Annotated in this window: 47 protein-coding genes and 1 tRNA gene (1 of these 48 cut by a window edge); 36 read left to right on the top strand and 12 right to left on the bottom strand. The window is 59.8% G+C overall.

The annotated features are described in order from the left end of the window. Window positions 1-119: 119 nt before the first annotated feature. Window positions 120-205 (bottom strand) — tRNA-Leu (locus HMPREF3135_RS01300). 226 nt (window positions 206-431) lie between these two features. Here HMPREF3135_RS01300 and HMPREF3135_RS01295 point away from each other — a divergent pair. After that, window positions 432-1,004 carry a YbhB/YbcL family Raf kinase inhibitor-like protein gene (locus tag HMPREF3135_RS01295; protein WP_049170574.1) on the top strand — a complete coding sequence of 191 codons (573 nt, stop codon included), beginning with the start codon at window positions 432-434 and terminating at the stop codon, window positions 1,002-1,004. Window positions 1,005-1,142: 138 nt separating this feature from the next. Here the strand turns inward: HMPREF3135_RS01295 and HMPREF3135_RS01290 are convergent, their stop codons facing one another. The 3 genes from HMPREF3135_RS01290 to HMPREF3135_RS01280 all read right to left on the bottom strand — a co-directional run bounded on the left by HMPREF3135_RS01290 (window position 1,143) and on the right by HMPREF3135_RS01280 (window position 4,451). Continuing rightward, on the bottom strand, window positions 1,143-2,243 hold the full coding sequence (locus tag HMPREF3135_RS01290; protein ID WP_016422783.1) for a quinone-dependent dihydroorotate dehydrogenase: 1,101 nt from the start codon (window positions 2,241-2,243) through the stop codon (window positions 1,143-1,145). Then, entirely contained in the window at window positions 2,244-3,407 is a 1,164-nt protein-coding gene (locus HMPREF3135_RS01285) for a hypothetical protein (RefSeq protein WP_210384695.1), read from the bottom strand. Window positions 3,408-3,515: 108 nt separating this feature from the next. Further along, window positions 3,516-4,451 carry an aldo/keto reductase gene (locus HMPREF3135_RS01280; protein ID WP_070437473.1) on the bottom strand — a complete coding sequence of 312 codons (936 nt, stop codon included), beginning with the start codon at window positions 4,449-4,451 and terminating at the stop codon, window positions 3,516-3,518. Window positions 4,452-4,583: 132 nt separating this feature from the next. Here HMPREF3135_RS01280 and HMPREF3135_RS01275 point away from each other — a divergent pair, with 132 nt between their 5' ends. Genes HMPREF3135_RS01275 through metH form a run of 4 tightly spaced genes read left to right on the top strand, consistent with a single transcriptional unit; the run spans window position 4,584 to window position 10,958 of the window. Beyond that, on the top strand, window positions 4,584-5,465 hold the full coding sequence (locus tag HMPREF3135_RS01275; RefSeq protein WP_040361409.1) for an undecaprenyl-diphosphate phosphatase: 882 nt from the start codon (window positions 4,584-4,586) through the stop codon (window positions 5,463-5,465). Window positions 5,466-5,483: 18 nt separating this feature from the next. Next, window positions 5,484-6,839: a cysteine--1-D-myo-inosityl 2-amino-2-deoxy-alpha-D-glucopyranoside ligase gene (gene mshC, locus HMPREF3135_RS01270; RefSeq protein ID WP_070437471.1), complete on the top strand. Its 1,356-nt coding sequence runs from the start codon at window positions 5,484-5,486 to the stop codon at window positions 6,837-6,839. Window positions 6,840-6,841: 2 nt separating this feature from the next. Continuing rightward, complete coding sequence (locus HMPREF3135_RS01265) at window positions 6,842-7,249, top strand: hypothetical protein (protein ID WP_049189278.1); 408 nt, start codon at window positions 6,842-6,844, stop codon at window positions 7,247-7,249. Between the two features lie 49 nt (window positions 7,250-7,298). Beyond that, entirely contained in the window at window positions 7,299-10,958 is a 3,660-nt protein-coding gene (gene metH, locus HMPREF3135_RS01260) for a methionine synthase (protein WP_070437468.1), read from the top strand. Between the two features lie 7 nt (window positions 10,959-10,965). On the opposite strand, the gene HMPREF3135_RS01255 is transcribed toward metH, so the two are convergent. Beyond that, window positions 10,966-11,871, bottom strand: a complete 906-nt coding sequence (locus HMPREF3135_RS01255) for a thioesterase family protein (RefSeq protein ID WP_016422790.1) — start codon at window positions 11,869-11,871, stop codon at window positions 10,966-10,968. 155 nt (window positions 11,872-12,026) lie between these two features. Between HMPREF3135_RS01255 and HMPREF3135_RS01250 the strand changes: the two genes are divergently transcribed. The 5 genes from HMPREF3135_RS01250 (at window position 12,027) to HMPREF3135_RS01230 (ending at window position 16,951) form a co-directional block, all read left to right on the top strand. Beyond that, window positions 12,027-12,710: an HAD family hydrolase gene (locus tag HMPREF3135_RS01250; protein WP_083276364.1), complete on the top strand. Its 684-nt coding sequence runs from the start codon at window positions 12,027-12,029 to the stop codon at window positions 12,708-12,710. Between the two features lie 22 nt (window positions 12,711-12,732). Then, window positions 12,733-12,996, top strand: a complete 264-nt coding sequence (locus HMPREF3135_RS01245) for a phosphoribosyl-ATP diphosphatase (RefSeq protein WP_070437465.1) — start codon at window positions 12,733-12,735, stop codon at window positions 12,994-12,996. 14 nt (window positions 12,997-13,010) lie between these two features. Next, entirely contained in the window at window positions 13,011-13,856 is an 846-nt protein-coding gene (gene hisG, locus HMPREF3135_RS01240) for an ATP phosphoribosyltransferase (RefSeq protein WP_016422792.1), read from the top strand. A 293-nt stretch (window positions 13,857-14,149) separates the two neighbouring features. Further along, window positions 14,150-15,598 (top strand): aspartate ammonia-lyase, encoded by a 1,449-nt coding sequence (aspA, locus tag HMPREF3135_RS01235; protein ID WP_070437462.1) that lies wholly within the window; start codon window positions 14,150-14,152, stop codon window positions 15,596-15,598. Between the two features lie 39 nt (window positions 15,599-15,637). Beyond that, on the top strand, window positions 15,638-16,951 hold the full coding sequence (locus HMPREF3135_RS01230) for an anaerobic C4-dicarboxylate transporter (RefSeq protein WP_070429706.1): 1,314 nt from the start codon (window positions 15,638-15,640) through the stop codon (window positions 16,949-16,951). Between the two features lie 178 nt (window positions 16,952-17,129). Here the strand turns inward: HMPREF3135_RS01230 and HMPREF3135_RS01225 are convergent, their stop codons facing one another. Next, entirely contained in the window at window positions 17,130-18,017 is an 888-nt protein-coding gene (locus tag HMPREF3135_RS01225; protein ID WP_049170646.1) for a RecB family exonuclease, read from the bottom strand. 125 nt (window positions 18,018-18,142) lie between these two features. On the opposite strand from HMPREF3135_RS01225, the gene HMPREF3135_RS01220 reads away from it, so the two are divergent. From HMPREF3135_RS01220 to HMPREF3135_RS01150, 15 genes are all read left to right on the top strand, one after another. Next, window positions 18,143-18,985 carry a tRNA (adenine-N1)-methyltransferase gene (locus tag HMPREF3135_RS01220; RefSeq protein ID WP_049170556.1) on the top strand — a complete coding sequence of 281 codons (843 nt, stop codon included), beginning with the start codon at window positions 18,143-18,145 and terminating at the stop codon, window positions 18,983-18,985. A gap of 109 nt (window positions 18,986-19,094) precedes the next feature. After that, window positions 19,095-20,672 carry a proteasome ATPase gene (gene arc, locus HMPREF3135_RS01215; RefSeq protein ID WP_246818290.1) on the top strand — a complete coding sequence of 526 codons (1,578 nt, stop codon included), beginning with the start codon at window positions 19,095-19,097 and terminating at the stop codon, window positions 20,670-20,672. Beyond that, on the top strand, window positions 20,665-22,242 hold the full coding sequence (gene dop / locus HMPREF3135_RS01210; protein ID WP_070437457.1) for a depupylase/deamidase Dop: 1,578 nt from the start codon (window positions 20,665-20,667) through the stop codon (window positions 22,240-22,242). The genes arc and dop overlap by 8 nt, the downstream gene beginning before the upstream one ends. 61 nt (window positions 22,243-22,303) lie before the next feature. Then, window positions 22,304-22,498: a ubiquitin-like protein Pup gene (locus HMPREF3135_RS01205; protein WP_005510795.1), complete on the top strand. Its 195-nt coding sequence runs from the start codon at window positions 22,304-22,306 to the stop codon at window positions 22,496-22,498. A gap of 69 nt (window positions 22,499-22,567) precedes the next feature. After that, complete coding sequence (gene pafA / locus HMPREF3135_RS01200; protein ID WP_049189969.1) at window positions 22,568-24,028, top strand: Pup--protein ligase; 1,461 nt, start codon at window positions 22,568-22,570, stop codon at window positions 24,026-24,028. 43 nt (window positions 24,029-24,071) lie between these two features. Continuing rightward, window positions 24,072-25,100, top strand: coding sequence for a helix-turn-helix transcriptional regulator (locus tag HMPREF3135_RS01195; protein ID WP_049189894.1), 1,029 nt, complete (start codon window positions 24,072-24,074; stop codon window positions 25,098-25,100). Next, entirely contained in the window at window positions 25,100-26,131 is a 1,032-nt protein-coding gene (locus HMPREF3135_RS01190; protein ID WP_049189895.1) for a helix-turn-helix transcriptional regulator, read from the top strand. The genes HMPREF3135_RS01195 and HMPREF3135_RS01190 overlap by 1 nt, the downstream gene beginning before the upstream one ends. A 74-nt stretch (window positions 26,132-26,205) precedes the next feature. Further along, window positions 26,206-26,517, top strand: coding sequence for a Sec-independent protein translocase subunit TatA (tatA, locus tag HMPREF3135_RS01185; RefSeq protein WP_048734080.1), 312 nt, complete (start codon window positions 26,206-26,208; stop codon window positions 26,515-26,517). An 18-nt stretch (window positions 26,518-26,535) separates the two neighbouring features. Further along, on the top strand, window positions 26,536-27,762 hold the full coding sequence (gene tatC / locus HMPREF3135_RS01180; protein WP_065421716.1) for a twin-arginine translocase subunit TatC: 1,227 nt from the start codon (window positions 26,536-26,538) through the stop codon (window positions 27,760-27,762). Between the two features lie 24 nt (window positions 27,763-27,786). Beyond that, window positions 27,787-30,573, top strand: a complete 2,787-nt coding sequence (locus HMPREF3135_RS01175) for a DEAD/DEAH box helicase (RefSeq protein ID WP_070437454.1) — start codon at window positions 27,787-27,789, stop codon at window positions 30,571-30,573. Window positions 30,574-30,662: 89 nt separating this feature from the next. Further along, window positions 30,663-31,778, top strand: coding sequence for a M24 family metallopeptidase (locus HMPREF3135_RS01170; RefSeq protein ID WP_070429701.1), 1,116 nt, complete (start codon window positions 30,663-30,665; stop codon window positions 31,776-31,778). A gap of 32 nt (window positions 31,779-31,810) precedes the next feature. Further along, entirely contained in the window at window positions 31,811-32,575 is a 765-nt protein-coding gene (locus HMPREF3135_RS01165; protein WP_048734074.1) for an SDR family NAD(P)-dependent oxidoreductase, read from the top strand. Beyond that, the gene (locus HMPREF3135_RS01160; RefSeq protein ID WP_070429699.1) at window positions 32,572-33,798 is read left to right on the top strand and encodes a bifunctional cobalt-precorrin-7 (C(5))-methyltransferase/cobalt-precorrin-6B (C(15))-methyltransferase; all 1,227 of its coding nucleotides are present in this window, start codon (window positions 32,572-32,574) and stop codon (window positions 33,796-33,798) included. Before HMPREF3135_RS01165 ends, HMPREF3135_RS01160 begins: the two co-directional genes overlap by 4 nt. Before the next feature lie 46 nt (window positions 33,799-33,844). Further along, window positions 33,845-34,618, top strand: a complete 774-nt coding sequence (cobM, locus tag HMPREF3135_RS01155; protein WP_048734069.1) for a precorrin-4 C(11)-methyltransferase — start codon at window positions 33,845-33,847, stop codon at window positions 34,616-34,618. Continuing rightward, complete coding sequence (locus HMPREF3135_RS01150) at window positions 34,606-35,346, top strand: cobalt-precorrin-6A reductase (RefSeq protein ID WP_048734066.1); 741 nt, start codon at window positions 34,606-34,608, stop codon at window positions 35,344-35,346. Before cobM ends, HMPREF3135_RS01150 begins: the two co-directional genes overlap by 13 nt. Window positions 35,347-35,349: 3 nt before the next feature. On the opposite strand, the gene cobJ is transcribed toward HMPREF3135_RS01150, so the two are convergent. Genes cobJ through cobG form a run of 3 tightly spaced genes read right to left on the bottom strand, consistent with a single transcriptional unit; the run spans window position 35,350 to window position 38,801 of the window. Then, window positions 35,350-36,960, bottom strand: coding sequence for a precorrin-3B C(17)-methyltransferase (cobJ, locus tag HMPREF3135_RS01145; RefSeq protein WP_048734064.1), 1,611 nt, complete (start codon window positions 36,958-36,960; stop codon window positions 35,350-35,352). A 3-nt stretch (window positions 36,961-36,963) separates the two neighbouring features. Continuing rightward, a complete protein-coding gene (locus HMPREF3135_RS01140; protein WP_048734062.1) occupies window positions 36,964-37,614 on the bottom strand; it encodes a precorrin-8X methylmutase in 651 nt (216 codons plus the stop codon). A gap of 11 nt (window positions 37,615-37,625) precedes the next feature. Then, window positions 37,626-38,801 carry a precorrin-3B synthase gene (gene cobG / locus HMPREF3135_RS01135; RefSeq protein ID WP_065419943.1) on the bottom strand — a complete coding sequence of 392 codons (1,176 nt, stop codon included), beginning with the start codon at window positions 38,799-38,801 and terminating at the stop codon, window positions 37,626-37,628. 251 nt (window positions 38,802-39,052) lie between these two features. Between cobG and HMPREF3135_RS01130 the strand changes: the two genes are divergently transcribed. The 5 genes from HMPREF3135_RS01130 (at window position 39,053) to HMPREF3135_RS01110 (ending at window position 47,688) form a co-directional block, all read left to right on the top strand. Next, on the top strand, window positions 39,053-40,615 hold the full coding sequence (locus HMPREF3135_RS01130; protein WP_049170527.1) for a lipase family protein: 1,563 nt from the start codon (window positions 39,053-39,055) through the stop codon (window positions 40,613-40,615). 173 nt (window positions 40,616-40,788) lie between these two features. Beyond that, entirely contained in the window at window positions 40,789-44,439 is a 3,651-nt protein-coding gene (cobN, locus tag HMPREF3135_RS01125) for a cobaltochelatase subunit CobN (RefSeq protein WP_070437451.1), read from the top strand. A gap of 76 nt (window positions 44,440-44,515) precedes the next feature. Beyond that, window positions 44,516-45,136, top strand: a complete 621-nt coding sequence (locus HMPREF3135_RS01120; RefSeq protein WP_070437448.1) for an FxsA family protein — start codon at window positions 44,516-44,518, stop codon at window positions 45,134-45,136. Window positions 45,137-45,174: 38 nt separating this feature from the next. Beyond that, complete coding sequence (gene lnt, locus HMPREF3135_RS01115) at window positions 45,175-46,863, top strand: apolipoprotein N-acyltransferase (protein ID WP_070437445.1); 1,689 nt, start codon at window positions 45,175-45,177, stop codon at window positions 46,861-46,863. Between the two features lie 12 nt (window positions 46,864-46,875). Further along, a complete protein-coding gene (locus tag HMPREF3135_RS01110) occupies window positions 46,876-47,688 on the top strand; it encodes a polyprenol monophosphomannose synthase (RefSeq protein ID WP_016422816.1) in 813 nt (270 codons plus the stop codon). A 322-nt stretch (window positions 47,689-48,010) separates the two neighbouring features. Here the strand turns inward: HMPREF3135_RS01110 and HMPREF3135_RS01105 are convergent, their stop codons facing one another. Further along, entirely contained in the window at window positions 48,011-48,400 is a 390-nt protein-coding gene (locus tag HMPREF3135_RS01105) for an RNA polymerase-binding protein RbpA (protein WP_005511311.1), read from the bottom strand. 81 nt (window positions 48,401-48,481) lie between these two features. On the opposite strand from HMPREF3135_RS01105, the gene HMPREF3135_RS01100 reads away from it, so the two are divergent. The 5 genes from HMPREF3135_RS01100 to HMPREF3135_RS01075 all read left to right on the top strand — a co-directional run bounded on the left by HMPREF3135_RS01100 (window position 48,482) and on the right by HMPREF3135_RS01075 (window position 52,998). Further along, entirely contained in the window at window positions 48,482-48,874 is a 393-nt protein-coding gene (locus HMPREF3135_RS01100; RefSeq protein ID WP_224783748.1) for a hypothetical protein, read from the top strand. Window positions 48,875-48,891: 17 nt separating this feature from the next. Further along, entirely contained in the window at window positions 48,892-49,602 is a 711-nt protein-coding gene (locus HMPREF3135_RS01095) for a YceI family protein (protein WP_070437442.1), read from the top strand. A gap of 190 nt (window positions 49,603-49,792) precedes the next feature. Next, entirely contained in the window at window positions 49,793-50,011 is a 219-nt protein-coding gene (locus HMPREF3135_RS01090; RefSeq protein ID WP_049193535.1) for a hypothetical protein, read from the top strand. A gap of 509 nt (window positions 50,012-50,520) precedes the next feature. After that, window positions 50,521-51,957, top strand: a complete 1,437-nt coding sequence (locus HMPREF3135_RS01080; RefSeq protein ID WP_070437436.1) for a hemolysin family protein — start codon at window positions 50,521-50,523, stop codon at window positions 51,955-51,957. 3 nt (window positions 51,958-51,960) lie between these two features. Beyond that, window positions 51,961-52,998, top strand: a complete 1,038-nt coding sequence (locus HMPREF3135_RS01075; RefSeq protein ID WP_070437433.1) for a hemolysin family protein — start codon at window positions 51,961-51,963, stop codon at window positions 52,996-52,998. Window positions 52,999-53,062: 64 nt separating this feature from the next. Here the strand turns inward: HMPREF3135_RS01075 and tpx are convergent, their stop codons facing one another. Beyond that, window positions 53,063-53,560, bottom strand: coding sequence for a thiol peroxidase (tpx, locus tag HMPREF3135_RS01070; protein WP_016422822.1), 498 nt, complete (start codon window positions 53,558-53,560; stop codon window positions 53,063-53,065). A gap of 174 nt (window positions 53,561-53,734) precedes the next feature. Here tpx and HMPREF3135_RS01065 point away from each other — a divergent pair, with 174 nt between their 5' ends. Then, window positions 53,735-54,019, top strand: coding sequence for an Lrp/AsnC family transcriptional regulator (locus HMPREF3135_RS01065; protein WP_005511316.1), 285 nt, complete (start codon window positions 53,735-53,737; stop codon window positions 54,017-54,019). 38 nt (window positions 54,020-54,057) lie between these two features. Here the strand turns inward: HMPREF3135_RS01065 and HMPREF3135_RS01060 are convergent, their stop codons facing one another. Then, window positions 54,058-55,182 carry the 3' portion of an FAD-binding dehydrogenase gene (locus HMPREF3135_RS01060; protein ID WP_049170503.1) on the bottom strand. Its footprint extends 585 nt past the window's final position, so only the last 1,125 of its 1,710 coding nucleotides appear in the window; the start codon falls outside the window, past its right edge; its stop codon occupies window positions 54,058-54,060.

Here is a 55,182-nt window from a genome sequence, read left to right as displayed (position 1 = left end):
GAGCGGACACACTTTTTGTCACTTAACCCTAACCCGCAATAGGGCAGTCCCATTGGTCCGACAGACAAAGCAAAAATCCCGAGAGCTGCACTAATTGCAGTTTCTCGGGATTTATCTTGTGTCCGGAGGGGGACTTGAACCCCCACGCCCGTTAATAGGGCACTAGCACCTCAAGCTAGCGCGTCTGCCATTCCGCCACCCGGACCGGGTAGGAAGCACTTCCGTGCTGACCTGTGATACTGTATCCCGACTACATAATGAAACACAAATTGGCAGGTCAGAGGGGCATTAGCGCGCCAAACCTGGGTGTAATTACATCAGCGGTGTTAGCCCCGCATCCGCCTTGGATTCGCACTGAGAATCAGGCCCTGCAGATAGGGAGTCTTGTAAAGTCCCTGCAGCGCGCTCATAAAGTAGGCACACTGGTAGTTATGACTACGAATTCCAACGACACCGCAAACGACACTGCAAATGCTCCGGTTTTCCCGGGACCAGATCCGTACGCACCGCTGAAGGATTTGCCAACCTTCGAGCTGTCCTCGCCAGATATCAAGGACGGCGAGAAGATTGCGGATGAATTCCGCGCTCCGTCGAATGTTTCCCCACAACTGGATTGGGCAAATCTGCCGGAGGGCACTAAGTCCATTGCCGTGACCTGCTTCGATCCGGATGCTCCGACCGCTTCGGGCTTCTGGCACTGGGCTGTCTTCAACATTCCAGCGACCGAAAAGGGTCTGCCACAGGGAGCTGGCTCCGAAGACGGCTCTAAGCTGCCAGAAGGCGCTATCCAGCTTGTCGGCGACTCGGGCATGCGTGGTCACTACGGAGCTAACCCACCGGCGCAGCATGCCCCACACCGTTACATGTATGCGGTGCACGCGGTCGACGTGGAGAAGCTTGAAGTTCCGGAAGATGCGACGCCGACCGTGCTTGGCTTCAATCTGTACTTCCACTCGATTGCGCGTGCCATCATCACGCCGTGGTGGGAGAACGTCGGGGAGTAGGGATACGCCGCCCACACGGGCAACTCAACCGACCGGGCACGCTACTCATACAGAAAACCCCGGGGCCAGCGCCTTCATGGCAGCTGGCCCCGGGGTCACGTGTTTATTGGGTTAGGAAGCCTCAACGGCTTTCAGCAATTAACCACGCCACGGCAGACCACAGCCGACTGCCTCCGAAATGGAGTAGAATCCCTGAGCTCGAATCTGGCGAGCCAACCCTTGGTGAATGTCACGAATCCAGTCCGGACCGCCATAAATCAACGGTGTGTAGCCCTGCAGTAGGGAAGCGCCGTTGGCAATCCGCTCCCACGCTTGCTCAGCCGTTTCTATGCCGCCGACGCTGATGAGAACTAGTTTGTCTCCGACGCGCTCGTGCAGCAGCTTCAGCACCTCTAGTGACCGAGCTGCCACAGGAGCACCCGAGACTCCACCGGCCCCCATCTCCGCGACCTCATCCGCGGGCGTACGCAGACCCTCACGAGAAATGGTGGTGTTGGTAGCCACAATGCCTGCCAGCCCCAGGTCAACAGCCAGGTCAGCAACTGCGATGACATCATCGTCGGAGAGATCAGGAGCAATCTTGACCAGCACCGGCGAGTCGGTCTCCTCAGTCACCGCTGCCAGAATCGGGCGCAGTGACTCCACCGCCTGAAGGTCGCGCAGACCCGGCGTGTTCGGTGAGGAGACGTTAACAACAACGTAGTCCGCCAAGCCGCCGAGCTGGCTAGCCGATTCTCGATAGTCATCGACGGCCTCTTCCAGCGGAGTCACCTTGGTCTTACCAATGTTGATACCGATGACGTCGTCACTGCGACGCGCCCGCAAGTTCTCCGCTACAGCAGCGGCGCCGGGGTTGTTGAAACCCATGCGGTTCAAAATGGCGCGATCTTCCTTCAGACGGAACAGACGCGGGCGATCGTTGCCCGGCTGCGGCTTGGCAGTCACGGTTCCCAGTTCCGCGTAGCCAAAACCAATTGGCCCCCAGCAATCCGGGGCAATAGCAGCCTTGTCGAAGCCCGCGGCGAGCCCCAGCGGACGCGGGAAGTCCACACCGAACACGGTTTGACGCAGCACAGCATCGTCAACAACGAGTAGCTTGCTCACCGCCCGCTGTAGACTCTCCGACTTCTGCAGCCCCTTCAGGGTCTTCGAGATGGCCTCGTGAATCTGCTCCGGTGGGACCTGGAACATTGCCTTTAGCGCGAGTTGATAGGACTTGGCGCGAAGTTTCGAAGGCATCTACTTAGTCTCTCCCTCGGAGTCGTCTGCTCCCTTGGTGTCACCTGCACCGGTCGGTAGTTTATCGGCTGGTTCCCGAACCGACATCTCCTCACGGATCTTCTCTGCATCCTGCTTGAAATCAGCAATTGCCTTATCGACGTCCGCGGAGTCAAAAATCTGGGCCCCGTCACCGGTAGCCGAGAAGACGCCAATCTGGCCATCCTCGGTGGCGACAACCGACTGTGGGTCTGCAACCGTGTTGATGTCCGCGACCTTGACTGGGGTACCCGAGCTGATGTCGTAGCCAGTCAGCTTGTTCACCTTCGTCGAAGTCACCCAGACAATTCCGCGCGATTCATCGACCGCTACCGCCCACGGAGCCTCCGGGGCCGGAGCTGCCTGGTGGAGGCGAATGACGTCAGTGGCAGTGTAAATAAGCAGCTGGTTGCCCTTGGTGTCTGCGGCAGCAATGACCTGATCACCGGAAGCTACCTTGCCGACGCCGATGCCCGCACGCAGAGCAGAGCCAGCGCGAGACTCATCGAGCTTGAGCTCATGCACCGAAGTCTCCGGACGGTTGACCTCTAACAGCTTGACGTCCGCGTCATTGTCCGCTCTGGGAATCTCAACGAGCTGCGAACCGTTATTGGCAGCCTTGAAGTCACTGGCCAACTCGCCATCAGCGCCGAACACATCGACGACATTGCTATCCGCATGGTCACCGATGATGCGACCGCCTTCCAGTCCAACTGCGGCGGAGTAGTTGGTGCCACGGCCGACAACGGCCGTTTCCGTAGCCTGGTCAGTAATGACGTGGATGCCATCTTCACACGGCAGCAGAGCGTTAGGGCCGCCCGGCGCGAGCTCACCACACTTCGCGTCCAGCTTCATTGATCGCTCAATTGGGTTATTCAGCGGACCGGCAAAGATCTTGTCCCCGGCCTTCAGGACAACTCGGTCGCCGACAAGCACGGCATCGGTAACGTCCTCATCAATCTTCTTGGTCTTCCCGATAGCAGTATCGGGAGCAGCGGGTGAAGCGGCCGGCACTGGCGTGGCGTTGCCCATTCCGGCATCGATGTCTCCTTCCACATCGGAGGAGCATCCTGCCAGGACCACTGCGCTAGCGGAAAGCCCCGCTAGAAGGGAGGTTATGACACGTCGACGACTGTTTTCACTCACGCTATAGAAACTACCACCCCGGTCTGATTACTTTGTGGACGCCTCCAGCCGTGGGAAGTTCTCGCATTCGTTGTGCCTTATAAGTCTTTATAAGAATGCGGTTACTGATTACAGCGTGACGTCGTCAAGCGCGTTGCAAATCTGCGGTGGCAGCGTGAGTTGTTCGGCGGTGAGGTTTTCGCGTAGCTGAGCGCGGTCTCGAGCGCCAACGAGGATCGAGGTGACGCCCGGCCGATCGCGTGCCCAGGAAATCGCTGCGACGGCAGCACTGACGCCGAGCCCCTTGGCTGCGGTGGTCAGCGCGCCTGCAACCGTGACGCCGCGTGTGTCGAGATAGTCCTGTACCTCTGCATCGGCGTGTTCGGAAGCAGCGCGGGAGTCCTCGGGAATGATGTGCTGGTATTTGGCGGTCAAAACGCCTTGGGCCAGTGGGGCGCCACCAATAAAGCCGAGCCCCAAATGCTCACAGGCGGGCAGCAGTTCTGCCTCAGGGCTTCGCTGGAGCAGCGAGTACTCATGCTGTGCGAACACCGGAGCGATTCGATCCGCGGCGGCATGCGTCACCGCTGCCTGCCATCCGCTGTATCCACGCACTCCGGCGTAACGTACTTTCCCCGTGCGCACAGCCCATTCCAGGGTATCGGCGACCTCTTCCGGTGGGGTCAGCCCATCCCAGTAGCCGGGCGACCACAGATCAATGTGTTCGACGCCGAGGCGTGCGAGCGTATCGTCGAGGTCCTTTTGCAGTGTCTTACGCGAGCAGTCCACGCGCCTGCCGACGGGCCGCTCGGGGTGTATGCCAGATGCGACCGAGAGCACCAATTCGTCGGCGACACCGCGCTTTGCGATGACTGCACCCAGCATGTCGGCAACAGTGTCGCCGCCGTGGAGTGGGGAAGCGTCGACAAGGTTGCCTCCGGCGTCGAGGAAGTCCGTCAGGATGCGTCCGGCTTCGTCTTGCCTGGTACCCGCACCCCAGGTGGCCGTACCCAGCCCCAAGGCGGAGACGCGTAAACCGCTGTTGCCCAGAATTCGTTGTTGCACGATTTTTACTTTAGGACACCCGTGTGCGGTCGCGGGAAAAGTTCCGCGGGAGAGGTCTCGCTATCGCCGCACCGAAACCTCGCTATAGCCACAACACAAACCGGACGAGTAGCCTATACACCCGTGACTATCATGACGACACTAAGCGCCTCAGCAGATACCGCTGCCGATACCGCCGGCACCGGTATGACCTGGGCGCAGACGATCATCCTGTCCGTAGTGCAAGGTCTGACGGAATTTCTCCCGGTGAGTTCCTCGGGGCACCTTCGGATTGTCTCCGAGCTGCTGTGGGGCCAGGACGCCGGTGCATCCTTCACCGCTGTGGTGCAGCTTGGCACCGAATTGGCTGTGTTGGTGTTCTTCGCCAAGGACATCTGGCAGATCCTCACTGGCTGGTTTGCCGGTCTGTTCAATAAGGAAGCCCGCGGTTTCAACTACCGCATGGGTTGGATGGTGATTGTCGGTACGCTGCCGATTGCCATCATCGGTGTGCTGGGGAAGGACCTCATCCGCGATAACCTGCGCAATCTCTGGATTACAGCCGCTGTGTTGGTGCTTTTCTCCTTTGTCTTTATCGCCGCAGAGAAGTTCGGCCGTCGTGAGCGCAACTATGAAGAGCTGACCATGCGAGATGCCATCGTCATGGGTTTCGCGCAGTGCCTGGCGCTCATTCCGGGTGTGTCGCGCTCGGGCGGTACGGTGTCTGCCGGCCTGTTCTTGCACTTGGACCGAGAGGTTGCAACGCGCTTTTCCTTCCTGCTGGCTATCCCCGCTGTTTTCGCTGCTGGAATTTTTTCGCTTCCAGACGCGTTTGACCCTGCGGCGGGACAGGCCGCTAGTGGTGCGCAATTGGCCATCGGTACGCTGATTGCCTTCGTCGTCGGCTATGCGTCTATCGCATGGCTGCTGAAGTTTGTGTCGAACCACTCCTTCGCTTGGTTCGCCGCGTACCGCATCCCGGTCGGTTTGATTGTTATGGTGTTGCTCGGCTTCGGCACGATCAACGCTGTTTAGTGAGGTAGTGAGTATTTAATGCATTCGTGGCCCCAACCACAGGTTCCCAGTCTCGGCGATGCGCGTTTCGATGTGTTCAACCGCGCCAGCAATACAGGTAAGGCGCATTCGCTTGACGACGAAAACTCAACATCGGTACCCCTACGCCTCTACGACACCGCGGATCAGAAGGTCTCCCAGGTGGAAGCGGGACCGGAGGCGACCATGTACGTGTGTGGCATCACACCCTATGACGCCACGCACCTGGGGCACGCAGCAACCTACCTCACCTTTGATCTGATTTACCGTCAGCTGCTGGACAATGGACACTCGGTGCATTACGTGCAGAACATCACCGATGTCGATGACCCGTTGTTCGAACGTGCGGAGCGCGATGGGGTGGACTGGCGCGAGCTGGGCACCTCGCAGATTGATTTGTTTCGCTCGGATATGGAAAACCTGTCGGTGATTCCACCGCGCGACTATATCGGCGCCATTGAGTCCGTGGGCGAGGTCGTGGAAATGGTCGAGAAGCTGCTGGAGAATGGCTCGGCCTACCAGCTCACCGATGACGAGTACCCGGATGTGTACTTCCGCAAGAGTGCCACTGAGAACTTTGGTTACGAGTCCAATTACTCGGCAGAGCAGATGGCGGAGTTCTTTGCGGAGCGCGGTGGCGACCCGGATCGCCCGGGCAAGGAGGACCCACTGGACGCGCTGGTGTGGCGTGCCGCTCGCCCCGGGGAGCCAAGCTGGGAGGCTCCTTTTGGTGCGGGCCGGCCGGGTTGGCACATTGAGTGCTCGGCGATTGCCACCAACCGCTTGGGTAAGAGCTTCGACATTCAGGGCGGTGGCTCGGATCTCGCGTTCCCGCACCATGAGTTTTCGGCGGCTCACGCTGAAGCCGCTACTGGCTGTGCACGTATGGCGCGCCATTATGTTCACGCTGGCATGATTGCGCTCGATGGCGTGAAGATGTCCAAGTCGCTGGGTAACCTGGTGTTTGTCTCCAAGCTGGTGGCCGCCGGCGTCGACCCGAGTGCTATTCGTATTGGCGTGTTCGCCAGCCATTACCGCTCTGATCGCGATTGGTCGGACGAGGTGCTGGAGGCGGCCAAGGCACGTCACGAGGCCTGGCGTGCGGCTTGCACAGCTACAAAGACTGCCACCGATGAGAAGGCTGTGAGCGCAGCAGCGGCACTGGTTGCCGATGTGCGCGCAAGCCTGGCCAATGACCTGGATACGCCGGCTGCTCTGGCCGCTATCGATGCCTGGGCTGCGGAGTGGTCCTCGGATACCAGCAACAAGGCAGATGCTGGCACAGTAACCGGCGCAGCGGGTGCCGGAGAATTCGTTGCCGCCGCGCTGGACGCGCTGCTTGGCGTTAAAATTTGAGCATGAGCAACTCAGATCTGTCTGCTGTCGAAGTAACGCAAGAGAACATCGATAAGCTAGTTGCCGATTTGCGCATGTTTGCCACCGGCAGCTACCTGCAGCCCGAGGAACGCGAGTTCTGGGAGCCACTTTTTGACGAATCGGTAGCCGACCAGGTCGGGGAAGCCCTCCGTGAGGCCGCCGCTGGTATTGATCAGGCGGCGGAACTGGCCGTCGATAAGCGAGAAGAAGCCGCAACGCAGGCGGTAGAGAACTGCCTACAGCGCGTGGCTGCGATTGAGCATGAGCACGGTGGCTCGATTTTTGATGAGGAGCTCGACGAGATTCTCGCGATTATCAATTCCGCAACGAAGGCTGTCGGTTTGGACCTGCCTGCGGTGAAGGCGGAAAGCTACTTTGAGATCGAATAACCAGCCCGATTAACGGCGCGGTTATGAAAGTAGACTAAGGTGTCTATTCATGACTGATCGCCACTCTTCCGAGTTCCTCACCGCACTGCACAGCCGTGTACTCATTGGCGATGGCGCCATGGGTACCCAGCTGCAGTCTTTTGACCTCGACGTTGACGCGGACTTCCTCGGCTACGAGGGCTGTAATGAGATTCTCAATGACACTCGTCCCGACATCATCGAGACGATTCACCGGCGTTATTTCGAGGCCGGCGCCGACCTGGTGGAAACCAATACCTTCGGCTGCAACTTCCCGAACCTCGCGGATTACGACATTGAAGACCGTATCCAGGAGCTAGCGCACAAGGGCACCGCAATCGCCCGCAAGGTCGCTGACGAAATGGGGCCGGGGCGCGAGGGTATGCGACGCTTTGTCCTCGGTTCGCTGGGCCCGGGCACGAAGCTGCCATCGTTGGGGCACGCTCCGTACGCTCAGCTTCGCGACGCATACACGGAGGCCGGACTCGGCATGATTTCCGGTGGCGCGGATGCGTTTTTGATTGAGACCTGTCAGGACTTGCTGCAGGTAAAGGCGGCCGTCAACGGTGTCAAGGCCGCCATGCGACAGGCTGACAAAAAGATTCCGATCGTCGTCCACGTGACCGTCGAGACCACAGGCACCATGCTGATGGGCTCGGAGATTGGTGCAGCCCTGGCAGCGCTGCAGCCGCTGGGGATCGACATGATTGGTCTGAACTGTGCAACGGGTCCGGACGAGATGAGCGAGCACCTGCGCTACCTGTCCAACTTCGCCTCCATTCCTGTATCGGTGATGCCGAATGCGGGCCTGCCAGTGCTGGGTAAGAACGGTGCGACCTACCCGCTGACCGCACCAGAGCTAGCCACAGCGCTGCGCGGCTTTGTTGAAGAGTTTGGCCTGGCGATGGTCGGTGGCTGCTGTGGTACCACACCGGAGCATGTTTCCGCTGTGCGCGATGCTATTACCGGTGCAGGCGCCTACGCCGAGCAGGGCCCTGCTGTTCAGGCAGCACGCCCATCGACGGATCCGAATGCAAAGCCAATCGATGAGGTCGCTTCTCTGTACTCGGCAACCCCGCTGACGCAGACAACCGGCATCACCATGATTGGTGAGCGCACCAACGCCAACGGTTCCAAGGCTTTCCGCGAGGCCATGCTGGCCGGCGACTGGGAGAAGTGCCTAAACACCGCCCGCGGTCAGGTCACCGATGGCGCACACATGATCGACCTGTGTGTGGACTACGTGGGGCGCGACGGTCGCGATGACATGGCAACCCTGGCATCGCAGATCGCCACCTCGGTGACGTTGCCGGTCATGCTGGACTCCACGGAACCGGAAGTTTTGAAGACTGGCCTGGAGCACCTCGGTGGTCGCTGCGCGGTCAACTCTGTGAACTTTGAAGACGGCGATGGCCCGGACTCGCGCTACCAGCGCATTATGCGCCAGGTTGTTGAGCACGGTGCTGCCGTGGTCGCTTTGACTATCGACGAAGAAGGTCAGGCGCGTACAAAGGACAAGAAGATTGAGATTGCCGAGCGTCTCATCGCCGACATCACCGGCACGTGGGGACTGCGCGAGCAGGACATTATTGTCGACTGTCTGACTTTCCCGATTTCCACTGGCCAGGAGGAAACTCGCCGCGACGGCATCGAAACCATCGAAGCCATCCGCGAACTTAAGCGTCGCCACCCGAACGTGCACACCACGCTCGGTCTGTCCAACATTTCCTTCGGTCTGAACCCGGCGGCTCGCCAGGTACTCAACTCGGTGTTCCTCAACGAGTGCATCGAGGCCGGTCTGGACTCCGCCATTGCCCACAGCTCCAAGATCTTGCCGATGAACAAGATCGACGACAAGCAGCGCGAAGTCGCTCTCGATATGGTGTACGACCGCCGTCGTGAAGCGGGGCACCCCGACGGGGAGTATGACCCACTGCAGGTATTCATGGAGCTCTTCGAAGGAGTCTCCGCCGCTGACGCGAAGGACGCCCGGGCCGAAAAGCTCGCCGCCATGCCGCTGTTCGACCGCCTGGCGCAGCGCATCATCGACGGTGAGCGCACGGGTATCGAGGCTGACCTCGATGAGGGCATGAAGGAAAAGGAACCGCTGGCGATTGTCAACGAGGACCTGCTGCGTGGCATGCAGACCGTTGGTGACCTGTTCGGTTCTGGCCAGATGCAGCTGCCATTCGTGCTGCAGTCGGCCGAGACGATGAAGGCCGCGGTGGGCTACCTCGAGGGCTTTATGGATGCCGAGGATGCCACGGGCTCCAAGGGCTCGATTGTGCTGGCCACGGTGAAGGGCGATGTCCACGACATCGGCAAGAACCTGGTGGAGATTATTCTCTCCAACAACGGCTACACCGTGCATAACCTGGGCATTAAGCAGCCAATCGCTACGATTCTGTCCGCCGCCAAGGAACTGGATGTCGACGCCATCGGCATGTCCGGCCTGCTGGTGAAGTCCACTGTGGTGATGAAGGACAACCTGCTGGAGATCAACTCCGCCGGCGATGCCACCCGCTTCCCAGTACTGCTCGGCGGCGCCGCGCTGACGCGTAGCTACGTGGAAGACGACCTGTCCGAGCTCTACCACGGCGATGTCTACTACGGCAGGGATGCCTTCGAAGGACTGCGCATCATGGACGAGCTGATGGCAGCTAAGAAGGGCCTCGGCCCAGACGAGAATTCGCCAGAGGCCATTGCTGCCCGCGAGAAGAAGGAAGCTCGCCGCGCCCGCCGTGAGCGCTCCAAGCGCATCGCCGCGCAGCGCGCCGCCAAGGCTGCTGCTGAAGCCCCCGAGGTGCCGGAGCGTTCCGATGTCGCCGCTGATGTCCCCGTTGCGACACCGCCGTTCTGGGGAACCCGCATTGTCAAGGGCCTGCCCCTCGACGACTACCTGACCACCCTCGACGAACGCGCTCTGTTCATGGGGCAGTGGGGACTGCGCGGCACCCGCGGCGACGAGGGGCCGAGTTACGAGGAACTGGTCGAATCCGATGGTCGTCCACGCCTGCGCGCATGGCTGCAGCGCCTGCGCGCCGAGAACATCCTCCAGCATGCGGCTGTCGTCTATGGCTACTTCCCAGCAGTTTCTGAGGGCGATACCGTACACGTACTGCCGCTACCTGCGGAAGGGGAGCAGCCCGACCCCGCGGCAGAGCCAGTGGTGTCCTGGACCTTCCCGCGCCAGCAGCGTGGTCGCTTCCTATGCATTGCTGACTTCATTCGCTCGCGCGAAGATACCATCGCCGCAGGACAGACCGACGTCATGCCGTTCCAGCTGGTGACCATGGGACAGCCCATCGCTGACTTCGCCAACGATATTTACGCCAAGAACGAATACCGCGACTACCTGGAGGTTCACGGTATCGGCGTGCAGCTCACCGAGGCGCTGGCCGAGTACTGGCACCAGCGCATTCGCTCCGAGCTCGCGTTCTCCGACGGCACAAGTGTTGGCGCGGAAGACTCCGACGATACCCAGGACTTCTTTGACCTGAAGTACCGTGGCGCTCGTTACTCCTTCGGCTATGGTTCCTGCCCGGATCTGACCTTCCGTCAGGGCATGATTGACCTGCTGCAGCCGGAGCGCATCGGCGTGGAGCTCTCTGAGGAGCTCCAGCTGCACCCAGAGCAGTCCACCGATGCGTTCGTGCTCTACCACCCGGAAGCGAAGTACTTTAACGTGTAGCTTCGCGCTATCCCTGCGGTCGCACCAGCAAGGTCTGCATGCTGCGGCCGATGGGGCCGTGCACATCGTAGAGCTCGCCCGCGGTCATGCCGATTCCGTCCGGCCCAATGGAACCGCGGGCGGCGATGCCCACCCAGCCGCCGTCTTCCGACTGCAACTCCGATTCCGCCGACTTCTCCGAGGCGCCGAGCTGGGGGAGTCGGTGCAGGTGAACCACTAAGTCGGTATTCATAAACGCCCACTGGTGCGGGCTCAGCGTGGCCCCGATACCGTTGGCGGTATCAGCTACCTGCATGACTCGCTCCACCGCAGTCGGCTCCTCCCCGAGCACGATTGGGTACTGCGCGCGAACCCAGTGAATTTGCGTCTCGGCCAGCTCTTCCGTCGCGCCGGCGCGGGCTTCAATTGATTCGATGTAGCCGCCACTCCAATCGTCGGTAAGCGGAATGTACTCGGCGCTGCATTCCTCGGGCCCGGGCACCTGCTTGTCGAATGCACGCTCAATATCCCGCGTATCCGCAGTGGCCATCATCCATGCGGACGCCGTGGCAACTGGCCGCCAGGCACCCTTGACGTCGGCAAGCAATTCGGCTTCGACCTTGGCGATCTGCCGCCCCGGGCGCGAGACCCATGAGCGCGCGCGGAGCTCCGTGTACGGTACAGCCGACAACAGATCCACGGCGATGCGAGTAATACGCATCCCCTCGCTTTCCAGACGGCGGCGCTCCAACATGCGCGTCAGCAGCGCCGACGGCGGCGCACCGTGCTGAAACGGCCCCCACGCCCCATAAGTGAAGCTGGTGGGCATGAAGCGCTCGTAGCTGAGCTCGCCTTCGGTGACCGTCCCTAGCGGAATGAAATATGCCTCGGGTTGGTCGATAGCCTGGGCGAGCGAATCTTCAGTGGTTGTCATAGCGAGTCGATGCCTTTCATTCACGCGGGACACGTTCATGCGGTGGTTTCATGCAGCACCGCAACATACTTTCCTTCCTGAAACTCTAAACCTTCATCCGACGGTTTTGCTGACATAATCGCTAAATGCTTGATTGCCTGGCATAGTCGCATGGTGTGAAAGCAATTTTGTGGGACATGGACGGCAGCCTCATCAACACGGAACCTCTGTGGGAGATTGCCACGTACGACCTCTCGGAATTCGTAGGCCGCCGCCTGACTCCGGAGTTGCGCATGCAGTGCGTCGGCAACACGCTCTGGGACACGCTGTCGATTTGTGCTGATCATGCGGGACGCACGCTTGACGACGAGCTGTTTGCCTCGGGCTCCCAATTCGTCGAAGGTCGCTTCACTGAATTGGTTCTAGAACATGGGGTGGAGTGGCGCCCGGGTGTGCCGGCGATTTTGGACCAGGCCCGGGCTGCTGACATTCCGGTGGTGTTGGTGACCAATACCCGTCGGCACGTGGCGCAACCCTGCATTGATGTCATGGGGGAGCAGCACTTCGCCGCAACAGTGTGTAGCGATGAGGTGGCCAACGGCAAACCGGCACCGGATCCGTACTTGCGTGGCGCAGAGCTAGCCGGATTTGCGCCAGAGGACTGCCTGGCTATCGAAGATTCCTCAACGGGGGTGCGCTCTGCACTCGCTGCGGGATGCACGGTGGTGTGGAATCCAATGCCGGATGTGAGCGTTTCGCAGGCTGATGTGGGGACGTTAGTACCCCCGGCGCGCTTCATTTCGGGCAATTTGGATACCTCGAATTTGGGCTTTTTGCGGGCTGCTTTCGCGGGCGAGTAGACGACATGGAACAATAGACCGGGTGAAGAACTTTGATGACCTGTTTGCAGAGCTGAAGGAAAAAGCACAGTCGCGCCCCGAGGGATCGGGCACAGTCAAGGCGCTGGACGCTGGTGTGCATTTCCAGGGCAAGAAAATTGTCGAAGAGGCCGGTGAGGTCTGGCTTGCAGCTGAGCACGAATCTGACGAAGCCCTCGCAGAGGAGATTTCGCAGCTGTTGTACTGGCTGCAGGTGGTCATGGTCGGTCTCGGGCTGAGCCCCGAGGATGTTTACAAGTACCTGTAGGAGAAATCAACACCATGCTGCGTATTGCCGTGCCCAACAAGGGATCGCTGTCCGAGGCGGCAGTCGAAATCCTGAAGGAAGCTGGCTACCCGGGTCGAGGCGACTCCAAGAGCCTGACCATCCACGACGAAGCCAACGACATTGAGTTTTTCTTCCTCCGCCCGAAGGATATTCCCATCTACGTTGGCAACGGCCATCTGGATTTGGGCATCACCGGCCGCGACCTGGCCGCTGACTCGCTGGCTCCGGTCGATGAGGTTCTGAATCTGGGCTTCGGCGCCTCGACCTTCCGCTACGCCGCTCCGGCCGATGAGGAGTGGACCGTAGAAGCTCTGGAGGGCAAGCGCATTGCCACCTCGTACCCGAACCTGGTGCGCGAGGATCTGAAGGCTCGTGGCATTAACGCCACCGTCATTCGCCTTGATGGTGCAGTGGAGATTTCCATCCGCTTGGGAGTTGCCGACGTAATCGCCGATGTTGTCTCCACCGGTCGTACCCTGCGCAAGCAGGGATTGAAGCCATTCGGCGATGTTTTGGTCAGCTCTGAGGCAGTTGTTGTCGGACGCAAGGGCGTAGAGGTCACCGAGGAGCAGCAGGTGTTCCTACGTCGCATGACCGGCATTCTGCATGCCAAGACGTACTTGATGATTGACTACAACATCCGTGCGTCCGCGCTGGAAGAGGCATCCAAGCTCACCCCGGGCCTGTCTGGTCCGACCGTGTCGCCGCTGGCTAACGAGGATTGGGTAGCAGTTCGCGCGCTAGTTCCGAAGGCAGAGGCCAACCCGCTCATGGATGCCCTGGCGAAGATTGGTGCCGAGGCGATCTTGGCTTCGAATATCCGTATCGCGCGTATTTAGTGGAGACGTGACCTGCTCGAGGGGTGAGGGGGCGTGCCGTCTCAAGTAGGGGCCCATTTCGAGATGGATCCCCATCTCGAGCGGGGAACTGACCAATGCATTTTCACTCCCACCTACGTCGACGTAAGTAGTAGGCTTGGCACTGAGCATGCGCACGGCGTTAGCCGTACTGACATAGTCCCCTTATGCCGGAAAAGCGGCAGTTGCGCCAGCGCTGTAGTTTTGACGGTGTAACCGCAGCGCCACGAATTGTGGTTCATAAGACTGCGCCTACGAGAAGGGATTGCTTCCACATGTCCGCAACACGTACCGAGGTCGACCTGCTTGGCTCTATGGAGGTTCCGGCAGAGGCTTACTACGGCATCCACACCCTGCGCGCAATCGACAACTACCAAATCTCAGCCAAGACCATCAACGACGTGCCCGAATTCATTCGTGGCATGGTGATGGTAAAGAAGGCCACGGCCATTGCCAACCAGCGCGTCCACACGCTGCCCAGCGATGTTGCAGACATCATTGTCGCCGCATGTGATGAAATCCTGGAAAAGGGACGCTGCATGGATCAGTTTCCAATCGATGTCTTCCAGGGTGGCGCTGGCACCAGTCTCAACATGAACACCAACGAGGTCATCGCTAACCTCGCTCTGGAACTGCTCGGTCTGGAAAAGGGCCGATACGACGTCATTCACCCCAACGATGATGTCAACCAGTGCCAGTCAACCAACGACGCCTACCCAACAGGTTTCCGTCTTGCTATCCACATGTCGCTACTGAGCTTGCAGAAGCACGTCGACTCCCTGGTTGAGGCCCTACACGCCAAGGGTGATGAATTCAACGACATCATCACAATGGGCCGCACGCAGCTGCAGGATGCCGTTCCAATGACCCTGGGACAGGCTTTCCACGCATTTGCCCACAACCTTGAGGAAGAGCAGGAGTCCATCGCAACTGCGTCGGCACGCCTGCTGCAAATCAACCTGGGAGCAACCGCTATCGGTACCGGCGTGAATGCGCCGGCAGGCTACCGCGAGGCCGTGACCCAGGCACTACGTGAGGTCAGTGGCTTTAAGGTGACCTCTGCGAAGGACCTGATCGAAGCCACCAGCGATACCGGCGCCTACGTCAGCGTGCATGCATCCCTGAAGCGTGCGGCCATGAAGATTTCCAAGATGTGCAACGACCTGCGCCTGCTGGCATCGGGTCCACGAGCAGGACTGAATGAAATCAACCTGCCGGAGCGCGCCGCTGGGTCTTCGATTATGCCGGCAAAAGTTAACCCGGTAATCCCGGAGGTCGCGAACCAGGCCTGCTTCAAGGTCTTCGGCAACGACGTGACCCTGACCTGGGCAGCCGAGGCCGGTCAGTTGCAGCTAAACGTGATGGAGCCTGTCATCGGCGCATGCCTCTTCGAATCGATTGAACTGCTGCGCAACGCTACCGATACTCTGCGCGACAAGTGCATTACCGGCATCACCGCTAACCCGGAAGTCTGCCGCGGCTATGTGGAAAACTCCATCGGTATCGTGACCTACCTGAATCCGGTCATTGGCCACCACGAGGGCGATATGGTCGGCAAGGAAGCCGCTCGCACCGGCCGCTCCGTCCGGGACATTGTCCTCGAACGCAGGCTGATGGACGAGAAGGAGCTCAACCAGGTCCTGAGCACCGAGAACCTCATGCACCCGGAATATCGGGGTAAGCGCTATGTGGCAGGGGAGTCTCGCCTCGACGATTTGTCCTAAGCGGCAACAAGTCTAACGAGTGACTTTTCGGAGATACACATGTTAGTTGCCGTCCAAATCTCTATCGTTCTAGCAGCGATCCTCCTTGGCGCGCGTCTTGGTTCAATTGCTATCGGGTTCGCCGGTGGGCTGGGCGTTTTGGCGCTGGGCATCACCGGGGTTCCGGTCACCAAAGACGACATTCCGTTCGATGTCATCGGCATCATTATGTCGGTAATCGCGGCAATTGCCGCTATGCAGAAGGCCGGAGGCATGGACTATCTCGTCCACATTGCCGAACGGTTGCTGCGCAAGAATCCGCGACACATCACCTACTGGGCCCCGGTTGTCACCTACCTGATGACACTGCTCGCCGGCACCGGCCACACCGCATTTTCCACCCTCCCAGTTATCGCCGAAGTATCCAAGGAGGGAGGCGTTCGCCCGTCCCGCCCGCTGTCCGTGGCGGTCATCGCATCTCAGTTGGCGATTACGGCATCACCCATTTCAGCGGCTGTGGTGCTGATGGCTTCGCTCATGGAACCCCGCGGCGTTGGTTATCTCACACTCCTGGCGATTGTCATTCCTTCGACGTTCCTCGCCATCCTTCCGACCGCCTTTGTCACGAATCACCTAGGCAAAGAGCTTGACGACGATCCGGAGTATCAAAGCCGCTTGGAAAAGGGGTTAGTCTCCAAGCCACGTGGCCAGATGAGCGAATACGTGCCAACCAAGTCGGCCAAGTGGTCCGTGGCGGTTTTCCTACTCTCGATTCTCGCGGTGATGGTCTATGCGACCATCAGCACTGAACAGGTCGGCCTCATCGCTGATCCCACGCTCCCACGAAACGAGGCAATCATGTCAATCATGTTGACCGCCGCCACCGTTATCGTGCTGGCCTGCAAGTTGGACGCGGCAACCATTTTGAACACACCGGTGTTCAAATCGGGCATGTCCGCCAGCGTCTGCGTTCTCGGTGTGGCGTGGCTGGGAACCACAATTATCAACCACTACATCGACGACATTAAGGCCGCGTCCGGCAGCCTACTGACCACAATGCCGTGGATGCTGGCAATCGTGCTCTTCTTCGCGGCCGCATTGCTGTACTCGCAGGCGGCCACGGCAAAGGCCATCATGCCCGCTGCACTCGCGGTGGGAGTTTCTCCCATCACTGCGATTGCTTCCTTCGCAGCGACTTCCGCGCTATTCGTACTGCCTACTTACCCGACGCTCCTTGCCGCGGTGGAGATGGACGACACTGGCACAACCCGAATTGGCAAATACGTGTTTAACCACTCGTTCATCATCCCAGGAACCTTATGTATTGCCCTGTCCGTCGCGTTCGGATTCGCCTTCGGCAGCGCACTGCTGTAGTGGGGGACTACCTAGAACACCGCATAGAGAAACTGACTAGGTTTATGACAAAATCGAAGCGGTTAAGTCCATTCACCTGTCATAAACCTAGTCAGTAACTTGTACTGACACCGTTACCGCCGACGGTGGCACCCCGCGAAAGCTAAGTTCGCCGCGAGAGCCACCCCATCCGCAGCTTTTACTCAGTGCCGCCATCGCCGACAGCACCCGGCCAACCGGGGTACTCCGGTGTGACCCCGCCATAGGCAGGGCACATCTCCTGGAAAGAACACCACCCGCAGAGCTTGGACTTCTTCGGTACAAAGTCACCGTTTTCACCGTCGCGCACGATCGCCGACCACAAGTCGGCAATCTCCGCTTGGAAGGCCTCTAATTCTGTCGCGTTGGGACTCAGCACCAGGTCATCGGCAACCTTCAGGTACATCAACCGCAGCTGTTCCGGGATACGACCGGTGAGCCGCCACCACACCAGCGCGTAAAACCGCATCTGGAAGAGCGCCTCATCCTGGAAGCGAGGAGAGGGCTTCTTGCCCGTCTTGTAGTCGACAATCCGGACCTCACCGGTCGGGGCAATATCGACGCGGTCGATAAAACCACGAAGTGGCACTGACAATGGCACAGTCTGATCCGCATCCGGATCGATAACCAGCTGAACGAACTTTTCCATCTCGGCCGCATCGAAGCCCATGGGGTTTTCCATCATGAAATACCCCTTGAGCAGGCCGCGGCATTCGACCAGGAAGTCGTAGTAATCATCCTCCGGAACTAGCTCAATCAGTTCCTCGTCCTTTGCACGCATGTCCTCCCAGGTCGGCTTCAGCCGTTTCACCGCTGCGGGGTAAGTGCGTTCTTCACGGGGCCAGGCATGCATCTGTTCGAGCACAGCATGCACCAACGTGCCCTTGACCTGCGCGACAGTCGACGGCTCCGGAATCTTGTCAATCGCACGGAACCGGTACTTCAGCGGGCACTGGCGGTAGTCATTAGCTCTCGACGGCGACAGCGCCAACTTAGAGCGGCGGGAAGGTTGAACTGCTGACTTAGAACTTTGGGCATTGTCGGGCATACTAGCCAGGTTAGAGTACCGCCCGGATTTGGCTGCACCCGACATGACCCGACCCAACCAAACCGAACCAGACCCAACCCGACATGACCCGACCCAACCAAACCCCAAAAGGAGCCCACACACCTATGGCATTGAGCGGACCATTCCAAGTCGGCGACCGAGTCCAGCTGACTGACTCGAAGAATCGCCACTTCACCGTCATCCTCGAGGAGGGTGGCAAGTTCTTCACTCACCGCGGCACCATCCTCCACGACGACCTCATCGGCGCCAAGGAAGGCACCACCGTCACCTCCAGCGAAGGCACCGTCTACCTGGCCATGCGTCACTTGCTGGTCGATTACGTCCTGTCCATGCCGCGCGGTGCTGCGGTGATTTACCCGAAGGATGCTGCACAGATCATCGTCGAGGGCGACATCTTCCCAGGTGCGCGCGTGTTGGAGGCCGGCGCTGGCTCCGGCGCGCTCAGCCTCAACCTGCTCCGCGCCATCGGCGCTGACGGGCAGCTTATTTCCTACGAGGTCCGCGAGGATCACATCGAGCACGCGGAACGCAACGTTGTCGACTTCATGGGTCACAAGCCCGACAACTGGGACTTGCGCCTGGGCGATCTCAACGAGGCCTCCGTCGAGTCGCTCGGCGGCCCGGTCGACCGAGTCATTCTGGACATGCTCGCTCCGTGGGAATGCCTGGACACCGTTTCGAAGGTGCTCCAACCGGGCGGCGTGCTCATGGTCTATGTCGCCACCGTTCCGCAGCTAATGAAGGTCATGGAAGGCATCCGCGCGCAGAAGTGCTTCACCGAACCACGCGCCTGGGAATCCCTGGTCCGCGACTGGAATGTTCAGGATCTCTCCGTCCGCCCGGCGCACCGTATGCAGGCGCATACCGCGTTCCTGGTGTGGGCACGCAGGCTTGCCGACGGCACGGTGCCTCCGCGTCCACAGCGACGAAATCAAAAGAAGCTGTAAGACCGCCGCTTCGCGCTGGGAGGTGTAGCCGTCGTAAAGCGTGATACGACATACGGTCTAAATCGACCAAGCGACAACAGCGGCGGACCCAATGGGTAATCTGGGGTACATGACAACGCCGTCTGACAAAATCCGTGATCTAGAGCAGAAGAACTACAACCTCGGCATTCGAAATAATCGCCTGGTTGAGCTGTTGCGGGACTCCCGTAACAAGCTAGAGCTACTGCGCCAAGACATGGAGGACATGCTGGAGCCGCCTAGCACGTACGGTATTTTCCTTAAGCCGGGACCGGAGAAGAGCACCGCAGAGGTGTTTACCGGAAACCGCCGGATGCGACTGAGGGTGCAGCCGGAGATTAACGAGCGGGCGCTTCGGCCGGGCGCGCAGGTGCGCCTGAATGAGGGCTCGATAATCGTGGAGGACTGCGGTTATCCGGAGAGCGGCGATATCGCCAATGTTCGTGAGGTGCTGCCGGATCGGGAGCGCATTCTGGCCTCGGATACTCACGGTGAGGAATTCGTGGTGTCTCTGGCTGGGGGCTTGTCGCCGAAGCCGGGGGACTCGGTGATGATTGACCGCAAGTCGGGCTATGCGTTTGAGGTCATTCCGAAGTCCGAGGTGGAAAACCTGGTGCTGGAAGAGGTACCGGATGTCACCTACACGGATATCGGTGGTTTGGACAGTCAGATTGAGCAGATTCACGACGCCGTGGAGATGCCGTTCCTGCAGCCAGAACTGTTTGAGCAATACAACCTGCGTCCTCCGAAGGGTGTGCTGCTCTACGGCCCTCCCGGCAATGGTAAGACGCTGATTGCCAAGGCTGTGGCTAATTCGTTGGCTCGCAAGATTGCGCTATCCCGAGGTAAAACCGAGTCGGAGGCGCAGCGGGCGCAGTCGTACTTCTTGAATGTCAAGGGCCCGGAGCTGCTGAACAAGTTCGTGGGTGAGACGGAGCGTCAGATTCGCCTGATTTTTGACCGCGCTCGCGACATTGCTGAGGATGGCAAGCCGGTTATTGTCTTCTTCGATGAGATGGACTCGATTTTCCGCACTCGTGGTTCGGGCATCTCCTCGGATATGGAGAACACTGTGGTTCCGCAGCTGCTCAGTGAACTTGACGGTGTGGAGGGGCTGGAAAACGTCATCGTGATTGGTGCCACCAACCGCGAGGAGATGATTGACCCAGCAATTCTGCGCCCGGGACGCCTGGATGTGAAAATCCGCATTGAGCGCCCGAATGAGGCTGCGGCGAAGGATATCTTCCGCAAGTACTTGCCCCCTGAGCTGCCGTACAACGCAGCCGAGGTGGAAGCGCGCGGTGGGGTGGAGCAGAATGTCGCACACCTCATTGACCAGGTTGTTGAGCGGATGTACGCCAAGACAGTAGAAAACGAGTACGTGCGAATTCGCTATGCAGATGGCACCAGCGAGGTTATGTACTACCGCGATTTCAACTCCGGCGCGATGATTTCCAACATCGTCGACCGTGCGAAGAAGTCCGCCATCAAGTCGGTTATCGCTGGCGGCGAGGCTGGTATTAGCCTGGATCACCTGCTGTCCGCAGTGGCGGAGGAGTTCGCGCAGAACGAGGACCTGCCGAACACCTCGAACCCGGATGAGTGGGCTCGCATCTCCGGTCGTCCAGCGGCGCGCGTTGCCTCGGTTGAGGTGATTCGCCATGGCTAATTCCGCCGCCAGTTCTGCACAGCCGAACCGCTTCTTCGGCACGGAGATTGAGTACGGCATTTCCAGCCCAGACAACCCCGATGTCAGCCCAATTCTCACCTCCACGCAGGCCGTGCTGGCTTTCGCGCATGAGCAGGAGGAGAGCCTGTCGGGGCGCATCCGCTGGGATTACGCACCAGAGTCGCCACTGCGCGACAGTCGTGGCTTCGACCTGCGGCGTTACCACCAGCCACCGATCGTGGACCCGAACGCCGTCGGCGCTGCAAACCTGCTGGTGCAAAATGGTGCTCGCTTCTACGTCGATCACGCGCACCCGGAGTACTCCTCACCGGAAACGGCAACTGCCCGCGAAGCGGTTATCGCTGACCGCGCAGGTGACAAGATTATGCTGCGGGCAGCTCAGCTTGCCGCAGAAGCCACCGATGCCGAAGGCAACCCCGGCCCGGTGCTCAAGCTCTACCGCAACAATGTCGATGGCAAGGGTGCCTCGTATGGCGCCCACGAGAACTACCTTTTCTCCCGGGAAACCGAGTTCGATGACATTGTCGCCGGTCTGACGCCATTTTTCGTCACCCGCCAGGTATTCACGGGCGCTGGTCGCGTAGGTCTGGGGCAGACGGGGCAGGAGTCGGGTTTCCAGATTTCGCAGCGCGCGGACTACATCGAGACTGAGGTCTCGCTGGAGACCACTTTGAACCGCGGCATCATCAACACCCGCGATGAACCACACGCCGACTCCGATCGCTTCCGCCGCCTGCACGTCATCATCGGGGATGCCAACATGAGCGAGGTCGCCACCTTCCTCAAGCTGGGCACCACAGGTTTGGTCATCGACGCCATCGAGGACGGCGTGCGTTTCGACGACCTGCAGCTCCGCAACCCCGTCGAGGCCGTCCATAAGGTCTCCCGAGACTTGACTTGCACCGAGAAGCTGCAGCTGGCAGACCATGTCACGTGGATGTCCGCAGTGGAAATGCAGTACGAGTACCTGCGTCGCGTGGAGAGCTACGACCAGCAGGGCGACGTCGTCAAGCTCTGGCGTGAAGTGCTCGACGTGCTTTCCGACGACCCCCGCAAGGCAGCCCATCTGCTGGATTGGGTGGCGAAATACAACCTCATGGAGGGCCTGCGTACCCGCCTGGGCGCGGGCTGGGACCACCCGAAGTTGGCGTTGATTGATATTCAGTACTCGGATATTGACCCTGCTCGTGGGCTGTACCATGCGCTGGTGCGCCGCGGTTCGATGCGCACACTCGTGACCGAGGAAGAAGTCGACCGAGCGGTTGAATACGCACCGGAGTCTACGCGTGCGTATGTACGCGGTGGCATTCTGCGCCGCTTTGGCAAGGATGTCGTCGCGGGCAGTTGGACCAGCTTGGTGGTGGACACCGCGGGGGTGTATCGGAGCACTCGTGACGTGGAGTCGCCTGGAATTACGCTGGCCTACATTACGCTGGATGAAGTTGACCGTTTCACTGCCGCAGAATGCGGTGACGTGTTGGAGTCTGCGGAGACAGTGGCCAAGGTGGTTGAGCATCTGCGTACTCTCGGGGCTATCCGCGAACAATAGGCACACATAGTGCAGTAATAGAGCAGTAATACTCAAAAGTTCATTTTTAAGGAGCAATATCATGGCTGGTAACACTCAGGTTTTCGGCGGCGGTTCCGGCGGAGGCGACGAGGAAGAGTTCGGCGAGGTCGCTGGCGGCGGTCAGGCTCAGGAGCACGTTGCAGCTGCTGACGACCTGCTGGATGAAATTGATGGTCTGCTGGAGAACAACGCCGAGGAGTTCGTGCGTTCGTATGTCCAGAAGGGTGGCCAGTAAAAAGTGACTGACCAGCAGGTAGGGCAGCAGGAGCCGGAAGCAACGCCGACACCGGTACCGGCACAGGCGTTGACCCGACGCATCACCGGTATTGAGACCGAGTTCGGCATCACTCTGACGCTGGATGGCTCGCGCCGTCTGGGACCGGATGAGATTGCCCGCTACATGTTCCGCCCGGTGATCGCTAAGTACGGGGCAACCAACATTTTCACCCCCAATGCTGGTCGTATGTACCTCGATGTCGGAAGCCACCCGGAGTACGCTACCGCTGAGTGCGATTCGGTCTCGCAGCTGGTAGCGTACGACCGCTCGGGCGAGGTCATCTTGAATGAACTCGCTGAAAAGGCTGAAGCAGAGCTTGCCGACGAGGGCATCGGTGGCAAGGTCTACCTGCTGAAGAACAACGTTGATACCGTCGGTAACTCCTACGGTTGTCACGAAAACTACCTGGTTGGACGTGAACTGGGACTGAAGTCCCTGTCCAAGCTGCTGCTACCTTTCTTGGTTACGCGACAGCTCATCTGTGGCGCGGGGAAGATTTTCCTGCCGTACCCAACCTCGCCGTATCACAACGATCCGATTCAGTACTGCTTCTCGCAGCGCGCGGATCATGTGTGGGAGGGCGTCTCCAGTGCAACGACGCGCTCCCGGCCGATTATTAACACTCGCGATGAGCCACACGCGGACTCCAACCGATTCCGCCGCTTGCACGTCATCGTGGGCGACTCCAACATGAGTGAGACGACGACTGCGCTCAAAATTGGCTCCACTCAGCTGGTACTGGAGATGATTGAAGCCGGCGTGAAGTTGCCGGACTTCGAAGTCGCCAACGAAATCAAGTCCATCCGTGCGGTGAGCCGCGATATGACCGGCAAGGCCGAGATTCCACTGCGCAGTGGCGAAACTGCCACCGCACTGCAGATTCAACGCGAGTTCCTGGACGCTGCGACGGAGTGGCTGAAGGTCCGCGAAGAAAACATGGTCAACGAGGACAAGGGCATTGCCGGTGCCGGCACGTCCAACGAAGAAATGAGCCGCATTGTCGAGCTGTGGGGTCGCGCGCTCGATGCCGTGGAAACCGGTGACTGGTCTCTCATTGAGCACGACATTGACTGGGCCATTAAGTACTCGCTCATGAAGCGCTACCTGGACCGCGGTCTAACGCTGGAGGACCCCAAGCTTCATCAAATCGACTTGGCCTACCACGACATCCGTCCCGGCCGAGGCATCTTCCGCGCGCTGGAAGCCCGTGGTATTGCCTCGCGGTGGATTACCGATGAGCAGGTCGCTGAGGCGGTCCGCATCGCACCGCCAACTACTCGTGCGAAGCTGCGCGGTGATTTCCTCGTTGCAGCCGAAGACTCCAGTTTGAAGACCGTAGTGGACTGGACACACCTGAAAATCTCCGGCGACGATCCCATCTCCACTATGCTCGGCGACCCCTTTGCCACGGAAAACGATGAGGTCAATGAGATGATCGAGATTCTGACGGCCGCGAAGAAGACCTCGGATACGGATTCGAATAACTAGTTCCGTCCCCGGAAACTGCCCCAGGAAAAGGAGCCCCACAGTCGTGTCTGTCTCACCGGTATCGGAAAACCCCGGATCCGCTGCGATCAGTGAGAACCAACGTCAGGTTCAGCTGCTGTTGGCGCTTGCCGACGACACCGGGTGGGTCAGCGAGTCGTGGATCTCCAAACATGTCGAGGGTTACTCCCGTGTTTCCGAGGATTCCCGGGCTCGTTATTTACGTGCGGACACCGCGGCACTCCTGGCAGCCGGGGTCCCGGTGGAGGTTTCGTCGTCAAGCGCGGGCGATAAGGTCAAACGTCTGCGCCTGAACAGACTACGGTGGCCCCAGCACGACCCCGAGTTCACTGAAGCGGAGGCTTCGGTGGTTTTCCAGGCGGCGAATGCGGCGTTTGGTTCGGAGGAGCTGAGCTCGACGGCTGTGGCGGCGTGGCGGAAGCTCGCATCGTTTGCGCAGCGCAGCGCCATTGCGAAGCCGGATGAGTCGGTGGTGGTGGCCGATGCGGTGGATATGAGTCGAGTGGATTTCAGCACACTGCTGACCGCGATGACCTCGCCGCGCCGGACAGTGGAGATGTGGTACTCCCGCCAGTACGGCGTGGATGATGAACTGCGCATGCTGGAGCCGTGGGGTCTGATTAACCTGCGCGGGCGCTTTTATGTGTTGGGCTTTGATCCGCAGCGTGAGGCCGCGCGTATGTTCCGGCTCAGCCGTATCCGCGATGTGTCGGATACAGGGACGTCGGCGACCCAGCCAATGCCCGATGGTGACTTGCAACAGATTGCGGAAAACATGTTGCACCGCGGTGGCAAGACCTATCAGGCGGTTGTTCGTATCGCTCCGAATACCTGCGCTGATGTGGTGATGAAAGCGACCGCGTTGGGGGATGGGCGCTACGAGCTGCCAGCGGCACCTGTGAGTGAGATTGTGTCCACAGGTTTGAGTTACGCACCGGATTTGATTGTGGAATCACCTGAAGAGGCACGGTCGGAGATTATTGCTCGGTTGGAGCAGGTACTCGCTCGCCATGGCGGATCGAATGGTGCGAAGAACGCTTTGGAGGGCAACTAATGACAGTGCATGCAGCCCGGGAACTTGACGCGAATGTCAGTGTCGACGAGTTGTTGGCGGTCGTACCGTACTTTTCGCAGCACCGTTCAATGACAGAGGCCGCTACCGAGCTGGCCATACCTTTTGCCCGAATTCGGGCAATCGTGGAGCAGATTGCCGACATCGACCAGCCGGGACTCCTCGGAGTGCGGGCTTTTGAAGTTGATTACCGCAACAGCTTTGATGTCCGCATTCGGCCTCAGGCAACGGTGCTCAGCCAGCCACGTGCGCTCACAGCCGAAGAAACCGCGACCTTGCTGCTCATCCTGGAAACCATCGAGGACTCCGCAGCCACCACTTCCTCCGAGGCCGCGCAGACGGCCGCGACAAAACTACGCAGTGCTCTGGGAATAAACGTCCCCATCATTGACTCGACCGCTGCGGAAAATGGCAAGGCCTTTTCCTTTTCTGAGCAGATTTATTCCGCGCTGCATCAGCGCAAGGTGTTGAAGGTGCGCTACCGGAATGCCTCAGGGCAGATTACAGTCCGTGAGCTTGACTGTGTCAACGTTTATACAGTTGAATCCACGACGTACCTCCGCGCTGTGGACCGTGCGCAGGAAGACCGTCGCCAGAAGAGCTTCCGCGTCGACCGCCTGGAGGCCGCCGAGGTCCTCGACACTCCCGCCGGTTTCCACCGCCCCGAGCCTTTCGATATCCGTGATCCCCACGCCTTTGGTGCGGAAACGGGAACGTCCGAATGGGCAAGTGTGCTTATCGACGCCGACGCCACCTGGATCGCAGACTATGAACCGGTCTTCTTTACCGAAGATGAGGGAGAAGAAGAGGATACCGAACTGGTCTCTGACCAAGGCTTAGGGCAGTCGGAATATGTCGCTGACGTGCCGATGTCCGACTTGGCCGCAACAGTCTCCTTTGTGCTCCGCCGTTCACCGAGCGTAACGGTCGCTGAGCCCTTAAAATTGAAAAACGCCGTTGTTGCGCGAGCCCGCGAAGCTTTGGCAGAGTATGGTCGAAACGACAAGGCTTAAATCAAAGCTTTAATCGCGCACGATGTGGCAACTTGCCACTTGTATTTGTATTCATTCGAAAGGTCTCTAAGCGGATGCCGAACCTAGGTCCCTGGGAAATCATCATTATCCTGGTCGTTCTTGTCTTGCTCTTTGGTGCAAAGAAGTTGCCGGATGCCGCACGTTCGCTCGGCCGCTCCATGCGTATCTTCAAGTCCGAAGTCAAGGAAATGCGCAACGATGACGAGCACCAGGAGCAGGCTGCAATTCAGCAGGCTCCGCAAGCCCAGCCACAGCAGCCGTACCAGCCGCAGCAGCAGTACCAGCAGCCGGCACCGCAGGCTCAGCCGCAGCAGCCGTACCAGCCGCAGCCTGGCCAGAACAACCCTGGCCAGCCGCAGCAGTAGTAGAAGGCCGGTTGAAGCGTGACTTCAGCTACATCCACATCACGTCCTCGGAAGCGCCAGCGTAGGCGCAATCCCGAGGGCGTGATGACTATTGTCGAGCACATTCAAGAGCTCCGGCGTCGCCTCGTTCTCGCCCTCGCTGGTATTGCCGTTGGCACTGTTGTGGGCTTTATCTGGTATCAGACAGCCTTTACCATTGGTCAGTTCCGCATACCGCTTACCTCGGTCAATGTTGGCCCTGTGCACTTTAAGTCCCTGGGTGAGTTGCTCAAGGATCCGTACTGTCAGCTTCCACCCGAGATGCGTCTCGGCGGCGGTGAGGGCGCGGAGTGTCGTCTGCTGGCGACCAGTCCGTTTGAAATGTTCATGCTGCGTCTGAAGGTCGGTGCGCTGGCCGGTCTGGTGATGTCGTCGCCATGGTGGCTCTACCAGATTTGGGCCTACATCACTCCCGGCTTGGTTCGGAAGGAACGCCGCACCACGCGCAGAGTTGTGACTGCCGCCGCGCTGCTGTTTGTCATGGGTTCCGTCCTGGCCTACTACGTTGTCGCCATCGGTCTGGAGTTCTTGCTCCAGATTGGTGAAGAGACGCAAATTTCTGCACTCACCGGTTCGCAATACTTCGGTTTCCTCTTGGCGCTCATCGTCTGCTTTGGCGTGAGCTTTGAGGTTCCGCTTTTCCTGGTCATGCTGAACATGGCCGGTGTCGTTACCTACGAGAGCATCAAGGACAAGCGCAGCATCATCATTATGTCGCTGTTCATCTTTGCGGCCTTCATGACTCCGGGGCAGGAACCAATATCCATGGTCGCAATGGCAACGGCACTGACGTTGCTGGTGGAAATCGCAATCCAGATTTGTCGTCTCCATGACCGTCGTAAAGCAAATGAGCGACCTGATTGGTTGGACGTCGATGACGAGCAAGGCTCCGGACCCATTACAGCGTCCGGCCCGATTGGCTCCGCCGGCGGTATCGGTGACGTGGGCGGCATTGACGCCCCGACTTCAGTAAGTGCGCCGACGTCGATTCAGCCGGGCGGCATGCCGACGGCATCAGCGGCCCCGACGACCTCTCCGGTCTCTGGTCCCACGCCAGTGAACGCGCCGACGCCGACGCGGGCATCCCAGATGCGTCCTACTCGCAATTCGCGTCCACCACGGCCACAGGGCATGATTCCGGAGACTCCGATGCCGACGCAGGACTTGCGAAATCGTCCGACGAGCGACTTTGATGATGTTCTCTAGCGCGGTTTATGACACTCTAGAGGCATGACTCTTCTCGGCGATTTCGTCAGCCAACAGGATTTCGATCTTGACGACTTTCAGCTCCGCGCCTGCCAATCAATTGAGGCAGGGCGGGGCGTTGTCGTCTGTGCACCCACCGGCGCGGGCAAGACTATTGTTGGCGAATTCGCTATTTATGCAGCTCTTGAGCGTGGCGGCAAGTGCTTTTACACCACACCTATCAAGGCGTTGAGCAACCAGAAGTACCACGACCTAGTCGAGGACTACGGCGAAGACCGCGTGGGCCTGCTCACTGGCGACACTTCGATTAACGGCGACGCGGACATCGTGGTGATGACCACCGAGGTGCTGCGCAATATGATTTACGCGAACTCGCCGACGCTGAAGAAGCTCACGCATGTGGTGATGGATGAGATTCACTACCTCGCTGACCGCGAGCGCGGCGCTGTGTGGGAAGAGGTTATTTTGAACCTCGACCAATCCGTGGCCGTCATCGGTTTGTCGGCGACGGTGTCCAACTCCGAGGAGTTCGGTCGCTGGCTTTCCACGGTGCGCGGGCACACGGACGTTATTGTCACGGATCTGCGCCCGGTTCCGCTGCATCAGCACATGCTGGTGGGAAACCGGCTCTATCCACTCTTCGAGGCGAAGTCGGACAAGGTCAATCAGGACCTGTTGGAGGCGTGCCGTCGTGCCGAGTTCGGCTACGGCGACGCTGGGGCCAGGGAGCGCTACCAGTACAAAAAGCACAAGGGCGGTGGGCGCTCGTATAGCTGGGGCGATAAGGGGCAGCGCAAGTTCCGTCCGCCGAAGCGCGGCGATGTTATCCGCATGCTCGGCTCCATGAACATGCTGCCCGCGATCGTTTTCATCTTCTCCCGCGCGGGCTGCGAAGGCGCGCTGGCGCAGGTCGGTGCTACGCGCGCAGAGCTCACTGACCGGGATGAGCAGGAGCGCATCGCCAAGATTATCGATGACGGTGTTGCACACATTCCGAAGGAAGATCTGCAGGTTCTCGGTTTCCTGCGCTGGCGCCGCATTCTCATCCGTGGTTTTGCGGCGCACCATGCGGGCATGCTGCCTGCGTTCCGGCACATTGTGGAAGAGCTCTTTAACGAAGGCCTGGTCAAGGTTGTCTTCGCCACCGAGACGCTTGCGCTGGGCATCAACATGCCTGCCCGCACGGTCGTGCTGGAGAAGCTGGTCAAGTTCAACGGCGAAGCACATGTGGATCTCACGCCGGGTCAGTACACGCAGATGACCGGTCGCGCTGGCCGCCGCGGTATTGACACTGTCGGCAATGCAGTGGTGCAGTGGGCCCCGGCAATGGATCCGAAGGCTGTCGCAGGGCTGGCATCTACGCGCACATACCCGCTGATTTCCACCTTCGCGCCGAGCTACAACATGAGCGTCAACCTCCTGCAGACGCTCGGTTACGACGGCTCGAAGCGCGTCATGGAGCGCTCATTCGCACAGTTCCAGGCGGATGGCGACATCGTCGGAGTCGCCGCCGAACTGTCCAAGGCAAAGCAAGAAGCCGCGGCCCTGCGTGCGGAACTGCTCGGCAGGGGAGCCGACGCGCACGCTGAAGGGGCGGAGGCTGAGGGGTCGTCGTCAAGCGAGGAAGGCAGTTCGCGTGACGACGAGCGCCTGACCCAGATGCTTGAATATCTGGATCTGCGCGCGAAGCTGACCCAGGAGGAGAAGAACGCCAAGCGCCGCAATATTGAAGACCGCCACACGGAAACAGTGACCGCGCTGCGCAGACTCCGTCGAGGCGAGGTTATTCCTCTGCCGAAGGGTAAGAAGGTGCAGCTGGCGGTCGTGTACCGACAGGACCATTCGAAGTCGAATCCACGTCCCGGTGTCATCAGTGTCGGCGGGTTCGTGGGGCGTGTAGAGCCGCATATCTTCCCAGCGGCGCCGCAGACGGTCGGCGCGATTAAGCTGCCTCGGGATGCGGACCGGCATCCGCGACGTGCACTCGGAATTGTGCGCGCAGAGATTGGCCGCAAGGGGCTAAAGGGACCAAAGAGGCTGAAGCGTCGCACTGGTGGCAACTCGCCGGCGGTGAGGAAGTTGCGCCAGGAGCTGCGCGAGCATCCGCTACATGGCGATCCTGCGGTGGAGACGATGGCTCGTCACGCCGATACGCTGCGGCAGGCCGAGGCGCATGTGGCCAAGCTGCAAAAGCGCGTCGATTCCGCCTCGGATACATTGGCGCGCACATTCGACCGCATGCTGCAGTTGCTAACACAAATGGACTACGTGGAATGGCGGGAGGGCGCGGAGCCGACAATTACCGAGGAAGGCCTGCGGCTGGCGCAGATTCACAACGGCTCGGATTTGCTGGTGGCCACGTGTCTGCGCCGCGGTATTTGGGATGACCTGGACCCCGCGGAACTGGCCGGTGCGGTGTCGAGCTTGGTCTTTGAAAACCGCAAGGCCAGTCAAGGCAGTGACGAGGTGCCTACCGAGCCGCTGGCCAAGGCGCTGGGGAACACCTACCGCATCTGGGAGGAACTGTCGGAGGATGAGCGCCGTTACCGGCTGCCGGTAACGGACTTGCCGGATATGGCTTTTGCTACGGCAATTCATCAGTGGACTGCGGGTGCACCGCTGGGGTACTGCCTGCAAGCCGCCGCCGAGAGTGGCGCGGAGCTGACTCCAGGTGACTTTGTCCGCTGGTGCCGTCAGGTCATTGACCTGCTGCAGCAGATCAAGAAGACGGGCTACTCCACGGACATTCGCGACAAGTCCGCCGAGGCTATTCAGGCAATTCGCAGGGGCGTAGTGGCGCTGAACAATTAGTTGCCGGTTACGTTGGTCAGCCGAAGCCTCGTCGCCCCGAGGCCACTCAACCGGAGACGGGCACAGGCCGACGGGTACAGTTGGCAACTATGAGCAACGGTATCTTTAGCTTTGACATCTATCAGCAGCGTCTGGATCGCACTGCGGAGCTACTCCGCAGCCGCGATGCGGACGCTGCAGTCTTTGGAACCGGCGCTGACCTGCAGTATCTCATTGGTTCTGCGGTCACTTCGCATGAACGCCTGACCGCGCTGGTGGTCACTGCATCCGGCACCACCACGTTGGTACTGCCCGCCGTGGAGCGCGGGGATCTGCCGCTGTGCGCTATCGGTGATCTCAACGCCGATGTGGTGTTGTGGGAAGACGGAGAGAATCCGCACCGCATTGTCGCCGACTTGGTGGGCCACGTGGGCACCCTCGCAGTGGGAGCCTCTTTGACCGCTGACCACTTGATTCCCATTCAGGATCTCACCAGAGCTAAAACTGTGTTGGCCGGAGACCTTCTGAAGGAACTGTTCATGCGCAAGGACGCCGCTGAGATTGAACAGCTGCGCGAGGCCGGCGCCGCTATTGACCGCGTTCACGCTCGTGTGCCGGGCATGCTGCGCGCAGGTCGCACTGAGCGCGAGGTCGCCGACGAGATCTCGGCTGCCATCCTGGAGGAGGGGCACGTCGCCATTGACTTCGTCATTGTCGGCTCCGCTGAAAATGGCGCGAATCCGCACCACGATTTCTCCGACCGCGTCATCGAGGAAGGCGACGTGGTGGTCGTCGATATCGGAGGCACCTTGCCGCTTGGCTACCACTCCGATTGCACGCGCACCTATGTCGTCGGCAAGCCGGGGGAGAAGGAAGCTGCAGCGTGGACGGCTCTGCGCAAGGCGCAGGAAGCTGCCGTGGCGGCGGTGCGCCCCGGTATAACGGCTGCAGAGATCGATGCGATTGCGCGCAATAGCCTCACCGCTGCGGGCTACGGCGAGTACTTCATCCACCGCACTGGTCATGGCATTGGCCTGTCCACGCATGAAGAGCCGTTCATTATGGCTGGCAATGAGCTCAAGCTCGAGCCTGGCATGGCGTTTTCGGTGGAGCCGGGTGTGTACCTGCCGGGTGAGTTCGGTATGCGGCTGGAAGACATCATCGTTGTCACCGAAGACGGCGGAGAATCGGTCAATAATGGTCCGCACGATTTAATTACCGTCTAATCGAGGTTTAGAGGAAAGGTATTTTCTAGCGCATGGGACACGTACTCGTTCTTGGTGCCACCAGCGAGATTGGCGGGGAAGTTGCCGCGCGACTGGCCAACCACAACACCTTCACGCTCGCTGCGCGCCGCACTGAGGCGCTCGACGGCATTGCCGGTCGGCTCATCGACTCCGGTGCCGTCGCGGTGCACCGCATCCACTTTGATGCCGATGACATCGCGGCACACCGCCAGTTCGTCGAGCACGCCTGGCAGCACGGTCCCATCGACACGGTGATTGTCGCGTTCGGTATCCTCGGTGATCAGCGGAAGTGTGAGGAGTCCGGCGAGGCTGCTGCGGCAGTCATTCATACCGACTTCACAGCACAGGCATCGATTCTCACTGAGCTTGTCGCGCGCATGGAGTCCGACATCGCCTCCGGCACGCTGCCTGTGCGCGATAAGGTCGCGGGCCGCATCATGGCCTTTTCCTCTATCGCAGGTGCCCGCGTGCGCCGCGCCAACTACGTCTACGGTTCGGCGAAGGCCGGTCTCGATGGTTTCCTCCAGGGCATGCAGGACCGCCTGCACGGGAGCCATATTCAGCTGACGATTGTCCGGCCGGGCTTCGTCATCGGCCGCATGACCGAAGGCATGAAGCCAGCGCCGATGTCCTCGCGCCCCGCCGAGGTCGCGGAGGCCGCCGTCACTGCTTTCGACGGTCGGAAGCCCCACGTCTGGGTGCCGCGTAAATTGGCATTGCTCGCACGCGCCACACATCTGACTCCGCGCTGGATTTGGCGCAAGATGCCCCGATGAGCCCAAAGCTTCGCGTCGTCGGCATCGGCTGCGACGGGTACCCTGGTCTATCCGCCCGCGCTGTCGAGGCGTTGTCGTCGGCTCGCCGCATCATTGGCTCTCCCCGTCAGCTCCATTTGCTTGCCGACGTCAACCTGGACGCCGACCTCTCACCTTGGCCAGGTGGCTTCTGGAAGGACTGGCAGGCCACCCTGGCAGATATTGACCCCGCAGTCGATGTCATCCTCGCCAGTGGCGACCCCATGTTCCACGGTGTCGGCGCGTCCCTGGTTCGGGAGCTCGGCCGTGGCGCCGTGGAGGTTATTCCAGCGCCATCGTCAGCCTCATTGGCCTGCGCCTACCTCGGCTGGCCCTTGCATGACACTCCGGTGATTTCGCTGGTGACAGGGGAGCCGGGGCTACCTGGAGCCGCGCGTGTGGTACCGGTAGCGGATTCACTACGGCCCTTCCTGGTGCTGTGCCGAAACGCGGACTCAGTGAAAGAGGTCGCTACGGTTTTAGCCGACCGCCCAGACACCAAGCTCACCGCGCTGACCAATCTCGGCGGCACGGAAGCTACAGGGCTGCCGGAGTCCGTTGCCGCAGGCACGGTGGCGAACCCACCAGTTCCAGCTGGCAACCTCACGGTGCTGGCGGTGGAGCCGTCGGGAAGCGCGCGCGGCTGGCTGCGCGACGGTGACTTTGATTCGGATGGTCAGCTGACGAAGGCGCCGATTCGCCAAATGACGGTCGCTGCATTGGATCCGCGGCCGGGAGCTCTGCTGTGGGATGTCGGCGGTGGCACGGGGTCGATTGGCATTGAGTGGGCTCGGCACGGCGGACGTGCGGAAATTTTCGAGCGCGATGCTGTTCGTGCAGAGCGAATTGCTAAGAATGTGGCGGCTCTGTCTGGCAATGTGACCGTCCACCACGGCGCAGCGCCGGGGGTTTTGGCTGACTCGAATCTTCGCCCAGATGCCATTTTCATCGGCGGAGGTCTCACTGCTGACGGAATGATTGAAACCTGTTGGCAACGCCTTGCCCCGGGTGGCATCATCGTCGCAAACACCGTGACGCTGGAGTCGGAGGCTTTGCTGTGGCAGGCGCGTCGCGACTATGGCGGGGATGTCACCCGGCTTTCCGTGGAGCGCGCAGGTGCAGTCGGCAGTTTCACTGCGTGGCGCCCTGCGTTGCCGGTGGTGCAGTGGGTGGCGGAGAAGCCAGTAGCGCCTGCGCTACCATAGACGTAATATCTCTGTCTAGAAAATATTGAGGACTCTGTAACTCACAATGACTGTGTATTTCATCGGTGCAGGCCCGGGGGCAGCGGATTTGCTGACGCTGCGCGCGGACCGGCTTATTCGTTCCTGCCCAGTGTGTCTTTACGCGGGATCGATTGTCCCGCCTGAGGTGCTGGAAAACTGCCCCGAGGGCGCAGAGATTATCAATACCGCGCGTATGCCGCTGGATACCATCATCGAGACCATTCAGGCGGCACATGCGGCGGGCAAGGATGTCGCACGCCTGCAGTCCGGTGACCCGTCGGTGTGGTCGGCGCTGGCAGAGCAGGTTCGTCGTCTCAGCGAGCTCGGCATTGACTACGAAATCGTTCCGGGTGTGCCGGCATTTTCCGCGGCGGCGGCCGCTCTGGGCCACGAGCTCACGGTGCCAACCGTTGGTCAGTCAGTGGTGCTGACTCGTATCTCCGGGCGCGCTTCCAAGATGCCGGAGGGCGAAACCTTGGAGAACTTCGGTCGCACGGGCGCGACCCTGTGCATTCACTTGGCCGCCCACGATATTGACCGTGTGGTTGAGGAGCTCACCCCGCATTATGGTGAGCACGGCCCGGTGGCAGTGGTAGCTTTCGCATCCCGTCCGGAACAGGTTATTCTCCGCGGTACGCTGGCTGATATTGCGCAGCAGGTCAAGGATGCAGGTGTGACTCGTACGGCTGTCATCATTGTCGGCAAGGTGCTCACCGCCGAGGCGTTCCCGGATAGCTACCTCTACAGCGATGATCGCCCACGCGATGAATACGGACGGACCATCCCATGCGTGCACTAATACTGGGTGGAACTGCTGAAGCCCGCGCCCTGGCCAAGCGCCTAGTGGGCGAGGGCTGGTTTGTCACCTCGTCACTGGCCGGTCGCGTTTCCAACCCCAAGCTGCCCGTCGGCAATGTCCGTATCGGCGGTTTTGGCGGTCCCGCAGGACTGACTCGATGGCTAATCTCCGATGCCACTGAAGTCATCATCGATGCCACGCATCCGTATGCAGAACAGATCAGCGAATCTGCTGCTGAAGCTGCCCGAGCCACCGGTATTCCGCTCGTGGCGCTGCATCGCCCTGCGTGGGAGAAGCAGCCAGGCGACAACTGGGTTGAGGTGTCCTCTATGCAGGAGGCCGCGGACGTTGTTGCCGACCGTTTCTACAGCCCGTTTCTCACTATTGGCCGTCAGCAGCTTGCTCCATTTGCCGGTGACTCCAACGGCCGTTACCTCATTCGCTGTGTGGAACAGCCCGCGCCGCCGCTGCCGAAGAATCGGAAGATTATTCTCAGCCGTGGGCCTTACGATGTCGCAGCGGAGCGCAAGCTCATGCGGGATTACGCCGTGGACTGCGTGGTGACCAAAAACTCCGGTGGTGCTGCTACCTACGCAAAGATTGAGGCAGCCCGCGACCTAAAGAAGCCGGTCGTTATCGTGCAGCGCCCGCAGCTGCCCGGCGCGGATATCGCCACCGTCGCCACAACGGTGGATGAGGCGTACAACGCCGTCATCCGCCGGGCGTAGCGGCTAACGCAGCAACTCGCCAGTTCCGCTGGTGCCGCCCTCACCGTAGTGACGTGCGGTGTAGACCCGAGTGGTCTTGCCGGCACGATACGCCTTGGTCGACGACGAACCGATAATCACCATGGTTCGCATATCGACGACATCCGGATCGAACTCCGCCAACGTGGTCACGGTAACGTTTTCCTGCTCCGAGCCAACTGCCCGTGCCACAATCACAGGCGTTGTCGGTTCGCGGTACTCCATGGCCAATGCGCGTAGCTCTCGAATCTGCCATCTCCGCGACTTGGATGCCGGGTTGTAGACAGCAAATGCCATGTCTGCTCCGGCTACGGCACGCACTCGCTTAACGACGACCTCCCAGGGCTTCAACCTGTCGGAGAGACTGAGCATCGCAAAGTCATGGCCAAGGGGAGCGCCCACTCGACTTGCGACAGCCTGAGCCGCAGTCATGCCTGGCACGACTCGAACTGGAATGTCTCGCCACATATCGTCATCAGCGACTTCCAGCACTGCGGCCGCCATAGCGAAGACCCCCGGGTCACCGGAACTGACCACCGCAACTCGACCTCCACGCTTGGCGATATCCAGCGCCATAGTGGCTCGCTCTGCCTCTACGCGGTTGTCTGAGAGGTGGCGGCGTTGCCCGGCGCGCTCAGGAACCCGGTTGATGTAGGTGGAGTAGCCCACCAGATCCGTGGCTCGGGCCAGTTCCTCGGTGACTTCTGGGGTGGTCCAGCGCTCCGCACCCGGGCCTAGGCCGACAACGACGACTTCACCAACTGCTGGGGCAGCCGACTCAGTCGCCGTATCGGTGACTGTATCGCTCGCCGCATCATTAGCTGGCTCAGGCGCCCCAGAAACACTCCGTTCAGTTCCGTAGACAGCGGAAGGCACGACGGCTACTGCGAAGTACGGAACTTTCTCCGGGTCTGCATCGGCCAGCGGGTAGCTGGTGTGCTCATTCATGGTTGCTCGCTCGACAACGTAGGCGCGCTCGAGCATGCCTGCGGACTGCAACGCTGTACGAACCTTCTCAACGTTTTTCCCCAGCTTCATAATGACTACACAGTCTGAGGCGTCAAGAACCGCAGCGATGCGCTCGGAATCAGCGGTGGCGGGAACAACGCTGACGATTTCGGTAGCCTCGCCGAGCGGCTGACCAATCTCTGCTGCCGCCGCAGTAATGCTGGCCACTCCAGGGACAATCTCAGTGGGAAAGTCCTCGCTGAGGGCGTGATGCAGATGCTGGTACGAGCTATAGAGCATCGGGTCACCGAGCGAAAGAACTGCAACACTTCGTCCCTCGGCCAAGTGCTTGTGCAGGCGAGCAGTGGCCTCTGCATAGAAACCGGCGAGCTGCTCGCGGTAGTCGACTGGGCGCCCGGTGGTCACCGGGTATTGCAATTGCTCTTCCACGGCAGCGTCGTCACGCGCGTCAATCAGTTCGGCGGCGATTGAGCGCGCCGTGGAACGTCCGTGAGTTCCTGCATGGTAGGCGATGACATCGGCTGTGCGGATGATGTCGGCACCGCGGAGTGTAATGAGACCTGCGTCGCCGGGACCGAGTCCGACGCCGTAGAGATGACCAGGCTGAGCACTGTAGGAGCCGGACATGGTTTAGATGATCTCCTTTGCGGTCGCAATGGCATTGAGGGCAGCACAGGTGATAGCCGAGCCACCGCGACGGCCGGTGACGGTGATGTACTTCAGCTCTGGGTTTTCGGCACCGGAGTCGATAGTGGCCTGCTTTGATTCCGCGGCACCGACGAAGCCCACTGGCATGGCCAAAATGGCAGCGGGCATGGGGAAGGAGCCCTCATTAATGCGGTTGAGCAGGTGGAAGAGGGCGGTGGGAGCGTTGCCGATGGCGACAACCGCGCCCTCTAGGCGTGGCTTCCACAGCTCCACGGCGGCAGCAGTGCGCGTGGTGCCGAGTTCTTGAGCCAGCTTGGGGACGCGCTCATCACGCAGCAGGCAGATGACCTCGTTGTCAGCAGGTAAGCGCTTGCGGGTAATACCCGAGGCGATCATGTTGACATCGGTGAAGATAGGAGCGCCTTCCTCGAGAGCCTGGCGAGCTGCGCGCACAGCTCCCGTGGAAAAGACGATGTCCTTGGCCAGGTCGGTCTGACCTGCTGCGTGAATCATTCTGACAGCGACGGTTTCCTCATCGGCATCGAAGCGGGAAAGATCGCTTTCTTCGCGAATGATGGCAAACGAGTTACGGTAAATATCCGCACCGTCGGTGTTGTACTCAAAGCGCTTCATAGGCTTAAAGCCTAGTCCACAGCAGTGACTTCGTATTCTCCGTCCCCGGTGGCGAGATAGTCGAAGTAACCGCCCTTGGGCTTGCCGCAGCGACGCTCACAACCGGAGAAGTGCACGCGCCCCTCGGGCAGTCGGCCATCGGCAATTGCGTGAGAAGCATCGCCGCGGGTGTCAGCCAGAGACTTTTTGCAGCCGGGGCGTCCGGTGCAGGCGCTGACGCGCAGCCAGGTGGACTTCCGATCGAAGATCAGACCATTGGGCGCCAATACCTTGACGACCTGTTCGGCAACTTCCTCTTCCAAATCATGCAGGATCAGCGAGTACCACGGAGTGATATGCACCGGCACCTGAGTGTGCGAGATCGCTCGGGCCAGACGCGCCGGGAGGACACCAAAGCGCAGGCCAGCGGCCAGGCTAACCAGGCCATCCGGCTGGTCAATCCAACCGATCTGGCGGGACAGCCCGGCGGTGGCATCGAAGCTCTCAGCCGGAGTCGGCTCCTGGCGACGAACTCGCGCGCCCAATTCCTCGACTACGGCATCAGCAACGCGCTCGGCCGCATTGGCTTCGGCGATGCGCCAGGCTGAACCACGGCTGTCATTCCACACCTTCGCTGTGGTGATGAGAGCCTCCACGACGTCGTCACGCGAGACGACAAGCCCCGAGGTCGCGCCACCAATGATGAGTTCGAACGTGTTCTCATCGTGGGCGACAACACCGAAGTCGGGGCGCTCACCGAGCACGTCACCGCGGCCATCGTCGAAAGCCATGAGTGTGCGACCTGGCAGTGTTGCCAGCGACGGCTCCGCGATGAGGGCCTTGTCGAACTCTTGAACCAGGTCGCGCACATCAGCTTTACCGCCGACGCGACCGGACAGCGGCGACTGAAGAACGTTGCGTACGCGGTCGTGGCTGGTGGAGGGAACCAGCTTCTCTTCTTCCGCGGCATCGGCGAATGCGCCGGTGTTGGTGATGCCACGGATCTGAACATTGCCGCGGGAGGTGAAGTGAATATCACCGTCGCCGAAATTCTCGGCCAAATCGGCGAGTACGGCGAAGCCCGGCGCGGGGAGAAAGCCTCCGGGGAAGCGCAGACGACCAATTGCGCCATCAGCTGCGATATGAACCTTGCGGCTGCCGGGGCAACCGTCCTGACGAGTGCGGGTTCCTTGATCAGATGCAGTCATACTCTCAAGAATACGCAAACACACACAGAGCTGAGCCCCCGAAAACAGGGGCACATTATCCAGCCCCTTTCCAGCCCAACGAAACCATCCTGAAGTGGAGTTTTCATACCCCTCCGCAAAAACATACAAATTCTTCACTGAAAATCCACCGATCTACCTTTTTAAAACCTTATTGTTTTCATAACCTAACTTCCTCTGAATTAAGGGAAGTTTTCATTGGGTTTTCAATCTGGGGTTATTCAGGAGATTTCATGCCACATCACGACGCTGAAGCACTCACGCACGAGGCACACGACACCGTCGGCACCGGCCGTGCCTCGACACAGACACGCTCTGCTTCACGACGAAACCGTCGCACAATCCGAACGGGAATCGGGGTAGCGCTAGCAGGTCTTATGACCATCGGCCTGGCTACACCTGCAAACGCACAGCCACTAAACATCCCGGGCCTATCGGATAGTGGGCTGGCGGATAAGGTGTCGTCGTCAAGCGCAAACCGCGAACTGCCTGGTTTCGGCCATGTACCGAACCCGAATATGGAGAGGCTACTCGGCATCGAGAAAGACGATGAGGAGTCTGGTAGCGAGGGCGCAGGCAGGCAGCTGACCCCGGAACAGGCTCGCGTGGCCGCAGCCTCTCCGCTGAATTCTCTGCCGCTGACCCCGTCGCGCACGGCAAATGCCGGCATGCTGGTCAGCAGTGAGGATGCCGAGATGATGGTGAACGACAAGCTGTGGAATGTGGATGCCAAGCGTATTCACTACAACTCCACGGATTCCCTCGGAAATCCCAGTGTGGACACAGCCCTTGTGGTGACGCCGAAGACGGAGTGGAAGGGCAGCGGTCCGCGTCCGGTCGTCGCAATCGCGCCGGGCACGCAGGGTGGCGCGGAAAAGTGCGACCCCTCGGTATCCTCGCAGACCGGCCTAAAGATTGAGTTCGGTCCGTTGGACATTATTGCTCCATACGAGACGATCCCGATGGTCGCGAACTTGAAGCGAGGCGCGACTGTGGTGATGATCGACCACCACCGCAATTCCCAGGGTAACCAGGACTACGTCGACAACATCGCCTCGGCACAGTCACTGTTTGATGCCGTGTCTGCCTCACACGAGCTCGGCGTGGACAAAAATGCGCCCGTGGGAATTTATGGCTACTCCCAGGGTGGCTCCGCAGCCGCTGCAGCCGCTGAGCGTGCAGGTGTCTACGCTCCAGAGCTCAACGTCGCCGCATCTGCCGCCGGCGGCCCGCCGTCCGATCTCGCAAACGTCCTCGACCAGATTGATGGCACTACGCTGACCGCCGCGATTGCACTGGCAATCAACTCTGTCCTGGATAAGGATCCGGAGCTGCGCCGAGTCCTCAAGGAAGAAATCAGCCCCGAAGGCAAAGAACTGCTGGACAACGTGGGCAACTACTGCGCGGGTGGCTTGGGTTTCCATCACTCGTTTGAAACCACTGACCAGTACACGACTAGCGGTGAGTCACTCAGCGAGATGATTAAGCGCTACGAGCCGGTACAGAAGGAACTCGCACGCCAGCGCGTCGGCAACTTCGTCCCAAATGCGCCGGTGTACCTCTACTCGGGTGAGCATGATGACATCATCCCCATCAACCAGGTTCGCAAGCTGCGCGATTCCTGGCTGAATCTCGGCTTCACCGACCTGGAGTACGTCGAAAACACGACTTCACCGGTGCTACCGAAGACGGGCATTAACCATATCGTTCCGATGCTCGCGGAACTGACTAATGCCACCGACTTCCTCTGGTCCCACTTCCCAGATCAGCCGGCGGAGCAGTCGCTGGAACTCTAGCAATAGCCCCTGCAGTAGAGTGATGGAGAAATCCACTGCCATGCCGCTGACGAGAAGCTCGGTGAAAATCCGCACGGTCGCGCCACTGTCACAGTCAGACCTCGTCATCGGTTAGAAGGCAGACTCCCGCCGACCGGGGACGCGTTGCTCCCCAGGAAGTGAATGACTACACCGTGATTCTGCTGCTGTCGACCTCGGATACCGACCTTCTGTCCGCCCGCGCGGCCGCTCAGGCCAACCCGGAGGTGTCCTACCGTTGGGCAAACCCGGCGCGTCTGCTCGACGATGATTTGCCCACGCTTGCCGACGGCGCCGATGTCGTCATCATCCGACTTCTCGGTGGCCGCCGCGCCTGGGAATCCGGCATCGACTACTTTGTGAACTCCGGTATTCCCACCGTCCTCGTCTCCGGTGAGCAGGCACCCGATGCCGAACTCACCGAGTACTCGACAGTTCCCGCAAACGTCGCCACGCAAACGCACATCTACCTGGCGGAAGGCGGCGCGAAAAACCTCGCACAGCTGCACAATTTCTTGTCGGACACACTGCTTCTGACCGGTCTTGGCTTTGAAGAACCAGCTCGCATGCCGGCCTGGGGTTTCCTGGAGCGCGACTCCAAGGTGGCCACGGAAGATTCCCGCGGCACCGTCGGCATTATTTACTACCGCGCCCAGCACCTGGCGGGAAATACGCACTACATTGAGGCTCTCGCTGACGCTGTCGAGGCTCGCGGCTACGTCGCCAAGCCCATCTTCGCCGCATCCCTGCGCACCGCCAGCGATGAACTGCTGGCAGAGCTGGCGACCTGCGACGCGCTCATCACCACGGTGCTTGCCGCTGGCGGCAACCGCCCGGCACTCGCGCAGGCTGGCCAGGACGATGACGGCTGGGATGTCGCCGCACTCGCCGACTTGAACATCCCAATCATCCAGGGGTTGGCTCTGACCTCTTCCAAGGCGGCATGGGAGGACAACGACGAGGGCCTGTCACCGCTGGACGTCGCAACACAGGTCGCCGTCCCCGAATTCGACGGCCGCATCATCTCGGTCGCGTTCTCCTTTAAGGAAATCGACTCCGACGAGCTCATTTCCTACGTCCCGGATCTCGAGCGCTGCGACCGCCTCGCCGGCATCGCCACCCGTTACGCCGCACTTCGCCATATTGACAACGCCGACAAGCGCGTCGCCGTCATGCTCTCTGCGTACCCGACCAAGCACGCCCGCATCGGCAACGCTGTCGGTCTGGACACGCCGGCATCCACGTTGAAGGTGCTGCACGCGCTTGCCGACGCCGGATACAACCTCGGCGACACCACCAAAATCCCCGGATATGCCACCGCCGAGGATGGTGCCGATGAACCAGATGCGTTCATGCACGCCATCATCGAGGCCGGCGGCCAGGACCCGGACTGGCTGACCGAAGAGGTTATGGAGGCAGCCGAGCTTCGCCTGCCCGCTGCCACCTACGAGAAGTTCTTCGCTACCTTGCCGGAAGAACTTCGCTCCGACATGCAGGACAAGTGGGGTGCCGCGCCGGGAACCCTGTACGTCCACCCGGATACCCAGGACATCTACATTGCGGGCCTGACCTTCGGCAATGTCGTGGTCATGGTGCAGCCACCGCGCGGTTTCGGTGACAACCCGGTGGGTATCTACCACGACCCGGATCTGCCGCCGACGCACCATTACCTGGCCTGCTACCGCTTCCTGTCGCTGCCGCAGGCGCAGGGCGGTTTCGGCGCCGATGCCGTGGTTCACATGGGCAAGCACGGCAACCTGGAGTGGCTGCCGGGCAAGACCGTCGGCCTTTCCGCTTCCTGCGGCCCGGATGCTGCCATCGGCGAGCTGCCAATGATCTACCCCTTCCTGGTCAACGACCCGGGCGAAGGCACACAGGCCAAGCGCCGTGCTCACGCCACGCTTGTCGACCACCTCATTCCGCCAATGGCCCGCGCCGAATCCTACGGTGACATCACCCGTCTGGAACAGCTTCTCGACGAGCACCAGAACATCTCCGCCATGGATCCGGCCAAGCTGCCGGCCATCCGCCAGGAGATTTGGACGCTGCTGACCGCCGCGAAGATGGACCGCGACCTCGGCTGGGACGAGCGCCCGGACGAGGAGGTCTTCGATGACATGCTCATGCATGTCGACGGCTGGCTCTGCGAGATTAAGGACGTCGCCATCCGCGGTGGCCTCCACGTGCTCAGCCAGGCACCGGAAGAGGAATCCCTGATCGGCACTGTGACCACCATGTTGCGCGCCCGCCAGCTGTGGGGCGGCAAGCAGACCCTGCCGGGCCTGCGCGAAGCTCTCGGCCTGGCCGAGGACGGCACCGATGAGCGCCACGCTGTGGACTCTATCGATGCACTGGCTACGGCACTGGTAACCGCCGTGGTGAAGAATTCCGACCAACCGGTGACACAGATCGCGGCTGATGTGCTCGGCTCCGAGGAATTTGCCGATATCGCGGCACCAAACGGCCTTGATCAGGTTGTCGAGCTGCTGCAGTTCACCCGCGACGAAATTCTCCCGCGCCTGGCTGCTACCAGCGAGGAGATCCCGCGTATTCTTTCCGCTCTCGATGGCGAATTTGTTCCAGCTGGCCCCTCCGGCTCACCGTTGCGTGGCCTGGTCAACGTGCTGCCAACAGCCCGCAACTTCTACTCGGTTGACCCCAAGGCGGTGCCGTCGCGCCTGGCTTGGGAAACCGGTGTCAACCTCGCCGATGGCCTGATTGAGCGCTACCGCGCCGACCACGGCGAGTATCCCAAGTCGGTTGGCCTGTCGGTATGGGGCACTTCCGCCATGCGTACTTCTGGCGATGACATCGCCGAGGTGCTCGCGTTGATTGGTGTGCATCCGGTGTGGGATGACGCATCTCGCCGTATTGTCGGCCTCGAGCCGATTCCGCTGGAGGAGCTGGGCCGCCCGCGCATTGACGTGACCGTCCGTATTTCCGGCTTCTTCCGTGATGCGTTTCCGCATGTTATCGACCTTTTGGATGATGCGTTTCAGCTCGTCGTCAAGCTTGATGAATCCGATGAGGACAACTACGTGCGCGCCCATGCGAAGGCCGACCAGCAGGAGCGCCCGCGTCGCATCTTCGGTTCCAAGCCGGGCACCTATGGAGCTGGCCTGCTGCAGCTGATCGATTCCGGTTCCTGGCGCGATGACGCGGACCTGGCAAAGGTCTACACGACCTGGGGTGGCTACGCCTATGGCCGCGGCGTCGATGGGGAAGAGGCAGCTGACGACATGAAGACGGCCTACCGCCGTATTCAGGTTGCCGCGAAGAATGCCGATACCCGCGAGCACGATATCGCCGACTCCGATGACTACTTCCAGTTCCACGGCGGCATGATCGCCACGGTCCGTGCACTGACGGGTTCCACTCCAGAAGCGTATGTGGGAGATTCCACGCGCCCGGACGCCGTGCGCACCCGCACCCTGCACGAGGAGACGCGACGCGTCTTCCGTGCCCGCGTGGTCAACCCACGCTGGATGCAGGCCATGCGTAACCACGGCTACAAGGGTGCCTTCGAAATGGCCGCAACCGTCGACTACCTCTTCGGTTACGACGCGACGGCGCAGGTCATGGATGACTGGATGTACGAAACGCTTACCGACAAGTACGTTGCGAACCCGGAAAACCGCGAGTTCTTTGAACAGTCGAATCCGTGGGCTTTGCACGATATTTCCGAGCGCCTGATGGAGGCCGCCGAGCGCGGTATGTGGGAAAACCCCGACCAGGAACGCATGGATCTGCTGCGCCAGACCTACCTGGATACAGAGGGCGACTTGGAGGAGCGCGCTGACCGGTAGGCGACCGCTAGTCGTCGTCTAACCGGCCGATAGCCGTAACCACTTGCTCATCTAGTGGCGGTTACACTGGGGAACTATGAGCAAGTGGTTCACAATTATTTACCTCATCGCCGAGATTGCGGCCTTTATCGCACTTGGTGAATGGATTGGCTATGGCTGGACCGTCCTGCTGGTTCTGGGTCTATTCATTCTGGGATTGGTTTTCGCCGCCATCGAGTTCAAGCGCATCTACCAGAAGTTGCTGCTGGATACTTCTCGTACTCTTACTGAGTACGGACAGAAGCATCCGGAGGAGGCAATCAAGCGCTCGGCAAAGGGCGCGGGACACTTTGTGGCTGACTCGGCAATCCTGTTGGTTGGCTCTTGGCTGATTGCCCTGCCGGGCGTCGTCTCCACGGTTGTTGGTTTCCTCATGGTGCTACCGCCGACTCGCTGGCTGATTCGTAAGAGCGGATCGGTGGCGCTGCTCAACGGACTCCGCAACTTCAGTGACCGCAGCATGATGGTGGTCTCTCAGTACGGCATGAACCCGGGTGCTCCAGGAGCTGGCGCTGGTGCTGGCGGTTTTTCGGGGTTCCCTGGATTCTCTGGTGGTTTTCCGGGCGCGGATGGCAAGGCCTTCCCACAGGATAAAATCGTCCCACCGGCACCGGACAACGCCTGGGATGATGACCAGGACGACAGCGACAAGCGCTAACTCAAAAACTCGCGAACGTAGAGAGTTCTCTTATACAAGTGCACACTAACCGCCAAGCGCGCTCCAGCGAGCACGGGAACGTCGCTCAGAAAGACGCTTCGAAAGACATTCCGGAGAATCCGAATCGCTGGCAGGCGCGCTTTCGCGCGCTTACCCCACTAAAGCAGCGCCTCGTTCTCGCCTTCATTGCAATCCTCGCTGGTGGATTGCAATTCTTAAGCTATGCGCCCATGAGCTGGTGGTGGACGGCCTGGATCGGCCTCGCCCTGCTCATTTTTGCCTTCTTCTGCGCAGCCGATTGGAAATCCAGCGTAGTGGTGGGCTTCAGCTGGGCAACAGCGACGGCACTTTTCTCACTGCCGTGGATCGGCTCCTTCGTCGGCATTGGCCCCTACGTGGCGCTCTCAATTGTGCTGGGTCTTCTCACAATTCCGGCGGCGTTTGCGATGTGGCTGATTGCGCAATCCAGTTTCCCCCTCGCGCTGAAGCTCCCTGGCATGGCCGCTGCGCTCGTGGCAGGGGAGGCGCTGCTAGCCCGCTGGCCTTTCGGAGGCTTCCCCTGGCTCCGCGTTGCCTGGGGGCAGGTCGACGGCCCGCTGGCCCCAGCAGTGGCAATCGGCAGCACTGCATTGGTCACTTTCCTCGCTGCTTGCGTTGGTGCGGGACTGGTCGCGCTCACGCTACGTTCCTATGCAACCTCCGCTGCGCTTTTGGTGGGAGCGTTATTCGTCGGCTGGGTTCTTCCTGCGTGGACCCAACCGCTGCCTGAGCCTACGGCCGCTGACAACACCCGTGTCGCGGTTATCCAGGGCAATGTTCCGCGCCTCGGTTTAGAGTTCAATGCCCAGCGCCGCGCAGTCCTGCAAAACCACGCCGATGCCACCAATGAGCTGGCCCGACGTGTCCACCAAGGTAAGGAAGAGCAGCCGGACATCGTCATCTGGCCCGAAAACTCCTCCGATGTCAGCCCGTTTACGGATGGGGAAGCGGCACGCATTATCGAAAACGCCGCGATGAATATTGGCGCTCCCATCGTGGTCGGCACCTTTACCTACACCAATGGGGTGCAAAACACCATGGTGGTCTGGGATCCGCAGACCGGCCCCGGCGACCAGCACGAGAAAATCTATCTCCAGCCCTTCGGCGAAACCATGCCATTCCGCGAACTGCTACGTCACTTTTCCGACATGGTCGCTCACGCCGGAGACATGACTCCGGGCAACGGCGATGCCGTGGTCACAACGCCAGGCACCGATGGTTTAAAGAAGGTCAATCTAGGCGTGGCCACCTGTTACGAAGTGGTCTTCGATGGTGCCTTCCGCAACGCAGTCAACCACGGCGCAACCATGCTGGCCACGCCCACAAATAACGCCACCTTCGGTTTCACCGACATGACCTACCAACAGCTGGCCATGAGCCGCATGCGGGCCCTGGAGTTCCAACGCTCCACGGCCGTCGCCGCAACCAGCGGTGTGAGCGCGATTGTGGATGCGCACGGAGACGTCGTAAAGCAGAGCAAAATCTTCGAGCAGAAGGTACTCACTGAAACTCTGCCTCAGTACTCCCACCTGACTTTTGCAGCCCGCTTCGGGACGTGGATTGAAGGTCTACTGACTGCATTCGGTATTCTTTGTGTGGTTGGTGCCGTCCTGCGTCGCCGTGGCGGAGTTGCCAGGGCAGGCGCAGATGAAGTTGATGGCCGGGATACTGAGCAGAACATGCACTAAGGAGAATCACGAGTGACTGCCCTAAATGAGTCGACGCTGGTTGTCATTCCCACTTTCAACGAGCGGGAAAACCTGCCGGGCGTGATTGCACGCCTGCGCGCAGCGGAGCCTCGCGTCGACATTTTGGTTGTCGATGACTCTTCACCAGACGGCACCGGTGAGCTCGCCGATGAAATCGCTGCCGCTGACAAGTCGGACAACGGCGAAGAGCACATCTACGTCCTGCACCGCGAGGGCAAGGGCGGTCTCTGGGGTGCGTACCGCGCGGGCTTCGCTTGGGGTCTCGAGCGCGACTACGAGGTTCTCTGCGAGATGGATGCCGACGGCTCCCACGCACCAGAGCAGTTCCATCTGCTGCTGGAGAAGCTCGAGGACGGTGCCGATGTCGTCATCGGTTCCCGCTACATTCCGGGCGGCAAGACCGTCAACTGGCCAATGAGCCGTCAGGTTCTCTCCCGCGGCGGCAACCTCTACATCTCGCTGGCGCTCGGCGCGGGCATCTCGGATATCACCGCTGGCTACCGTGCTTATCGACGGGAAGTTCTCGAAACCCTTGACCTCGAGAACATTGGCAAGGCTGCGTACCTGTTCCAGACCGAGCTCGCTTTTGAGGCTGTACAGGCGGGCTTCTTGGTGGAGGAGGTTCCGATCACCTTTACTGAGCGCGAGTACGGCGAGTCCAAGATGGATGGCAGCTTTGTGAAGCAGTCTCTGCTGCAGGTCACCAAGTGGGGATTCAAGCACCGCTCGCAGCAGGTAAAAAACCTGGGGTCGGAGATTGGTCGCCTGGCTGGTCACGAGTTTAAGCAGCGATTCCGCAAGTAGGGCTAGGGCAGCCCCAAAGATTGCGGCCTACCTGTGTGGAGACGGGCTGCCTGTATGACTGCGGGCTGCAAATGTGAATACGGGCTGCCTGTATGAATGGGGGCTGCAAATGTGAAACTGTCTTAGTTTATGACAGTTTCAAGCCATTTTTCAGACCATTTTTGTCATAAACGCAGTCAGTAACTCGGATCGGCCCGCCGCAGCCAGGCACCAACAAAAAACGGGCCCGAATAAGGAGCAAAACCTTATCCGGACCCATTTTGCAGCATGTAATTCACAGCTGCAGCGCCCTAAAGCTCACTAGCGCAAGCCAGCTCAAACCTTAAGCGTTCTTCTCTGCTTCTTCGGCTTCCTTCTGAGCCTTCAGCAGGCGAGCGGCGTTACGACGACGCTTGCGCAGCAAGTCAACACGCTCATCCAGCAGCACGTCGAGCTCCTCGATGGAGCGGCGCTCACGGAGCATGTCCCAGTGAGTCCTCGGCGGCTTCACCGGCTTGGCTTCAGTGCCTTCGCCTTCAACCAGCTCACCAATTTGGCCATTCTTGCACAGCCATTCACCTGGAATTTCCGCGTCATCCGCGAATGGGACCTCGAAGATCTCACCGGATTCAGTGCGGTAGCGGACCATCATTCGCGGCGCGAGGTCATGATCGCGATCGGTCTCATACGAAACGGCGCCCATGCGACTGCCACGAAGAACTCGATCTGCCATGTGGAACGTGCCCCCTTTGGTAGAAATACTAGACCACACATTATAACGCCTTAATCTGTATTCATGCCATAATTGACTTCTGTGTCAGATCAAAAGCCGAGCACAACTACTGCCAATTGCCAGTGGTGTGGCCGCGAAATGGAGGTCGCCATCCGCGGTCGCCGTCGCAAGTTCTGCAGCCAAGCCTGCCGGCAGCGCGCGTACGAAAAACGCACTGGCGTAGCAAAAGGCGCTTCCAGGCCGATTGCCGAGCGAATCAATTCGGATCTCACGCTAAAGACCGCCACCGATGCCACGAGCAGGCCGGCGGGCGATGACGTCGTAAAGCGAATAGGGGACGGGCTCTTCGAAGTACGTTGTCTCGCCGAAGACTTGCGCACCGCGCTTGACGACGGCATGGAGACTGCCGTCCTGCAGGAGATTACGCAGGAATTGATTATGAAAACGCGCGAGGTGGAACGGTTTATCCCATAGCGGATTAAAAGGATAGGATGAGCACTATGAATTCTGGTGTCCGTAAGTCAATTATTACTTTGATAGCCGTTGCAGTTGTTGCGCTCGCAATTGTTATTGTGGGGCCAGTTTTGTATCGCGTTTTCACGCATGAAGGGGTGCGTACCGGGGATTTCGAGGCCACGGAGCTGCCTGCAGCAACAACTGATGCGAATGGCACCTGGAAGATTATCGGTGGCGATAACTCACAGAACACTTCCGTTGGCTTTACTTTTAACGAGGTACTGCCGGGCAGCAGGCGGACGACGTCCGGTTCCACTCACGATGTCACCGGTGAGCTGAAGGTTGCTGACAACAATCTTGAGGACGCATCCGTTGTTGTTGATATGGCAACTCTGACTAGCGATATTGAACGTCGTGACATCAATGTCCGCAACAATATTTTCAGCGTTGAGCAGTACCCAGAAGCTAAGTTTGAGCTTGCAGAACCACTCGATATTTCGAGCATTCCAGATAACGGCCAGTGGGCAAATATCGAGATTCCGGGACGCCTGACCATCCGCGGTGTCACCAATGATGTCACCGTACCAATGAAGGCCGCTCGTACCGAAAACTTGGTTTTGTTGTCGGGCTCTTTGCCAATCAACCGCCTGGATTACAACGTGCGCCTGCCACAGTTTGTAGCTGCATCCATCGAGGAGAACGGCGAACTCAATCTGCGCATTGTCGCAGAGAAGCAGGACGCGTAGGACGCGTAGGTTTCGCGGCTGGCAGACACAGCCATCTAAAGAGAATCGCAGTAGCGCTAATCCAAAGAGGCTTATAGCCAGCGAAAATACACCTCGATTCGTCACTGTGACGCAATAAAGCCATTTAGTCACACACCACAGAAGTCCTGCCAAAAACAATTTTGGTAGGCCAGTTGGGAGTCACAACGATATGAACACCTACGAAGCAATGCTGCTCGCACGAAAGGTGCGAATGGTACTACTGATTATCTTCATTGCATTCGTGGCCTACAAGGGCGCGTGGTGGCTCGTGGCTGTCGGCATACTCCTGATTGGCATGACGCTGTGGCAGAACAAGAGGCTGCGGGAAGAGATTGCCGTCCGCAACGCGGATGAGCTTGCAGCGAACGCCAAGGACAATGAGCAATAATCCCGACGGCATAGATCAAGCGCCAAGATAGAACACGGCAGCAGAAAAAGCGGCGGCGAAAAAGGCGACAGTCCTGGAAATTCAGAAAACCCCAGGGCCAACCACTTTCATTATTTGTCCGATAATATACATTATGACATTTTGGCCTTAGGGGCTTACTCTCCCCTTTACCGCCGATGCGCCATTGTCGTCAGGCCTAACCAGCCAGCCAGTCAGTCAGACTGCCCCGCCAACCCGCACCGCCATGCCCACTCAGCAAAGAATTGATTTTCGCTACACGGCTATTCAGGAATGTTTTGTAAGATTTCTCGCATGCCTGAACTCTCAGACACATCCAGCAGCTCAGACAGACCCAATGCGTCCGACACATCAGATAGATCTGGCTCGTCCGACGACCCAGAGCCTCGCGCCAACGTTGGCGGGCTCTCTGTAGCCGCAGTAAGCGCAATCACCGCAGCAACCGCCGCAGCATCCCCAGCGAACGCAGCGAACACTTCAGGTGATGCCGCGTGATTGTATCCGCACTCATCGTCTTAGCGGTCTTTCTATTCCTCGTTTTCGCCAACGCAATTTTCGTTGCTGTCGAGTTTTCCTACCTCACGGTTAACAGGAACGATGTCAAGAAGGCCGCAAACGCCGGCTCAAAGTCCGCATACTTAGTAGACCGTGCTCTATCACGCACCTCTACAAACCTCTCCGGCGCACAGCTGGGAATTACGGTCACCAGCCTCGTCGCTGGTTTCCTTACCGGGCCTTCCCTCGGCGTGCTCCTCGAAGCCGCATTTGGTGGCACTAGCATCTCTCCCGCCACCGTCACTGCAATCAGCACTACGGGCGCTTTCATTATCGCGACTTTCACTCAAATGGTCTTTGGCGAACTCGTCCCCAAAAACTGGGCCATCGCCGAGCCCGCTAAAGTCGCAAACCTGGTGGTCAGGCCACAAAATGCCTTTATGTTCGCATTCGGCTGGCTGGTCTGGCTACTCAACAGCGCGGCTAATTGGGTGCTAAAACGGCTCGGCTTCTCCCCTGAGGAAGAGGTCGCCAGTGCCAGGACCGCGGAGGAACTCCGTGCCGTCGTCACGCGCTCTAGCGATGAAGGAAAGATTAACCCGCAGACCGCCGAGTTGGTGGCGCGATCGATTGAGTTCGGCGAGCGCACGGCGGCTGATGTGATGACGCCACGCACGCAGATTATCTTTATCGAAAATCAGAGCGTCGCAGAGATGCTGACGGTCGTCGCAGATTCCGGGCACGCCCGCTTCCCCGTCGTCGGCAACAGCGTCGACGACATTCGCGGCGTGGTGCATTACACCGACCTGCTCAGCGTGCCACACGCACAACGCTTGACGACGTCGGCTGCGAGTCTGGCCAAAGATGTACTTGTGGTGAACGACTCGACCACACTTGATCCGCTGATGCGGCAACTGCGTGAGGACGCATACCAGTTCGCGGTGGTTGTCGATGAGTACGGCGGCACGGACGGCATTGTGACGTTGGAGGATCTCGTCGAGGAAATCGTCGGTGAAATTGACGATGAACAGGACGATCGTTCGTTGCTCTACAGCCGGATTAGCCCCAATACGGTGATTGTTTCCGGTCTCATGCGCCCTGATGAGTTGGGAGAGATCCTAAACCTGGTCCTGCCGGAGGGCGAAGAATCCGACACTATTGGTGGATTTATCACCGAACGCTTGGATCGCATGCCTCGCTTCGGCGACACGATTACGGTCGAAGCCACCGACCACGAAAACCTCGATGAGGAGAACTTGCCTACCACCGCTGAAGTTGCTTTTCGAGTCGAGCGCATGGCGCGTCACCGCGTTGGCCGTATTCGCGTCCAGGTGGACCGCGCCGGCAACAGAGTCGCGCACACGAATGAAGGCGCTGACCAGGACGGCACCAGTCACAACCACGTCGAGCACAACAGCGAAAAGGAGGGCTAAAACATGCCACTACTTACTCTTATTTTGCTGTTGGCCCTCAATGCCTGGTTTGTCGCCGCTGAATTTGCGATGGTCTCGGCTCGCCGCGACCAGATTGAACCGGATGCCGTCAGCGGCTCTACCAGCGCAAAGTACGCGCTGCGCGGTATCGAAAACGTGTCGGTCTCCCTGGCGGCAACACAGCTGGGCATTACCGCCTGTTCCCTGCTCATCGGTGCCGTCGGTGAGCCTGCGATTGCGCACTTCTTCGAGCCCTACATGACAGCGCTGGGACTCCCCGCGGGCACCGCCCACGTGGTGGCACTAGTGTTGGCGCTGCTGATTGTCACTTTCTTACACATGGTTGTCGGCGAAATGGTGCCGAAGAACATCGCTATTGCGGCTCCCAGTCCGACGGCGAAGTTCGTGGCTATTCCGCTGTATGTGATTGTGCGGGTACTCAATCCGGTTATCTGGGCGATGAATACGACGGCGAACATCGTGGTTCGCAAGATTCTTCGCGCCACTCCGAAGGACGAGGTCGATTCCTCCTTCACCGCTAGTCAGGTGCAGGATTTCGTCGCCGAGTCCGGGCGTCAGGGCCTTCTCGACAATGACGAGCTCGCGCTCCTCCACAAAGCTCTCGGCTTCGAGCATCTCACCGCCGCGGATGTCACTATGCAACTCGACACCCTCGTCACCATTGGCCCCGACGCCATTGTCGCCGGCATCGAAGAGCTCAGCGCACGCACGCGCTTTTCCCGCTTCCCCATCACCGATGCCGACAGCAGCTTCATCGGCTACCTTCATGTCAAGGATTTGCTCTCGCTTGACGACGGTCACCGCGACCGACCCTTCCCGCGGAATCTAATTCGCACCTTTGCAAGCGTCAGCCCGGATGCCAAGCTCCAGACGGTCATGCGGCTGATGCAGCGCGAGCAGGCTCACTTCGCCTTGGTGACGGAGGAAAACAGTACTTCGGAGAGCTCTGTCAGCGGAATCGTTGCGCTGGAGGACGTACTAGAAGAGCTCGTCGGCGAAGTTCGCCAGGCAACAGCCTAGCGAGTGCGCCGACGAGCCCCGTCGATTCCAGCTGGTTACTTGCTGCTGAAAGCTTGTTAGCTAATTACTTCAGTGCAGCCAGTGCGGAGTCGTAGTCCGGCTCCGTGGTGATCTCATCGACCAGCTGGTTGTAAATGACCTTGCCCTCTTCGTCAGTGACGACTACGGCACGAGCAAGCAGGCCAGCGAGCGGGCCATCCTGCTGAACAACACCGAAGGCTTCGCCGAAACCGTGGCGGAAGTCCGAGGCAACCTCAACGTTGTCCAGGCCTTCTGCAGCACAGAAGCGACCGAGAGCGAACGGCAGGTCACGCGAAACATTAACCACGACGGTGTTGTCCAGCCCAGCAGCGTCCTCGTTGAAGTGACGCACCGAAGCTGCACAAACACCGGTGTCTACCGACGGGAAGATGTTGTAGACGACCTTCTTACCAGCGAAGGTCTCATTGGTGACCTCACCGAGGTCACCACCGGTGAGGGTAAACTCCGGAGCCTTGTTGCCCACCTGGGGCAGGTCTCCGGAAAGCTGGACTGGGTTGGACTGAAATGCGGTTTGTGTCATAGCGCCCTTTTTACCGACTTTCGTCCGGATCCTCCAGGCTGTTTTCTGGAAATCAGTAGAATCGTGACAGAAATGAAATTCCGGGCCGCAGTATCTTGAGCAATCTTGCGTACCTTGCGGTCCGGGCCACGCTATTCAGCGGGCCCCATGTTTAAACTCCGAGGAAAGGCAGCCATGAGTTTGATTACCGCAATTGTGTCCATCGATGTCGAAGCTGACAAGATTCCGGAGGCCGCCGAGACCATCGTCGAGATCGACGGCGTGACTGAGGTCTACTCCGTTACTGGTGACTGGGACTTGGTCGTCGTGGTGCGCGCAACTAATCACGATGATCTGGCGGAAATTATTCCAAACCTCATCAGCAAGGTCGACGGTGTCATTCGCACTCAGACTCAGCTGGCTTTCCGCACCTACTCTCAGCACGACCTGGAAAGTGCATTCTCCATCGGGCTGGAGTAGCCGCGGTTTCTTCTACCGAACTGTGCGGTATGCGGGAGCTACTTAACCACTTCCGCCATCGCACGGCCTGCCTGGCGGCCACTGAAAATACAGCCGCCCAGGAATGTACCTTCCAGCGCGTTGTTGCCGTGGACGCCGCCGCCACCGAAGCCAGAGGCCTCGCCTGCGGCGTAGAGCCCCTCGAAGGGAGTTCCGTCCGGGTGCAAGCACTGGCCGTCGAGGGTGGTCTCGATGCCACCGAGCGTCTTGCGGGTCAGCATGCGCAGACGAATAGCAATCAGTGGGCCGTTCTTCGGATCCAAAATCGGTGATGGCGGCACGGAGCGGATGATCTTGTCCCCGAGGAAGTTCCGGGCCACGTTGACGTAATTGACCTGGTAGTCCTTGGAGAAGGGGTTACCGGTCTGCATATCGCGCTGACGAATCTGCTCCTCGAGCTTCTCCAGGTCAATCTTCGGCGCTGCGGCTCCGGACTCCCCGCCCGAGCTCGCCTCCACAATCTCGTTCATCCCCTCGACCAGCTTTGGCAGATCGTCGGCAACCACCCAGTCTTCGCCGTTATCCATAAACGCCTGAATAGGTGCGGCAACACCAGAGGTCACCTTGCCAATCAGCTTCTTGATCTCCTTGTCGGTCAGATCCGGATTCTGTTCTGAGCCAGAGAAAATAAACTCCTTGCCCACGATGTTCTTATTCAGCACAAACCAGGAATACGAGTGTCCGGTGGCCAGAATGTGCTTCATCGTGCCGACAGTATCCGCGCCCGGAATATATGGCGCTGGCAGGCGGTTTCCTTCTGCGTCGAACCACATGGCCGACGGCCCCGGGATGATACGGATACCGTGATTCGGCCACACGGGATTCCAGTTCTTCATGCCCTCGGTGTAATGCCACATGCGGTCACGGTTGACGAGGTTTGCGCCGGCCTGCTCTGCAATCTCGATACCACGACCGTCAACATGCTCTGGCACACCGCAGACCATATCCTTCGGCATCTCGCCCAGGCGCTCGGTCGGCCAGCACTTACGCACGGCTTCCAGGTTGCCGCCAACACCGCCCGTCGCAATGCACACGGCCGACCCGCGGATCTCAAAGTCCTCCCCTGTTTCCTCGCGTGACGACGCCACTCCTCGCTCTAGCGATTCACAGGGAACCAGAATCTT

The organism is Corynebacterium sp. HMSC14H10 (assembly GCF_001807105.1).
GTDB classification, from domain to species: Bacteria; Actinomycetota; Actinomycetes; order Mycobacteriales; family Mycobacteriaceae; genus Corynebacterium; species Corynebacterium jeikeium_D.
This window is presented reverse-complemented; position numbering and strand designations above follow the sequence as displayed.

Coding starts and splice junctions, on each gene's coding strand:
- HMPREF3135_RS01140 (WP_048734062.1), bottom strand. CDS start 37,614: ATGAAGCGCTTTGAGTACAACACCGACGGTGCGGATATTTACCGTAAC.
- HMPREF3135_RS01295 (WP_049170574.1), top strand. CDS start 432: ATGACTACGAATTCCAACGACACCGCAAACGACACTGCAAATGCTCCG.
- HMPREF3135_RS01075 (WP_070437433.1), top strand. CDS start 51,961: ATGCCACTACTTACTCTTATTTTGCTGTTGGCCCTCAATGCCTGGTTT.
- HMPREF3135_RS01265 (WP_049189278.1), top strand. CDS start 6,842: ATGAGCAACTCAGATCTGTCTGCTGTCGAAGTAACGCAAGAGAACATC.
- HMPREF3135_RS01150 (WP_048734066.1), top strand. CDS start 34,606: ATGCGTGCACTAATACTGGGTGGAACTGCTGAAGCCCGCGCCCTGGCC.
- HMPREF3135_RS01065 (WP_005511316.1), top strand. CDS start 53,735: ATGAGTTTGATTACCGCAATTGTGTCCATCGATGTCGAAGCTGACAAG.
- HMPREF3135_RS01120 (WP_070437448.1), top strand. CDS start 44,516: ATGAGCAAGTGGTTCACAATTATTTACCTCATCGCCGAGATTGCGGCC.
- HMPREF3135_RS01255 (WP_016422790.1), bottom strand. CDS start 11,871: ATGACAACCACTGAAGATTCGCTCGCCCAGGCTATCGACCAACCCGAG.
- HMPREF3135_RS01175 (WP_070437454.1), top strand. CDS start 27,787: ATGACTCTTCTCGGCGATTTCGTCAGCCAACAGGATTTCGATCTTGAC.
- aspA (WP_070437462.1), top strand. CDS start 14,150: ATGTCCGCAACACGTACCGAGGTCGACCTGCTTGGCTCTATGGAGGTT.
- HMPREF3135_RS01105 (WP_005511311.1), bottom strand. CDS start 48,400: ATGGCAGATCGAGTTCTTCGTGGCAGTCGCATGGGCGCCGTTTCGTAT.
- HMPREF3135_RS01095 (WP_070437442.1), top strand. CDS start 48,892: ATGAGCACTATGAATTCTGGTGTCCGTAAGTCAATTATTACTTTGATA.
- metH (WP_070437468.1), top strand. CDS start 7,299: ATGACTGATCGCCACTCTTCCGAGTTCCTCACCGCACTGCACAGCCGT.
- HMPREF3135_RS01230 (WP_070429706.1), top strand. CDS start 15,638: ATGTTAGTTGCCGTCCAAATCTCTATCGTTCTAGCAGCGATCCTCCTT.
- HMPREF3135_RS01225 (WP_049170646.1), bottom strand. CDS start 18,017: ATGCCCGACAATGCCCAAAGTTCTAAGTCAGCAGTTCAACCTTCCCGC.
- HMPREF3135_RS01275 (WP_040361409.1), top strand. CDS start 4,584: ATGACGACACTAAGCGCCTCAGCAGATACCGCTGCCGATACCGCCGGC.
- HMPREF3135_RS01165 (WP_048734074.1), top strand. CDS start 31,811: ATGGGACACGTACTCGTTCTTGGTGCCACCAGCGAGATTGGCGGGGAA.
- HMPREF3135_RS01205 (WP_005510795.1), top strand. CDS start 22,304: ATGGCTGGTAACACTCAGGTTTTCGGCGGCGGTTCCGGCGGAGGCGAC.
- tpx (WP_016422822.1), bottom strand. CDS start 53,560: ATGACACAAACCGCATTTCAGTCCAACCCAGTCCAGCTTTCCGGAGAC.
- HMPREF3135_RS01170 (WP_070429701.1), top strand. CDS start 30,663: ATGAGCAACGGTATCTTTAGCTTTGACATCTATCAGCAGCGTCTGGAT.
- cobJ (WP_048734064.1), bottom strand. CDS start 36,960: ATGTCCGGCTCCTACAGTGCTCAGCCTGGTCATCTCTACGGCGTCGGA.
- arc (WP_246818290.1), top strand. CDS start 19,095: ATGACAACGCCGTCTGACAAAATCCGTGATCTAGAGCAGAAGAACTAC.
- cobG (WP_065419943.1), bottom strand. CDS start 38,801: ATGACTGCATCTGATCAAGGAACCCGCACTCGTCAGGACGGTTGCCCC.
- HMPREF3135_RS01160 (WP_070429699.1), top strand. CDS start 32,572: ATGAGCCCAAAGCTTCGCGTCGTCGGCATCGGCTGCGACGGGTACCCT.
- HMPREF3135_RS01290 (WP_016422783.1), bottom strand. CDS start 2,243: ATGCCTTCGAAACTTCGCGCCAAGTCCTATCAACTCGCGCTAAAGGCA.
- mshC (WP_070437471.1), top strand. CDS start 5,484: ATGCATTCGTGGCCCCAACCACAGGTTCCCAGTCTCGGCGATGCGCGT.
- cobM (WP_048734069.1), top strand. CDS start 33,845: ATGACTGTGTATTTCATCGGTGCAGGCCCGGGGGCAGCGGATTTGCTG.
- HMPREF3135_RS01090 (WP_049193535.1), top strand. CDS start 49,793: ATGAACACCTACGAAGCAATGCTGCTCGCACGAAAGGTGCGAATGGTA.
- tatA (WP_048734080.1), top strand. CDS start 26,206: ATGCCGAACCTAGGTCCCTGGGAAATCATCATTATCCTGGTCGTTCTT.
- HMPREF3135_RS01190 (WP_049189895.1), top strand. CDS start 25,100: ATGACAGTGCATGCAGCCCGGGAACTTGACGCGAATGTCAGTGTCGAC.
- HMPREF3135_RS01130 (WP_049170527.1), top strand. CDS start 39,053: ATGCCACATCACGACGCTGAAGCACTCACGCACGAGGCACACGACACC.
- dop (WP_070437457.1), top strand. CDS start 20,665: ATGGCTAATTCCGCCGCCAGTTCTGCACAGCCGAACCGCTTCTTCGGC.
- HMPREF3135_RS01220 (WP_049170556.1), top strand. CDS start 18,143: ATGGCATTGAGCGGACCATTCCAAGTCGGCGACCGAGTCCAGCTGACT.
- hisG (WP_016422792.1), top strand. CDS start 13,011: ATGCTGCGTATTGCCGTGCCCAACAAGGGATCGCTGTCCGAGGCGGCA.